This window comes from Listeria cornellensis FSL F6-0969 (genome assembly GCF_000525855.1).
Classification (GTDB): domain Bacteria; phylum Bacillota; class Bacilli; order Lactobacillales; family Listeriaceae; genus Listeria_A; species Listeria_A cornellensis.
The window spans coordinates 1-55404 of the sequence record NZ_AODE01000026.1; the positions used below are offsets into that span (position 1 = coordinate 1).

Annotated in this window: 72 protein-coding genes, 1 rRNA gene and 5 pseudogenes (1 of these 78 only partly in view); 7 read left to right on the top strand and 71 right to left on the bottom strand. The window is 40.1% G+C overall.

Translation table 11 applies throughout. The annotated features are described in order from the left end of the window. Together PCORN_RS11350 and PCORN_RS11355 are read right to left on the bottom strand one after the other, a co-directional pair. Window positions 1–3064: toxin Cry1Ac domain D-VI-related protein (locus PCORN_RS11350; RefSeq protein WP_036080576.1), on the bottom strand; the 3064-nt coding region annotated here is incomplete at its 3' end. A 271-nt stretch (window positions 3065–3335) separates the two neighbouring features. Next, window positions 3336–3851, bottom strand: a complete 516-nt coding sequence (locus PCORN_RS11355) for a cyclic nucleotide-binding domain-containing protein (RefSeq protein WP_036080578.1) — start codon at window positions 3849–3851, stop codon at window positions 3336–3338. A gap of 401 nt (window positions 3852–4252) precedes the next feature. On the opposite strand from PCORN_RS11355, the gene PCORN_RS11360 reads away from it, so the two are divergent. The 3 genes from PCORN_RS11360 to PCORN_RS11370 all read left to right on the top strand — a co-directional run bounded on the left by PCORN_RS11360 (window position 4253) and on the right by PCORN_RS11370 (window position 6503). Next, window positions 4253–4756, top strand: coding sequence for a helix-turn-helix domain-containing protein (locus PCORN_RS11360; protein ID WP_036080580.1), 504 nt, complete (start codon window positions 4253–4255; stop codon window positions 4754–4756). Next, entirely contained in the window at window positions 4683–5681 is a 999-nt protein-coding gene (locus tag PCORN_RS11365) for an AcpB/EbpR/MafR family transcriptional regulator (protein ID WP_149024333.1), read from the top strand. The genes PCORN_RS11360 and PCORN_RS11365 overlap by 74 nt, the downstream gene beginning before the upstream one ends. A gap of 210 nt (window positions 5682–5891) precedes the next feature. Next, window positions 5892–6503 carry a cyclic nucleotide-binding domain-containing protein gene (locus PCORN_RS11370; RefSeq protein WP_036080585.1) on the top strand — a complete coding sequence of 204 codons (612 nt, stop codon included), beginning with the start codon at window positions 5892–5894 and terminating at the stop codon, window positions 6501–6503. Between the two features lie 56 nt (window positions 6504–6559). Here PCORN_RS11370 and PCORN_RS11375 read toward each other — a convergent pair whose 3' ends face one another. After that, window positions 6560–6868: an antibiotic biosynthesis monooxygenase family protein gene (locus tag PCORN_RS11375; protein WP_036080586.1), complete on the bottom strand. Its 309-nt coding sequence runs from the start codon at window positions 6866–6868 to the stop codon at window positions 6560–6562. A gap of 175 nt (window positions 6869–7043) precedes the next feature. Here PCORN_RS11375 and cbpA point away from each other — a divergent pair, with 175 nt between their 5' ends. Continuing rightward, entirely contained in the window at window positions 7044–7685 is a 642-nt protein-coding gene (cbpA, locus tag PCORN_RS11380; RefSeq protein ID WP_036080588.1) for a cyclic di-AMP binding protein CbpA, read from the top strand. Between the two features lie 144 nt (window positions 7686–7829). Further along, window positions 7830–8750: an ABC transporter substrate-binding protein gene (locus PCORN_RS11385; RefSeq protein WP_036080590.1), complete on the top strand. Its 921-nt coding sequence runs from the start codon at window positions 7830–7832 to the stop codon at window positions 8748–8750. A gap of 41 nt (window positions 8751–8791) precedes the next feature. Here PCORN_RS11385 and PCORN_RS11390 read toward each other — a convergent pair whose 3' ends face one another. Then, a complete protein-coding gene (locus PCORN_RS11390; protein WP_420912033.1) occupies window positions 8792–9946 on the bottom strand; it encodes a serine hydrolase domain-containing protein in 1155 nt (384 codons plus the stop codon). Between the two features lie 280 nt (window positions 9947–10226). Between PCORN_RS11390 and PCORN_RS11395 the strand changes: the two genes are divergently transcribed. Then, on the top strand, window positions 10227–11243 hold the full coding sequence (locus tag PCORN_RS11395; RefSeq protein WP_036080594.1) for a tagatose-bisphosphate aldolase: 1017 nt from the start codon (window positions 10227–10229) through the stop codon (window positions 11241–11243). Between the two features lie 53 nt (window positions 11244–11296). On the opposite strand, the pseudogene PCORN_RS11400 reads toward PCORN_RS11395, so the two are convergent. The 7 genes and pseudogenes from PCORN_RS11400 to PCORN_RS11430 all read right to left on the bottom strand — a co-directional run bounded on the left by PCORN_RS11400 (window position 11297) and on the right by PCORN_RS11430 (window position 16857). After that, window positions 11297–12266, bottom strand: a pseudogene (locus tag PCORN_RS11400) (tRNA dihydrouridine synthase). Window positions 12267–12381: 115 nt separating this feature from the next. Further along, window positions 12382–12774: a 30S ribosomal protein S9 gene (gene rpsI / locus PCORN_RS11405; RefSeq protein WP_036080596.1), complete on the bottom strand. Its 393-nt coding sequence runs from the start codon at window positions 12772–12774 to the stop codon at window positions 12382–12384. Window positions 12775–12795: 21 nt separating this feature from the next. Then, window positions 12796–13233 carry a 50S ribosomal protein L13 gene (gene rplM, locus PCORN_RS11410; protein WP_036080599.1) on the bottom strand — a complete coding sequence of 146 codons (438 nt, stop codon included), beginning with the start codon at window positions 13231–13233 and terminating at the stop codon, window positions 12796–12798. Window positions 13234–13618: 385 nt separating this feature from the next. Continuing rightward, a pseudogene (truA, locus tag PCORN_RS11415) lies at window positions 13619–14360 on the bottom strand (tRNA pseudouridine(38-40) synthase TruA). A 15-nt stretch (window positions 14361–14375) separates the two neighbouring features. Further along, on the bottom strand, window positions 14376–15173 hold the full coding sequence (locus PCORN_RS11420; protein ID WP_036080602.1) for an energy-coupling factor transporter transmembrane component T family protein: 798 nt from the start codon (window positions 15171–15173) through the stop codon (window positions 14376–14378). Beyond that, window positions 15170–16042 carry an energy-coupling factor ABC transporter ATP-binding protein gene (locus tag PCORN_RS11425; RefSeq protein ID WP_036080604.1) on the bottom strand — a complete coding sequence of 291 codons (873 nt, stop codon included), beginning with the start codon at window positions 16040–16042 and terminating at the stop codon, window positions 15170–15172. The genes PCORN_RS11420 and PCORN_RS11425 overlap by 4 nt, the downstream gene beginning before the upstream one ends. Next, window positions 16018–16857, bottom strand: a complete 840-nt coding sequence (locus PCORN_RS11430; protein ID WP_036080607.1) for an energy-coupling factor ABC transporter ATP-binding protein — start codon at window positions 16855–16857, stop codon at window positions 16018–16020. The genes PCORN_RS11425 and PCORN_RS11430 overlap by 25 nt, the downstream gene beginning before the upstream one ends. 373 nt (window positions 16858–17230) lie before the next feature. Here PCORN_RS11430 and PCORN_RS11435 point away from each other — a divergent pair, with 373 nt between their 5' ends. Then, window positions 17231–18124: an acetamidase/formamidase family protein gene (locus PCORN_RS11435; protein WP_036080609.1), complete on the top strand. Its 894-nt coding sequence runs from the start codon at window positions 17231–17233 to the stop codon at window positions 18122–18124. Window positions 18125–18165: 41 nt separating this feature from the next. Here the strand turns inward: PCORN_RS11435 and PCORN_RS11440 are convergent, their stop codons facing one another. From PCORN_RS11440 to PCORN_RS17450, 60 genes and pseudogenes are all read right to left on the bottom strand, one after another. Further along, complete coding sequence (locus tag PCORN_RS11440) at window positions 18166–19245, bottom strand: winged helix DNA-binding domain-containing protein (protein ID WP_051999410.1); 1080 nt, start codon at window positions 19243–19245, stop codon at window positions 18166–18168. An 81-nt stretch (window positions 19246–19326) separates the two neighbouring features. Further along, window positions 19327–19442, bottom strand: a 5S ribosomal RNA gene (rrf, locus tag PCORN_RS11445). A gap of 451 nt (window positions 19443–19893) precedes the next feature. Beyond that, entirely contained in the window at window positions 19894–20100 is a 207-nt protein-coding gene (locus PCORN_RS11450) for a hypothetical protein (RefSeq protein ID WP_036080612.1), read from the bottom strand. 22 nt (window positions 20101–20122) lie between these two features. Further along, window positions 20123–20470 carry a hypothetical protein gene (locus tag PCORN_RS11455; protein ID WP_036080615.1) on the bottom strand — a complete coding sequence of 116 codons (348 nt, stop codon included), beginning with the start codon at window positions 20468–20470 and terminating at the stop codon, window positions 20123–20125. Further along, window positions 20454–20873, bottom strand: a complete 420-nt coding sequence (locus tag PCORN_RS11460; RefSeq protein WP_149024334.1) for a hypothetical protein — start codon at window positions 20871–20873, stop codon at window positions 20454–20456. Before PCORN_RS11460 ends, PCORN_RS11455 begins: the two co-directional genes overlap by 17 nt. 474 nt (window positions 20874–21347) lie before the next feature. Continuing rightward, window positions 21348–21665, bottom strand: coding sequence for a hypothetical protein (locus PCORN_RS11465; protein WP_051999411.1), 318 nt, complete (start codon window positions 21663–21665; stop codon window positions 21348–21350). Between the two features lie 12 nt (window positions 21666–21677). Continuing rightward, window positions 21678–23072: a hypothetical protein gene (locus PCORN_RS17410; protein ID WP_051999412.1), complete on the bottom strand. Its 1395-nt coding sequence runs from the start codon at window positions 23070–23072 to the stop codon at window positions 21678–21680. Continuing rightward, window positions 23072–23362 (bottom strand): hypothetical protein, encoded by a 291-nt coding sequence (locus PCORN_RS11475; RefSeq protein ID WP_036080620.1) that lies wholly within the window; start codon window positions 23360–23362, stop codon window positions 23072–23074. The genes PCORN_RS17410 and PCORN_RS11475 overlap by 1 nt, the downstream gene beginning before the upstream one ends. A 2-nt stretch (window positions 23363–23364) precedes the next feature. Then, window positions 23365–23583 carry a hypothetical protein gene (locus PCORN_RS11480; RefSeq protein ID WP_036080622.1) on the bottom strand — a complete coding sequence of 73 codons (219 nt, stop codon included), beginning with the start codon at window positions 23581–23583 and terminating at the stop codon, window positions 23365–23367. A gap of 104 nt (window positions 23584–23687) precedes the next feature. Continuing rightward, window positions 23688–24545, bottom strand: a complete 858-nt coding sequence (locus PCORN_RS20890) for an N-acetylmuramoyl-L-alanine amidase family protein (RefSeq protein ID WP_036080625.1) — start codon at window positions 24543–24545, stop codon at window positions 23688–23690. Next, window positions 24542–24982 carry a phage holin family protein gene (locus PCORN_RS11490; protein WP_036080628.1) on the bottom strand — a complete coding sequence of 147 codons (441 nt, stop codon included), beginning with the start codon at window positions 24980–24982 and terminating at the stop codon, window positions 24542–24544. The genes PCORN_RS20890 and PCORN_RS11490 overlap by 4 nt, the downstream gene beginning before the upstream one ends. Before the next feature lie 46 nt (window positions 24983–25028). Continuing rightward, complete coding sequence (locus PCORN_RS11495) at window positions 25029–26321, bottom strand: BppU family phage baseplate upper protein (RefSeq protein WP_036080631.1); 1293 nt, start codon at window positions 26319–26321, stop codon at window positions 25029–25031. A 1-nt stretch (window position 26322) separates the two neighbouring features. After that, window positions 26323–28581, bottom strand: a complete 2259-nt coding sequence (locus PCORN_RS17415) for a phage tail spike protein (protein ID WP_051999413.1) — start codon at window positions 28579–28581, stop codon at window positions 26323–26325. After that, window positions 28582–29316, bottom strand: a complete 735-nt coding sequence (locus tag PCORN_RS11505) for a phage tail domain-containing protein (RefSeq protein WP_036080634.1) — start codon at window positions 29314–29316, stop codon at window positions 28582–28584. It lies immediately after the preceding gene. Then, complete coding sequence (locus PCORN_RS11510) at window positions 29316–30359, bottom strand: phage tail protein (RefSeq protein WP_036080637.1); 1044 nt, start codon at window positions 30357–30359, stop codon at window positions 29316–29318. Before PCORN_RS11510 ends, PCORN_RS11505 begins: the two co-directional genes overlap by 1 nt. A 38-nt stretch (window positions 30360–30397) precedes the next feature. Further along, on the bottom strand, window positions 30398–32341 hold the full coding sequence (locus PCORN_RS11515; protein WP_036080639.1) for a phage tail tape measure protein: 1944 nt from the start codon (window positions 32339–32341) through the stop codon (window positions 30398–30400). A 28-nt stretch (window positions 32342–32369) separates the two neighbouring features. Beyond that, a complete protein-coding gene (locus PCORN_RS11520; protein WP_036080642.1) occupies window positions 32370–32705 on the bottom strand; it encodes a hypothetical protein in 336 nt (111 codons plus the stop codon). 31 nt (window positions 32706–32736) lie between these two features. Further along, a complete protein-coding gene (locus PCORN_RS17420; RefSeq protein WP_159102576.1) occupies window positions 32737–33327 on the bottom strand; it encodes a Gp15 family bacteriophage protein in 591 nt (196 codons plus the stop codon). Window positions 33328–33332: 5 nt separating this feature from the next. Then, complete coding sequence (locus tag PCORN_RS11530) at window positions 33333–33707, bottom strand: hypothetical protein (RefSeq protein WP_036080646.1); 375 nt, start codon at window positions 33705–33707, stop codon at window positions 33333–33335. A gap of 8 nt (window positions 33708–33715) precedes the next feature. Beyond that, window positions 33716–34024 (bottom strand): hypothetical protein, encoded by a 309-nt coding sequence (locus PCORN_RS11535; RefSeq protein ID WP_036080649.1) that lies wholly within the window; start codon window positions 34022–34024, stop codon window positions 33716–33718. 22 nt (window positions 34025–34046) lie between these two features. Beyond that, on the bottom strand, window positions 34047–35702 hold the full coding sequence (locus PCORN_RS11540; protein WP_241433170.1) for a polysaccharide deacetylase family protein: 1656 nt from the start codon (window positions 35700–35702) through the stop codon (window positions 34047–34049). Between the two features lie 36 nt (window positions 35703–35738). After that, window positions 35739–35978: pseudogene (locus PCORN_RS21330) on the bottom strand (fibronectin type III domain-containing protein); the annotation flags it as partial. Next, a complete protein-coding gene (locus PCORN_RS11545) occupies window positions 35962–36438 on the bottom strand; it encodes a phage tail tube protein (RefSeq protein ID WP_051999415.1) in 477 nt (158 codons plus the stop codon). The gene PCORN_RS11545 and the pseudogene PCORN_RS21330, both read right to left, overlap by 17 nt. Before the next feature lie 12 nt (window positions 36439–36450). After that, on the bottom strand, window positions 36451–36852 hold the full coding sequence (locus PCORN_RS11550) for a phage tail terminator protein (protein ID WP_036080654.1): 402 nt from the start codon (window positions 36850–36852) through the stop codon (window positions 36451–36453). Beyond that, complete coding sequence (locus PCORN_RS11555; RefSeq protein ID WP_036080658.1) at window positions 36849–37199, bottom strand: minor capsid protein; 351 nt, start codon at window positions 37197–37199, stop codon at window positions 36849–36851. Before PCORN_RS11555 ends, PCORN_RS11550 begins: the two co-directional genes overlap by 4 nt. After that, the gene (locus PCORN_RS11560) at window positions 37196–37516 is read right to left on the bottom strand and encodes a putative minor capsid protein (protein WP_159102577.1); all 321 of its coding nucleotides are present in this window, start codon (window positions 37514–37516) and stop codon (window positions 37196–37198) included. The genes PCORN_RS11555 and PCORN_RS11560 overlap by 4 nt, the downstream gene beginning before the upstream one ends. 4 nt (window positions 37517–37520) lie before the next feature. Next, complete coding sequence (locus PCORN_RS19370) at window positions 37521–37946, bottom strand: head-tail connector protein (protein ID WP_036080663.1); 426 nt, start codon at window positions 37944–37946, stop codon at window positions 37521–37523. Between the two features lie 10 nt (window positions 37947–37956). Then, window positions 37957–38298 carry a hypothetical protein gene (locus PCORN_RS11570; protein ID WP_036080665.1) on the bottom strand — a complete coding sequence of 114 codons (342 nt, stop codon included), beginning with the start codon at window positions 38296–38298 and terminating at the stop codon, window positions 37957–37959. A gap of 25 nt (window positions 38299–38323) precedes the next feature. Then, window positions 38324–39226 carry a hypothetical protein gene (locus tag PCORN_RS11575; RefSeq protein ID WP_036080668.1) on the bottom strand — a complete coding sequence of 301 codons (903 nt, stop codon included), beginning with the start codon at window positions 39224–39226 and terminating at the stop codon, window positions 38324–38326. Window positions 39227–39235: 9 nt separating this feature from the next. Then, window positions 39236–39892 (bottom strand): hypothetical protein, encoded by a 657-nt coding sequence (locus PCORN_RS17425; RefSeq protein ID WP_051999416.1) that lies wholly within the window; start codon window positions 39890–39892, stop codon window positions 39236–39238. A 47-nt stretch (window positions 39893–39939) separates the two neighbouring features. Then, on the bottom strand, window positions 39940–40455 hold the full coding sequence (locus tag PCORN_RS18535) for a phage minor capsid protein (RefSeq protein ID WP_051999417.1): 516 nt from the start codon (window positions 40453–40455) through the stop codon (window positions 39940–39942). After that, window positions 40424–41026, bottom strand: a complete 603-nt coding sequence (locus PCORN_RS18540) for a phage minor capsid protein (RefSeq protein WP_051999418.1) — start codon at window positions 41024–41026, stop codon at window positions 40424–40426. The genes PCORN_RS18535 and PCORN_RS18540 overlap by 32 nt, the downstream gene beginning before the upstream one ends. A 2-nt stretch (window positions 41027–41028) precedes the next feature. Continuing rightward, a pseudogene (locus tag PCORN_RS18545) lies at window positions 41029–41394 on the bottom strand (phage portal protein); the annotation flags it as partial. An 8-nt stretch (window positions 41395–41402) separates the two neighbouring features. After that, complete coding sequence (locus PCORN_RS11590) at window positions 41403–42527, bottom strand: phage portal protein (RefSeq protein WP_051999420.1); 1125 nt, start codon at window positions 42525–42527, stop codon at window positions 41403–41405. Between the two features lie 16 nt (window positions 42528–42543). Then, window positions 42544–43898: pseudogene (locus tag PCORN_RS11595) on the bottom strand (PBSX family phage terminase large subunit). Next, window positions 43864–44487 carry a phage terminase small subunit gene (gene terS, locus PCORN_RS11600; protein ID WP_065520135.1) on the bottom strand — a complete coding sequence of 208 codons (624 nt, stop codon included), beginning with the start codon at window positions 44485–44487 and terminating at the stop codon, window positions 43864–43866. Before terS ends, PCORN_RS11595 begins: the two are co-directional and overlap by 35 nt. Continuing rightward, a complete protein-coding gene (locus tag PCORN_RS21105) occupies window positions 44438–44641 on the bottom strand; it encodes a helix-turn-helix domain-containing protein (RefSeq protein WP_338151777.1) in 204 nt (67 codons plus the stop codon). Before PCORN_RS21105 ends, terS begins: the two co-directional genes overlap by 50 nt. 49 nt (window positions 44642–44690) lie before the next feature. Then, window positions 44691–45050 carry a hypothetical protein gene (locus tag PCORN_RS11605; RefSeq protein WP_036080670.1) on the bottom strand — a complete coding sequence of 120 codons (360 nt, stop codon included), beginning with the start codon at window positions 45048–45050 and terminating at the stop codon, window positions 44691–44693. Then, entirely contained in the window at window positions 45047–45427 is a 381-nt protein-coding gene (locus tag PCORN_RS11610) for a hypothetical protein (protein WP_036080673.1), read from the bottom strand. The genes PCORN_RS11605 and PCORN_RS11610 overlap by 4 nt, the downstream gene beginning before the upstream one ends. 131 nt (window positions 45428–45558) lie before the next feature. After that, on the bottom strand, window positions 45559–46026 hold the full coding sequence (locus PCORN_RS11615) for a sigma factor-like helix-turn-helix DNA-binding protein (RefSeq protein ID WP_036080677.1): 468 nt from the start codon (window positions 46024–46026) through the stop codon (window positions 45559–45561). An 82-nt stretch (window positions 46027–46108) separates the two neighbouring features. Further along, the gene (locus PCORN_RS11620; protein WP_036080680.1) at window positions 46109–46630 is read right to left on the bottom strand and encodes a hypothetical protein; all 522 of its coding nucleotides are present in this window, start codon (window positions 46628–46630) and stop codon (window positions 46109–46111) included. Further along, complete coding sequence (locus PCORN_RS11625; protein ID WP_036080683.1) at window positions 46623–46973, bottom strand: hypothetical protein; 351 nt, start codon at window positions 46971–46973, stop codon at window positions 46623–46625. The genes PCORN_RS11620 and PCORN_RS11625 overlap by 8 nt, the downstream gene beginning before the upstream one ends. Next, entirely contained in the window at window positions 46970–47122 is a 153-nt protein-coding gene (locus PCORN_RS21335) for a DUF6906 family protein (protein WP_420912032.1), read from the bottom strand. The genes PCORN_RS11625 and PCORN_RS21335 overlap by 4 nt, the downstream gene beginning before the upstream one ends. Further along, the gene (locus PCORN_RS11630) at window positions 47122–47418 is read right to left on the bottom strand and encodes a hypothetical protein (RefSeq protein ID WP_036080686.1); all 297 of its coding nucleotides are present in this window, start codon (window positions 47416–47418) and stop codon (window positions 47122–47124) included. Before PCORN_RS11630 ends, PCORN_RS21335 begins: the two co-directional genes overlap by 1 nt. Then, a complete protein-coding gene (locus tag PCORN_RS11635) occupies window positions 47408–47647 on the bottom strand; it encodes a hypothetical protein (protein ID WP_149024337.1) in 240 nt (79 codons plus the stop codon). Before PCORN_RS11635 ends, PCORN_RS11630 begins: the two co-directional genes overlap by 11 nt. Window positions 47648–47655: 8 nt before the next feature. After that, window positions 47656–47859, bottom strand: a complete 204-nt coding sequence (locus tag PCORN_RS11640; protein ID WP_036080692.1) for a hypothetical protein — start codon at window positions 47857–47859, stop codon at window positions 47656–47658. Between the two features lie 13 nt (window positions 47860–47872). Then, a complete protein-coding gene (locus tag PCORN_RS11645; protein WP_036080695.1) occupies window positions 47873–48175 on the bottom strand; it encodes a DUF7352 domain-containing protein in 303 nt (100 codons plus the stop codon). 289 nt (window positions 48176–48464) lie between these two features. Continuing rightward, window positions 48465–48713, bottom strand: a complete 249-nt coding sequence (locus PCORN_RS11655) for a hypothetical protein (RefSeq protein ID WP_036080700.1) — start codon at window positions 48711–48713, stop codon at window positions 48465–48467. Continuing rightward, complete coding sequence (locus PCORN_RS11660; protein WP_036080703.1) at window positions 48706–48924, bottom strand: hypothetical protein; 219 nt, start codon at window positions 48922–48924, stop codon at window positions 48706–48708. Before PCORN_RS11660 ends, PCORN_RS11655 begins: the two co-directional genes overlap by 8 nt. Window positions 48925–49210: 286 nt before the next feature. After that, complete coding sequence (locus PCORN_RS11665) at window positions 49211–49435, bottom strand: hypothetical protein (protein WP_036080706.1); 225 nt, start codon at window positions 49433–49435, stop codon at window positions 49211–49213. A gap of 5 nt (window positions 49436–49440) precedes the next feature. Continuing rightward, window positions 49441–49629 carry a hypothetical protein gene (locus PCORN_RS11670; protein WP_036080709.1) on the bottom strand — a complete coding sequence of 63 codons (189 nt, stop codon included), beginning with the start codon at window positions 49627–49629 and terminating at the stop codon, window positions 49441–49443. Between the two features lie 571 nt (window positions 49630–50200). Further along, the gene (locus PCORN_RS19375) at window positions 50201–50353 is read right to left on the bottom strand and encodes a hypothetical protein (protein ID WP_159102579.1); all 153 of its coding nucleotides are present in this window, start codon (window positions 50351–50353) and stop codon (window positions 50201–50203) included. Then, window positions 50350–51195: a DNA adenine methylase gene (locus PCORN_RS11680; RefSeq protein WP_051999421.1), complete on the bottom strand. Its 846-nt coding sequence runs from the start codon at window positions 51193–51195 to the stop codon at window positions 50350–50352. The genes PCORN_RS19375 and PCORN_RS11680 overlap by 4 nt, the downstream gene beginning before the upstream one ends. Window positions 51196–51239: 44 nt before the next feature. Beyond that, window positions 51240–51944, bottom strand: coding sequence for a hypothetical protein (locus PCORN_RS11685; protein WP_036080714.1), 705 nt, complete (start codon window positions 51942–51944; stop codon window positions 51240–51242). A 24-nt stretch (window positions 51945–51968) separates the two neighbouring features. Further along, window positions 51969–52286, bottom strand: a complete 318-nt coding sequence (locus tag PCORN_RS11690; protein ID WP_149024338.1) for a replication terminator protein — start codon at window positions 52284–52286, stop codon at window positions 51969–51971. A 132-nt stretch (window positions 52287–52418) separates the two neighbouring features. Next, the gene (locus PCORN_RS11695) at window positions 52419–53555 is read right to left on the bottom strand and encodes a replicative DNA helicase (protein ID WP_051999422.1); all 1137 of its coding nucleotides are present in this window, start codon (window positions 53553–53555) and stop codon (window positions 52419–52421) included. A gap of 4 nt (window positions 53556–53559) precedes the next feature. Continuing rightward, on the bottom strand, window positions 53560–53691 hold the full coding sequence (locus PCORN_RS18550; protein WP_077913888.1) for a DnaB-like helicase N-terminal domain-containing protein: 132 nt from the start codon (window positions 53689–53691) through the stop codon (window positions 53560–53562). Then, window positions 53688–54053: a hypothetical protein gene (locus PCORN_RS11700; RefSeq protein ID WP_159102580.1), complete on the bottom strand. Its 366-nt coding sequence runs from the start codon at window positions 54051–54053 to the stop codon at window positions 53688–53690. Before PCORN_RS11700 ends, PCORN_RS18550 begins: the two co-directional genes overlap by 4 nt. Window positions 54054–54136: 83 nt before the next feature. Next, window positions 54137–54901 carry a DnaD domain-containing protein gene (locus PCORN_RS17445; protein ID WP_051999423.1) on the bottom strand — a complete coding sequence of 255 codons (765 nt, stop codon included), beginning with the start codon at window positions 54899–54901 and terminating at the stop codon, window positions 54137–54139. A gap of 54 nt (window positions 54902–54955) precedes the next feature. After that, on the bottom strand, window positions 54956–55404 hold the 3' portion of the coding sequence (locus PCORN_RS17450; protein WP_051999424.1) for a DUF669 domain-containing protein. Its footprint extends 322 nt past the window's final position; only the last 449 of its 771 coding nucleotides appear in the window; the start codon falls outside the window, past its right edge — the gene reads right to left on this strand; the stop codon is at window positions 54956–54958.

A 55404-nucleotide genomic window follows, 5' to 3' on the forward strand; every position in this document is an offset into this window, starting at 1 on the left:
TCTGCTTTTTTTCGTTGGATCTGTTACTTTTGTCGATTAAAGCTTGCGCTGCATCGATTTCTGCTTGTGTTAATCCTGTTTTCGCATCACCAGTTGGATCTTGGTTTGCAAATAGAGCATTTACTGCTGCACGTGCTTTATCTTGTGCTGCTTGTTCCGCTGACTTGTCTGCATCTAGTTTCGCTTGTGCTTTATCTAAATCTGCTTGTAGTGCTGCTTTTTTCGCTGGATCTGTTACTTTGTCGATTAAAACTTGTGCTGCATCAATCTCAGCTTGTGTTAATCCTGTTTTCAGATCACCAGTTGGATTTTGGCCCGCAAACAAGTTGTTTACTGCTTCGCGTGCTTTATCTTGTGCTGCCTTATCCGCATCTAGTTGTGCTTGCGCTTTATTTAACTCTGCTTGTAGTTCTGCTTTTTTCGCTGGATCTGTTACTTTGTCGATTAAAGCTTGCGCTGCATCGATTTCTGCTTGTGTTAATCCTGTTTTCGCATCACCAGTTGGATCTTGGTTTGCAAACAAGTTGTTTACTGCTTCTTGTGCTTTGTTTTGTGCTGCTAATTCTGCTGCATTTGCTGCATCTAGTTGGTCTTGTGCTTTATTTAATTCTGCTTGTAACGCTGCTTTTTTCGCTGGATCTGTTACTTTGTCGATTAAAGCTTGCGCCGCGTCGATTTCTGCTTGTGTTAATCCTGTTTTCGCATCGCCAGTTGGATTTTGGCCCGCAAACAAGTTGTTTACTGCTTCTTGTGCTTTGTTTTGTGCTGCTAATTCTGCTACATTTGCTGCATCTAGTTGGTCTTGTGCTTTATTTAATTCTGCTTGTAACGCTGCTTTTTTCGCTGGATCTGTTACTTTGTCGATTAAAGCTTGCGCCGCGTCGATTTCTGCTTGTGTTAATCCTGTTTTCGCATCACCAGTTGGATCTTGGTTTGCAAACAAGTTGTTTACTGCTTCTTGTGCTTTGTTTTGTGCTGCTAATTCTGCTGCATTTGCTGCATCTAGTTGGTCTTGTGCTTTATTTAAGTCTGCTTGTAATGCTGCTTTTTTCGTTGGATCTGTTACTTTGTCGATTAAAACTTGTGCTGCATCAATCTCAGCTTGTGTTAATCCTGTTTTTGCATCACCAGTTGGATCTTGGTTTGCAAATAGAGCATTTACTGCTGCACGTGCTTTATCTTGTGCTGCTTGTTCTGCTGACTTGTCTGCATCTAGTTTCGCTTGCGCTTTATCTAAATCTGCTTGTAGTGCTGCTTTTTTCGCTGGATCTGTTACTTTGTCGATTAAAACTTGTGCTGCATCAATCTCAGCTTGTGTTAATCCTGTTTTTGCATCACCAGTTGGATCTTGATTCGCGAATAAGTTATTTACTGCTTCGCGTGCTTTGTTTTGTGCATCTAATTCTGCTGCATTCGCTGCATCTAGTTGTTGTTGCGCTTTATTTAAATCTGCTTGTAGTTCTGCTTTTTTCGTTGGATCTGTTACTTCGTCGATCAAAGCTTGCGCCGCGTCGATTTCAGCTTGCGTTAATCCTGTTTTTGCATCGCCAGTTGGGTTTTTACCCGCAAACAAATCGTTTACTGCTGCGCGTGCTTTATCTTGTGCTGCTTTTTCGATTGCTGCTTTTTCAGCTGCTATAAGTGCATCTACTTGTTGTTGCGCCTTATCTATATCAGCTTGCAATGCCGCCTTTGTTTTAGGATCAGTTACTTCATCCACCAAAACTTGTGCTGCATCAATTTCAGCTTGTGTTAATCCTGTTTTTGCATCGTTTGCTGGATTTTGGCTAGTAAACAAGTTGTTCACCGCTACACGTGCCTTATCCTCAGCTTCGATTTGCTTAGGATCTTTTACAAAATAACCACCTTCGATACGGCCGATTTTACTAGTATCAAAGTTTGTCTTGATATCCGCATTGTCGGTAACAAGATTCGTTTGTTTTGGCCCTGCATACCCACTTAATGTGAATTTAGTTTCTAGAGGTCCTTGGTATGAAAACTTTGGTTCCTCAAGTGTCGTCTTGGCACGTTCCCATGTGCTAATTCCAATAGTAGAATTGATAACCATTGTTGTCGCAGCAGCTTCACTACCTAACGCTCCATTTCTTGTGTTAGTAATAGAGAAATTGGCACCCTCTTCAATAACTAATTCTTTACCTGTCGTCAAAGTAGAAGAACTTCCTTGTGACTTGGCGATCAATGTTGCTCCACTTTTCACAAAAAGAGAACTATTATAGAACATTGCTCCCTGTACACTAGTAGATGTCGAAACAAGATCTAAAGTCGCACCCGAATTTATTGTTGTAGTACTTGCGTCATATGTCGCAATAGCATCGTTATTTGAAGTTGCTTGGACATAACCATTATTGGTGAAATTAACTTTATCCAATCTAATAGCTTGTCCTGTAGTAGAACTTACTACTAGTTTAGCGTCTTTTGCGACAGTTAGGACACTGCCACTTGCTGTGTGAAGTGCACCACGAGTTCTAGCAGTTCCTCCACCGGTGATAGTAACATCTGCGCCACTTTCGACAGCAATATTTTTCGCCCACACATTGTAGTTGGTATTACCGCTAAGTTGCGTAATGTTGTTAGTACCTTGGAATATGATAGATCCAGCATCTAGACTTGCAAATGCTCTGTTACCTTCACCGGTTACATTATTAATCGTATGCGTTCCAGCTATAGTACGCCATAAGAAGCCGCTCGTACCACTGTTTTTGATTGTGATATTATTTATTGACGTTGTTGCATTTGCTTTGGTCACACGAATGTTTCTAGTATTCATATCAAGAGAATAACCTTCACCATGAATATTTTTCTCATCAACTGCTATACTAAAATCCGCGCCTTCCATTTTTAAATCTGCTTGTAGATAGATATCTGTTGTTGTTGTATTCTGAAGCTCTGACTTAAACGTAGCCCAGTCGCTCACGTAAACACCTACTGCATCCACGCTTGGATTAGTAATCCCCTCATTAGCTAGTGAACTAACTGGCAAAGTACTAATACTTGTTAGCACCATTGCACTCGCTAAAAATAATTTTAACGACTTATTTAACATTTTTGATTTTTTTTGACATTTCGATTTTCTCCCTTCAAACTCTTCTATATCTTGTAACCCATCGTATTATTAGATACTATCCTCCATATAAGATTTAAGTTTTTTATGGGGTGGGAAAACTTATAAACCCGAAGTAACTGTTTCAAAAAGCAGTACTCGATTACCATCTGTCTGTACTATTTGATGTGTTTTTTCTAATTCTTTTAACTTACTTTTAGCCGTCCGTGGCGTAATCTGACAACATTTTGCGAGTAACGTATAGTTCACAAATTTAGGAATACAATATCCGTCTTTGTTTTTTTTGGGAAAGCTTATGAATAATCTCTATTATTCTCTCATCACTATTTTTAGTTAACATTTCGGAATATTGAAAAAAATTTTGTTCTAAACGCTTCATACTATCAATTAAAAGATCTGGGAAAAATGGATGTTTCGATATTTCTTCTAACACGGTTTGTGCATCATAGATTTCTAACGTAACATCCCCAATCGCTATATATTCATAGTTATTTGGTTGAAACACATTATGGAAAACACAATCATCTTTTGTCCATATCGCATTAATTGTATCTTTATCATTTTTTGTATTAGTAATCTGTTGCAGAAGTTTCCCTTCTATTATATGAATTATTTTTCCAGAATTACCTAAAAATGAATTCTGACCATGTTCCAATACTTTCACGTCATAACAGTTTTTATATCTTCGTTTCCAATTCGACTTCTTTAATAATGTTGCTAATAAATTGGGCTCTCTTAGTAACAGCTCGTGGACTGTAAGGAAATCCATCTTCGTAACCTCCCTCTTCTTGAACTACTTAACTAGTATATAATTTCATAATGTGAACTAGTAGTGCGTTAAAAGCGCTTTTTTCATGAAGAATATTTCTTTTTTCATAGGAATTTTCCTTCCTCCTGCCATTGCACGTACGTGTGCCTAAGCGAAATCCTATTTCTATACTTTTGTCTAAACGGTGAATTTTCTCTTTCACGTTATACCTCATGATAGCATCACAATTAGCCGAATCTCCGTGTATTCCAGAAAAATTATCATTTTAGCGACATCTTTGGAAATTACTTATTCTTTGCTTTTTGATTCTGATTGGACTTATAATTGATGAAATCATGCAAAAGATTATCCGATAAATTTTTATTCGATACAAAGGAGTGACTAGCTTATGAAAAAAAATATTGACGAAATCAGACTACAGACAATTACGTTTACTTAGTTTACTCTTCTTTAAAAATGAGCTTGTTTCAAAAGTAGATGCCGCAGACTACTTAGAGATAAACAAATTAACATTGAACAAAGATATTGCTTCTATAAACAACCTGTTCTCTAAAGATGTGTTAGAAATACAGGTTTTCAAAAATAAATGGATTATTTTATCACGGAACAGGCAAACAAATTTTGCTCTAATCACAGCAAATATGATTTATACTAGTCAGGCCTTTCGAATTGCATTATCCACACTAAATGATGCTAAAGAAACGCCTACCAGCTTTGCCAATAAGGAGTTTATAAGTACGTCGCTAGTCTATAACAAACTAGAAGAACTAGATAATTTGTTGGCCGAGCATAGATTGATTTTAAACAAAACCCCCATTGAATTTTTAGGTAATGAGTTATATATTAGATTTTTTTTATTTTCATATTTTCGACAGAGCTTATCCTTATTCTGGCTGGCTTTTTAATGAGATTCCACTCAGTACTATCTCTATTTATATTCTCAAAATGGAGCGTTTTATGGGCGTTCACCTATCTCCCATTGCCAAAACCGATTATGCTGTCGCCATAAGTATTCACCTCAAACGAATACAAACTGGCCACCCGCTTGATTTAAACGAACAACAGCTACTATACTGGGAACAAATCGTGGACTTTTACGACATCAAAAAAATGGACTTCTCTGACTTAGAATCCATGCTTCCACAAGAATTAGCATTAAGTGAGAAATCCATCATATTTCTATCTTTATTTCTTTGCCCTTTCACCTATGCGACAAAAGAATCTTTAGACAAAATTTTAGACTACTACAAGACATTTCGTCCTATGCGATATAAAGCGGCCCAAGAACTGGTACGTATTTCAGATACAGATGAAAAAGATTTGAAATTTGTAACAGCAAGTTTACTCGGTTTCTTTGGAAAGTATACGTTTGTTGGGAAATCCGCTTATATTATAGAAATTGAGGAACACGAAAATAGAAATAAAATAAATCGTATCAATAAGCAAAAAATAGAACAAAAACTGTTAGAAGTCAGTGGATACGCGGCAGACCTAGACTTTATTCGTGAAAATATGAGTGCCATTTTGCCGTATGTACACGAATTGCTCAATATTTCTTCTACATTGAGTCAACAACACGAAAAACTTCACATAAAGATTATTTCTAAGAATGGGTATATGTGGGAAGAGTTGCTAAAATATCAAATTAGACAACACTTTTCGACAGAACTTCTCATTTTTTCGGATAATGATTACTCTATTGGTGAGGCAGACTGCGACTTAATTATCACTGATTTTCCGATTATAGAAAAAAGCCCCGTTGAGATACTAACTTGGAACTCGCCACCAACGGATCTAGATTTTAAAATGTTACGAAACTTTATTAAATAGTATCTCAACGCAAAATAAGACCTGTCTCTCACTTCGGACTGGTCTTATTTTGATATGCTTATTACTCCCAATCCAACATTTTCACACTTTTTTTTGTTTTTATATATTTTTTTGGAAAATCCTATTTTTGAGAGCTCTGCATGCTAAATTAGATATAGGGACCTGTGCTAAGAACTCAAGATACGCATGGTCAAATATAGGAGGGTTATTATGCAAGCATTTTTAACATTTTTACTAGATGATACTATCATGCCAATTAAAAGTGAACTATTACACCTTAATAAGGGTGATAAGCTAGAATTAGATAACACTACCAATCAATCTCGCTATGTATTTGGCGTTGCTGAAGGAATAGTCGCAGTACACAAAGAAGAGAACATCCTCGATTTTTCAACAACCAGCCACTTTATCGGATTTTATACAGATAATGAATCACAAATGCACGGAGAAATATTAACAAAAACCGCAACTGTTTGGAAGTTTGACTTGCGAGATATATTCGCTAAAATATCACTTAGCAGAAACGGTTTCTTACTATATAACAAGCACGCCATGAGCATACATGACAGCCTAATGAAAAAAATAAGCATCATGAAATTGAATAATCCTAACAGACTGATCCTATCTTTGCGATCACTAGTATCACGCTTCGGGGAACCTTCAACAGACCAAGAAGCTCGTAGATTGCCTACATGCTTTACAAAACAAGTACTCTCAAATTACACAGGAATCAAATTGTCTAGTCTTACAAGCACTTTAAACAAACTACACGATGAGGGCAAAATCATGTACAGCAGACGAGTCATTCTAGTCTATGCTTAAAAAAAAACACACTAAACTACTTACTACAATTGGCCTAGCGTATTTTGAATTCATCTTTATATCGTGATCATATCATACGACCCCGTTTGACGTGTCACCACAAGCTCCGACCCACCGCCACCACCTGTGCGCTTCATTTCCCGGTGAAAATCACGATGCTGCTTCATCCAAACTGTGAACTGTTCTTTTGACGCCCAGCGCGACACATTCATCACCGTCGACTTCCGCGCACCCTCTTTCAACCAAACTTCATATCCTAAAAAGCCATCAAATTCCGCCATCTCTTCCTTGTGATGCGCTACAGACTGCAACATTTTCTCCTTATTATCCGTTTCAAACTCAATACTCACCGTTTCAATATGCATCACGCCACCTGCTCTTTCTCACTGATAATCATTATCAGTATCATTTTCTCTATTCTAAATGACAACACTTCTCATTGTCAACTAATCGATACAGCATTTTCTATACAAACCTCTCGAACTACGATAGAATAAAGAGGAGACGAATCCTAATAAAAGAGATTGGAGTGACCGAAATATGTTGATTAAAAACCTTTGTATCCCCAAAATCAACTTAACGACCATTACTGAAGACGCGACACTCAAAGAAACGCTGGATATTTTAGAAAAAGATGGCTATCGTTGTGTCCCCGTCCTAGACAATAAAGGCGAGAAATTTATCGGTAACATATACAAAATGCATATTTATCGTCATGCCGCAAACGGAGGTAACTTGTCCGATAATGTGACTAGCCTCATCAAAAATAAAACGAAACACATCGGCATTAATTCCTCCTTTTTCGAAGTTTTCTTTACGATCAAGGAACTGCCATACATCGCGGTCTTAAATGAGCAAGGCGATTTTTACGGCATTTTAACTCACGGGAAATTGCTCGGCGTTCTGCAAGACGCTTGGAATATCGATTCCGGAAGCTACGTTCTAACCATCGCAACCGGTGAAGTTCCTGGCTCCCTAACAAAAATCACAAAAATCATTGACAAACACACAACAATTGCCAGCCTGATTACGATGGATTCCCAAGTAGAAGACTATATCCGCCGCGTTCTCGTGACGTTGCCAGCTGGCATCACAGAAGCAGAAAAAGACACGATTGTCGCCAACCTCGAACGAAAAGGCCTACGCGTCATCGAAGTTGAACATTTGAAGCTTAAGAAATAAAGATAATACATACAAGAAGTCGGGTCAGCAGATTCGGCTTTTTGTGTGCGCAAAAAATTATTTTCCCAAACCCCTTGAATATTCCCCGCACTACATCTATAATTATCTTATTGAGAATAGTTTTCAATTACAGGAGGTTTAAGGATGAAAAAGAAAAAATTAACAGCACTTCTTCTCGTTGTTTTAACATTAGGACTCGTACTTGCAGCATGTGGTGGTTCAGGCTCTAGCTCTGACGAAGCAAAAACAGAAGATAAAGCGCGCACACTAACAGATGCGTTAGATCGCCAAGTAGTCATACCAGCAACACCGAAGAAAATCGTGGCCATTCAAAACGCGGGGGAACTTTACGCACTAGACATTAAACCACTTGCCACAACAGAATATTACAAAGGAATCTATCCAGACTTCCTAAAAGGCGTTGAAAATATCGGTGGCGACAAGCCAAACGTGGAGAAAATCGCTTCACTAAAACCCGATTTAATCATCATTTCCGATTACCAAAAAGACATGTTGACGAATCTGGAAAAAATTGCGCCCGTTTATGCAACAAAATTCGGCGTGACACCAGATGAGCAACTAACAGATATCGCTAATTTAGTGAATGCGAAAGAAGCAGAAAAAACATACCAAGCTAAATACGCGAAAGAATCCAAAGAAGCCAAAGCAACACTAAAAGACGCTGGCATCGAAAATCAAAAAGCGGCCGTTATCCAATTCTGGGGTAAAGAAATCTACATCCATGACCCAATCGTGTTCGACGGTCTATACACAGGAGCAGGTTTCACACCAACAGAAGCAGCTAAAAAGAACAAAGAAACAAAAGCCATCTCCTCAGAAGCAATTCCAGACTACGTTAGCGATGCCAATCAACTATTCATCCTAACACCAGAAGGCAAATCAACCGATGAACTTAACACCCTCCTAACAGGAATTTGGAAAGACATCCCCGCAGTCAAAGCAAAACACGTCTACCCTGTTAACAGCGACGAATGGAGCAACTACACAGCACCATCAAGAGAATACCAAATGCAAGATGCGATCGACAAAGTAACTAATAAATAAAACAAAAGGATCAGATGCGCCCCCAAAACGCATCTGATCCTTTAATTATTCAACAACTGATAAATATGATTATTCACCTTGCCAAATGATTTGATATTATTTTGAATGTTTGAAAGCAATACCACAACCGTTTTCCCACTGTGGCTAAAGCTATTCGACACATTCCAACCACTCAAAACCCCGTGACTATTATAGCTTCCCGGATCAGCATAGAATCCCATTCCATATCCCGAAGCACTGCCCGCCGTGAACATCTTCTCGAAACTAGCATCATTAATCAGCTTCCGGTCCGACAATGCTCGATCAAATAAATACATATCCGTCGCCGTCATATACATATCACCACAGCCATAAAGTTGCGATAAATCCGGCAAATATGGCGTTTTGTAAGTCCCATCCTTCTGAATACTATATCCAACTGACGGTTTCTTCTCCTTATCAAACGTCGTATAAATTCCCGAATGCTTCATCCCCGCAGGCTCGAAAATGTTCTTTTGCACGTATGTCATCAACTTTTCCCCACTCAACTGCTCCACAATAAAAGCTAACACGCTATAGTTCGAATCATTATAATCCCATTTTCCCGGCTGACGCTTGATTCCCTGCGCCTCAATATCCTTGATTAAATCCTCCGGTGTAATTTTCCTGTTTTCCTCAGTATGTCCGACAATGCCTGACGTATGGTTCAGCAAGTTCCGAAGCGTTATGCGATTCCCATTCGGAAAATCCGGCAAATACGTCGCGACCGAATCATCCACATTCAGCTTGCCACGCTCTTCCAACTGCAGTATCGCCGTTGCAATCACCGCTTTCTGAGACGACCCGATATAATATACCGTATCCGGCGTATTAGCAACATCCGTATCTCGATTCGCCACTTTATACCCCTTATTCAGTACAATCTTGCCCTCACGATACACAAGCGCCGTCCCACTGAAACCGAGACTCTCTAAATACGCATCAATCGCCGTATTATCCGCAACCGTCGCCGTTTCCTTCTCCACCTGCTTCTTCGGTGCCACCTTCTTTGGCTTTTTAGCAGTTTCCGTACTTTTCTTCTCACCCGCATTTTCCAATTCCACCGGCGTTATCCATTTCACAGCCACAAAAACCACGGCCAACAACATGAAAATCAGCCCAATACCAATATAAAAATCACGTTTCTTTTTGTTGCGCCGTTTCGAGGAGCGGCTCATTTGCTGATTTGCCATGCTTTGTCCTCATTTCCTAGTAAAATTGCTCGCTTCGTCCCCACGAATTTTTGACACAATACACTTCCCCGATTTGCACAACTCCTACCCAAAATACTAGCCCATTCACGCCCAAAATGCAACCAGATTATCAAATTATTTTGTATATAACTATTTTGATGTTAGAATAGACATGCAAGCTCAAATCTAGGTTTGCCCCCCATTTTCTCAGGGTATTGTAATGAGGTGTGCGTTCTAATAGAAAAGAAAGAAGGAGATTAGAGTTATGGTACAAATTACAAAAGGTAAATTCGATGGCTTACAAAGACTTTCCAATGATAAAGGAATTATTGCCGCACTGGCGATTGACCAACGTGGTTCCTTAAAGAAAATGATTCAAGAAGCAAAAGGTTCTGAGAGCGACAAAGATGTAGAGGATTTCAAACAAATGGTTTCCGAAGAATTGACACCATACGCATCCGCGATTCTACTTGATCTTCAATACGGTACGCCAGCCATTAAAGCACGTAACGAGAATTGCGGCCTACTTACCTCTTATGAAAAAACAGGCTACGATGCCACAACTCCTGGTAAACTTCCCGATTTGATTGCTGACTTATCCGCACTCCGTATCAAAGAAAGTGGCGGCGATGCAGTGAAAATTTTAGTATATTACGATCCAGATGAGCCTGCTGAAATCAATGAAATCAAATATGCGTTCCTAGAAAGAATTGGCGCCGAATGTCGCGAAGTCGATATCCCATTCTTCTTAGAACCGATTACGTACGATGCTAAAGTAACAGACTCAGCAAGCGCCGAATATGCAAAGCTGAAACCAGCTAAAGTCAAAGCATCCATCAAAGAATTCTCCAAACCACGTTACGGTGTGGACGTACTTAAACTCGAGGTTCCAGTGAACTTCAAGTATGTAGAAGGCTTCGCGGACGGCGAAACTGTTTATACGAAAGAAGAAGCAGGGCGCCATTTTGAAGAATGTTCTGATTTAAGCCCACTGCCATTCATCTATCTGAGTGCTGGTGTGACCGCCGAACTTTTCCACAAAACGATTGCCTTTGCGAATGAGCATAAAGTACAATATAGCGGTGTATTATGTGGTCGCGCAACATGGAAAGACGGCATTGAAGTCTACGGAAAACAAGGCGACGATGCTTTGCGTGAATGGTTGCGTACACAAGGTAAAGAAAATATCACTTCCCTTGACGGCTTGCTAAACGCTGGAGCATCTCCTTGGTGGACGAAATATGGCTCATTTGAAGATGTACACGTGGTTGAAAAACAATAGCAAGTAGCAAAAAAATCCCCGATTCATTTCGAGGATTTTTTGCTATTCCAATACTAATTTTCGGCCATACTTGTGAAATCTGTTAAAACCCGTCGAACCTCTTCTGTCGATTTCGTATGCATCAATTTGATTCGCAGATCATTGGCACCCGGAAAACCTTTGACATAAATTTTAAAGAATCGATGTAAGCCAACGATGGAGCGCGGAACAAGCTCTGCAAACTGATCTTGTAACTCCAACTGCAGTTCCAGAAGTCCGATCAATTCTTGCGCTGTATGCTCTTTTTTCTCCTTTTCAAACGCATAAGGATTCTTGAAAATTCCTCGACCAATCATAATCCCATCAACACCATACTGTTCCGCTAGCTTCATGCCAGTTTCTCGATCCGGAATATCTCCATTAATCGTAATAAGCGTTTTAGGTGCCACACGATCGCGAATCGCCATAATCTGAGGAATCAGCTCCCAATGCGCATCAGCCTTACTCATCTCTTCCCGCGTCCGCAAATGGACAGATAAATTCGCGATATCTTGCTTCAATAAATGCGTAATCCAATCTTCCAGTTCTTCCAACGCTTCATAACCAATACGCGTCTTAACACTAACCGGTATCCCGCCAGCCTTTGCAGCCTCAATCAATTCAGCCGCCACTTCTGGCCGCAAAATCAACCCACTGCCTTTTCCACGTCTCGCCACATTCGGAACCGGGCACCCCATATTAATGTCTATCCCCTTAAATCCCATCTCCGCCATCCCAATACTCATCTCACGAAAAAATTCAGGCTTATCCCCCCAAATATGAGCCACAATCGGCTGCTCATCCTCCGTAAAAACTAAACGCCCCCGCACACTCTCAATACCATCCGGATGACAATAACTATCCGAATTCGTAAACTCAGTAAAAAAGACATCCGGCGCACCAGCCTCTTTCACAACATGACGAAAAACAACATCCGTCACATCCTCCATCGGCGCTAATACAAAAAAAAGGCTTCGGCAATTCTGCCCAAAAATTATTTGTCATTCTAGAATCTCCATTTCATTTTGATAGCAAATCTTTCCCCATTCACAAAGAGTAAAAAAAACACTCTCCAATTTCTTGGAAAGTGCCTTTTCGAATGTCGATATATAAAGATATATTAACGTTTTGAGAACTGAGGTGCACGACGCGCGCCTTTAAGTCCTGGTTTCTTACGTTCTTTCATACGTGGGTCACGAGTTAACAGACCTGCACGTTTAAGAGCTGGACGGTAATCTGGTGTTACTTGTAACAATGCACGTGAAATACCGTGACGAATTGCTCCAGCTTGACCAGTATAACCACCACCGTTTACGTTTACTAAAACATCGTAGTTTCCTAGAGTTTCAGTTGCAACTAATGGTTGTTTAATAACTTCGCGAAGAGCCGCGAATGGAATGTAATCTTCCCAATCTCTACCGTTAATAATTACTTTGCCATCGCCTGGTACTAAACGTACACGAGCTACTGAGCTTTTACGACGACCTGTTCCATAATATTGTACTTGAGCCACTATGTTTCCCTCCTCTTCTAATTATCCGCGTAATTGATACACTGTTGGTTGTTGAGCTGCATGTTCGTGCTCAGATCCACCATAAACGTGTAATTTTTTGAAAATTTGACGTCCTAGAGAGTTTTTTGGAAGCATTCCTTTGATAGAAAGCTCAAGTAATCTCTCAGGATTGTTCGTACGTAGGTCGCCCGCTGTACGTGATTTCAAACCGCCTGGATATTGAGAGTGACGGTAATAAATTTTGTCTGTTGCTTTTTTACCTGTTAGAGCAATTTTACCTGCATTAATAATAATTACGAAGTCCCCTGTATCAACATGAGGAGTAAATTGTGGCTTAATTTTACCACGTAAGATTGAAGCTACTTCACTAGATAAACGGCCTAGCGGAATACCAGTAGCATCAACAACATACCAATTACGTTGTACTTCGCCTGTTTTTGCCATATAAGTCGTACGCATAATTTTCCCTCCTAGATTTTAAGAAAAATGCGATCTGTAAACTGTTCCATAGCCCACGATCTGCTTTTCGATTTGATTTGTTAAAAATTCCATTGTTTTGTTCAACACAACAACCTTCCGGGGCTTATTGTGGGGCAAACAATACCATAGTCAATAATACAGTCTTTACCGCCAAAAGTCAATGCGATTGAAGAAAAAAATTCAAACTAATTTAAAGCCGTCTGTTTTCCGCAAAACTTTAACAACGCCCCCAAACTTATCAGCGCGCCGACAAATGCTCAGATACTAGGCAAAGGCGAGTACCAGCGCGGAGTGTACGATTTGTACATGAGCACTGGAACGGAGTCTTTAACGACGTAGGTGAGTGTTCGTCGGTGCGCTGATATTACTTGTAGTGTACTTCCCATAAATATAAGCCCTGTGGCGGTGCTGTTTTTGCACCTTGCGTCCGGTCGCGCGCTTCTAGATTCGCCTTAACCTGCGCCACCGTCAGCCGTTCATTTCCAACATCGAGCAACGTCCCAACCAGAATCCGGACCATATTATACAAAAAGCCATTTCCTTTGAAAGAAAATACCAGCGTATCGCCATCTTCCATAATCTCAATCCCATAAATCGTCCGAACCTTATCTTCACGTCCCGATCCAGCCGCACAAAAACTCGTAAAATCATGCTCACCAGTTAGAATATCCGCAGCTTCACGCATTCTCGAAACATCTAATTTATAAGGAAAATGTAGCGTGAAATGCCGCGCAAACGGGTCAAAAAAACTCCGAACGCTGCACAAAATAGCGATATTCCTTTCCAGTCGTCCCGAAACGCGCATGAAAATCCGATGCCACTTCCTCCACAGAAACAATACTAATATCATAGGGCGTGAACGTCTGTAACGCTTTTCGATATTTTGCTGGTGGAATCGCAAGCGGTGAATCGAAATGAATCACCTGGCCTTTAGCATGAACTCCCGTATCCGTTCTCCCAGAACCAACAATCTTCACCACGTCACCCTTATGCATCCGCAATAGCGCTTTTTCAATCTCCTCTTGCACCGTCCGTCCATTCGGCTGAATCTGATACCCGACAAAATTGGTCCCATCATATTGAATTACTGCCTTAAATCGCTTCATTTGTCACACCTCTTCTTATGATCGCAGCCAAACTAACAATGCCGTTACAACCAACATCATCACTAGCAAAAATGTATCCGAAAACCGCCACGCAAGCAGTCTAAATTTCGTCCTGCCCTTACCGCCACGATAACCACGCGCTTCCATCGCTATCGCCAAATCCTCGGCACGCTTAAACGCACTGATAAAAAGCGGTACAAGTAGTGGCACAATCGCCTTCATTCGGTCTTTTATTGGACCACTTGAAAACTCCACCCCGCGAGCCTTTTGCGCCTTCATAATTTTCTCCGTCTCATCCATCAATGTCGGAATAAACCGGAGCGCAATGCTGAGCATCAACGCCAACTCATGCACCGGAAATCGCACAAAACGTAGCAAAGCCAGCATATTCTCAATCCCATCCGTCAACTCAATTGGACTCGTTGTAAGCGTCAAAAGCGTTGTCATAAAAATAATCAACACAAACCGCGCAAAAATCATTGCCCCATTCATCAATCCAAGACTCGTCACATGAATCGGTCCCCACTCAAAATACGTCGTTCCCCCCTGCGTAAAAAACACCTGCAACAACAACGTCAAAATAATCAGCCAAAACACAGGTTGCAAACCCTTTATAAAGAACATAAACGGCACGCGCGACGCAAATAATAAACTGAGAACAAACACAAACAATAACGCATATGTAAGCCAATTATTCGCGAGAAACACAATGATAATAAAATACATCACGGCTGTAATTTTTGCACGAGGATCGAGACGATGTAACCATGATTCGCCGGGGATAAACCGACCGAGAATCATCTTCTCCATCATTGGCTCGCCACGCCCTTCCTGAGGTGCGGTACCATTTCTCCCACCAATTCATCAATCGTTAAACACGTCTTCCCAAGCTTCACCGCAAACCGCTGCTCAAAATGCCGTTGAAAGTGCACCACATCTGGAACCGAGAGCCCTAAATCCGTCAACGCATCCGGCTGACTAAAAATTTCCCGAGGCGTCGCTACCCGTTCCACGGTGCCGCCTTTCATCAAAATCACTTTTTCTGCATAAGTCGCCGCATCTTCCATACTATGCGTCACAAGAACCGTCGTCAGTCCTTTTGTCCGGTGCAACATCGCAAACATCTCCATGATCTCCTTACGCCCGTTCGGATCAAGCCCCGCCGTCGGTTCATCGAGCACCAAAACCTGCGGATCCATCGCCAGAACCCCAGCAATCGCCACACGCCGCATCTGTCCTCCAGAAAGTTCAAACGGCGAACGCGTCAAAATTTCCTCCGTCAAACCAACCTCAACGATCACCTTCCGAGCCCTAGCCTTCGCATCCTCTTCCGACACACCAAAATTCAGCGGTCCAAAACAAATATCCTTTTCCACCGTTTCCTCAAATAACTGCGCCTCCGGAAACTGAAAAACAATCCCCACACGCTCGCGCAAATCACGTAAACCCTTCTGCTTCACGCCAGCCTTAATAACTCGATCACCAAGCGTCACCGTGCCCTCTGTCGGTAATAACAACGCGTTCAAATGCTGCAAAAATGTCGACTTCCCAGAACCCGTATGCCCAATAATCGCCGTATAACTCCCAGAATCAATCGTCACGTTGACATCCTGAAGCGCTCGCGTCTCAAAAGGAGAATTTTTCTGATAACAATACCCTACTTGTTCGAATATAATGTCCATAACTGATCCATCAACGCCCCTTCCATCAAGCTCCGATCCGATAGCTCCACGCCAGACCGCTCCAATTTTTCCTGCAACGAACTTATAAAAGGCACACCAAGACCGATTCGACGCATTTCATCCGCCTGCGCAAAAACCTCTTTCGGCGTTCCCTCGAGATGCCGCTCGCCCTTATTCATCACGATAACCCGGTCCGCCATCACGACCTCATCCAAATCATGCGTAATCGAAATCACCGTAATCGCCTCACGCTCTCGCATCACCCGAATCGTTTCCATAACCTCAGCACGACCACGCGGATCAAGCATCGACGTCGCCTCATCCAAAATAATCACGTCCGGTTGCAAAGCAAGAACCCCAGCAATCGCCACACGCTGCTTCTGACCGCCCGAAAGACGCGAAGGTTCATGTAATGCGTAACCTTGCATACCGACCTCCTCCAGCGCACTCTCCACGCGTTTCACCATCAATTCATGCGGCACACCATGATTCTCAAGCCCGAACGCCACATCATCCTGCACCGTAGCCCCCACAAACTGATTATCCGGATTCTGAAATACCATTCCGACCTGCTTCCGAATATCCCAAATCGTTTTCTCTCCCAACTTGAAGTGCCCAATTTTGACCATGCCCTCCGTCGGGAAAAGCAACCCATTCAAGAGCTTTGCGATCGTTGACTTACCCGAGCCATTATGCCCAACCAGCGCCAACCACTCGCCTCTTTTCACCGTAAACGAAACATCCTTCACCGCAAAAACATCTTCATCCTCATATTTATAACTAACGTGATCCAATTTCACAAAATCATCCGACATCACGCACACCTCACTCTCACACGATCCTATCTATACCCTGCCTATTATAGTACAAAAAAACCACCTCACGCAAAGAAAGATTTTTTCATCCACATAATCATACGAACAAAATAAAGTCATTTTTCACGTTTTAAGCACCTTGAAATTGGAAAAGCGGAAACCCTAAAGACGCAGTATATTCACATTTCCAAAATATATCCGCTATTAAAAGCAATAAAAGTCGATAAAAGCAAACAATCCGACTCAAACTGTTCACAATATATCCATGTACTTCATTTTAGAGAGATGCTATACTTTATCAAAGTAATCAAATAAATTTCATTATTCATTGTTACTTGAAGCACCACCACTATAAAAGAAAGGAGAAATTTTGATGCATCCCATGACGAAACAACACGTTATTTATGCAATGGATAAGAACGCAGAACCAAGCATGACAGTTGATAATGGCGCAGTAGTAACGATAGAGACGTACGACTGCTTTGAAAACCAAATTAAATCCGAACATCAGCCATTCCATCGCCTTGATTGGAATAAAGTGAATCCAGCAACTGGACCTATCTTTGTGAAAGATGCAGAACCTGGAGACATATTGGCTGTAACTATAGAGAAAATTCAATTAATTGGCAACGCGACAATGTTAACGGGCCCAGATTTAGGCGTCCTTGGCGATGACCTAACAGAAAACACGATTCGTCAATTTCCAATTGTAAATGACAAACTTATTTTTTCAGAAGAAATCGCTGTCCCAGTAAACAAGATGATTGGCGTTATCGGAACAGCACCAGCAGGCGAGCCAATTTCATGCGGCACACCAGACGCACATGGCGGCAATATGGACTGCAAAGAGATCACAGAAGGCGTAACACTATTCCTTCCAGTTAACGTCTCTGGTGCCCTACTCGCTCTTGGTGACGTACACGCTGCAATGGCCGACGGAGAAGTATCCGTTTCCGGCGCCGAAATTGCTAGCCAAATCACGATGCGACTCCAAGTAGTAAAAAACAAAAGCTGGCCAACACCAAGTCTAATCAGCGACGAAAAAATCATCACCATCGCATCCGCACCAACACTCGACGATGCTAGCCTAATCGCAACAAAGAACATGGTTCAACTTTTGACAGACGCAACAAAGACAACGCAAGCAGAAGCCATCATGCTGCTATCACTCGCAGGTGACCTTCGAATCTGCCAAGTCGTTGATCCAAACAAGACCGTACGCATGGAACTCCCACTCCAATACTGGTCTGAAAACCCCTTTTTATAAAAAATATGACACAACCGGCGCACTTACATCCGGTTGTGTTTTTATTCATATACAATTCCCTGCAACTGCTTTCCAAGAAACATCGACAACCGTTCCGCCTCCCCAACAATGCGCTTTCTATCATCTACCGAAATCCGCCCAAAAGCATAACAAGTAAAGCGAATTGCCTCCCCCTTAATCACATACCGCCATGTCCCCCGAATTTCCCCATCAATCATCACCACAGCCTCAATATGACCAGCAGTCCGCCAAATTTCTCTCTCGTACTTCGCATCAGCAAACCAGCATTTATCCGCAAAACTTACAAAAAGTGGATCAAATTTTCCAAGCAATTTCACCTGCGGAATCACATTCAGTTTACTACTATCCAATTCACCTTCCGGATAATAGTAACTCTTCCCACCAATATCAAATCGCTCCAACCCATCCTCAATTCTCCGAAAAGCTTCCAAAAAAGTATAATTTGGTAACCCGCTCCAATGCTTAAAATCTGCCAAAGTAGCCGGACCATAGCAAGCTAAATACCGAAATAAAAACCTATCCATCGCATGTTCATCCACACTATCCCACAATGAATCCAATGATATCCCGTCCACCCATTTCCGATGCGCATAGACTCGTGTATTCGGCCTCTCCGGCACAGCATAAATCTGACCAAGTAAAGAAGCCTCAATTAAAACCCCACCCCACGTCATCAACTTTTGGGCCTGTTCTCCCATCAATATAGCCAGTTCCTCTTTTGTTACAAACTGTTTCGATCTTCCGAGCCTATCAATCCTTTCCAACAACTCGTCCAAATTCACCCCCAGCTCTTCACAATGCTTCCTAACCCACGTTCTTCTCAGCGAGTAAATCGCATGCAAGCTTTTCCAATCCTCCGGCACGTATAGATGTACCGTTGTTCGTTGCCCCCAAAGCTTAATAATTTCATTTCGAGCATATATCTGATCCAAAGCATCCCTTGTTAGTCCATCTACCCTATGAAATAAACTAATCTCACCAAACTGCTGGTACTGCGCCTGAATCCCAATCAGATTGACCGCACAATCTACCACCGATTCAAAAGAATTACCAAGCCCCGAGTTAGCAATCCGTATATTCTTAACACCATCTAAATCCAAATCTATCACTCTCCCACTCTAAACATAAAAAAAAATAGCCTACAAATCAATTACGATTTCATAGACTATCATACATCATTTGCCTAGCAACGATCTACTCTCACAGGGGGAAGCCCCCTACTACCATCGACGCTGAGAAACTTAACTTCCGTGTTCGGGATGGGAACGGGTGTGACCTTCTCGCAATAATCACCAGACATCCTTTATATCATACGAAGCTTCCAACCAGATTCGAACTGGTGACCTCTTCCTTACCATGGAAGGTAACACCTTATGATTCCTTGTTTTTCGTTATTTTTCATTATGTACAAATCGCATTGCATCAATGTTTCTTGTGTTTGAAAACAAAAAAAAGAAAATCAATATTGTTAAAATCGGTGACCAAATAGTGACCTTGGTCACTGCACTATAATAGCATGATTACAATTGATTGTAAACACTTATTTTATTCTGCCTGTTTCTTTCTATTATAACAACTATTATTCGATTAGAAAAAAGAGGTTTGAAATAAAAATAAACAGAAATCTTAGATGCGCTTTTTTTTCGATAGCTTTATTCCAAGATTTCTGTTTCTCTATCCAAATTTTTAACTCTCACCACGATTAGGCCCCAGCTCCATTTGCGTGCCCACTACTGCGGTCAAAATCATTATTTTTTTTTATCAAGCTCATCTAAATGCTTTTTCACAGATACAAAACGCTCACTATTTTCCACGGGTGAAAAAACATTATTTTTTCTATTGAATTTTCTTTTAAATGGGCTTAGTAGCAGACCATTAAATACCGATATAACTACATCCTTTACCCCAACATTCTTATCATTATTTCTATCTGTAATAACTACTTTAAAATGCACCTCACGCGCCACAACAATCAAATTATCTAAGATATAATTGAAGGAAAAAAAAACTAGATCTTAAACTACTAAACAGCAATCTCTTCTTACTTGAATATACTGAGTCAAACAGTTCCAACTCCATATCAGACACTCCCTCTTTTACCATCTCAGCCCTGAAAGCTTGTGAAGTTTCATAGTATCTATTAAAGCTAGTAATTGGGCTTAAAAAGGTTTTTATTGCCCGTGTAAAAATATAGCGGGATGTCATAAACCCTTTCAATACCATAAAGGTTTTTATAAATTGAAAAAGGAAGTAAGTACTTATAAAAAAAACAATTAGAATTACGACTAGAAAAACTATTTGCTTTGTTTCAAGCTGGATTAACATCTTCATCCCCTCCTAATTTTCTATATTTACTACCTAAAAACCCTAAAACTATTGTACAGATAAAAGTATAAACTATAACAACCATTTCCACTATAAATGAACCCACGAGTGGTATTTTTAAATCTTTCAAGATAAAGTTATCTGCCACAAAAATCAAACTGTGGCTTTCCATATCCAAAATAAGTTGACTAGCGACACCACAATAAAGCACTATCATTACAGCTAAAACTCCAGCTACGCCTAAAACATAAAAGAATATAAATGTTCCCATACTCCATCCCGAGAGCCCTGACTCCCAGGTTATTCTTGTAATTGAAATGTAATCAATAATAAATGGTACCACAAATAATGCATTCGAAAGAAACATTAAATAATAGTTATGTGTTGAATCAATTGTCGACAAGCTGACAAACCCTATAATAAGCCAAAAAAAACTTGGCAATTAAACTCCCGCTAAACAACTAAGTCTCACCTCATTTTGTTATTCTTTTATCTATCTGTATAAATTTACATACCACAAGTATAATGTAACATGTTCCGAAAAAATTGTAAATATGCTCCAATTCGCGTGCAAAGGCACTTTTTTTCTGTTTATTTTGCATATAGGCGTTCTAGACTCATTTAAATACTCAATTGAGTATATTGCCACCTCTCTGCTCTCTTAGTGATACACAAATAGTGTACTTTTAGCCTGCTAGTTTTTTTCTAAAAACAGAAAAAATATAATTTAATATTTTTTTATTGATTTTATAATACCCTTTTACCGATAAATTTATTTATATTATTATAATAAAATTTAAAAAATCCTCAAAAATAAAAAAGCCCTGAAAATTAATTCAGGACCAATATTCATATCACTATTTGTTAGTGTTAACAACTACATACTATACTGTTTCAAAATCCCCCAAATATTATCTCGAACTGTATCGAGAGGCTCATTTAATTGCTTTCTTGTTTGAAAATCATTATCCCAAATGAAGAATTCTGATAATCCACCTCTTGGGGGATAAAGTTCTCTATGACCCGAAACCACATATTCCATTTTGGAAGTATCGCTAAACTCATTATCTCTCAAACAGCTTAAGATACTCTCTATAGTTCTAATCTGCGGGGTGTATTCGCTACCTCCACTCTTTTTCACGATGCTAAGAAGCTCTGAAAATAATTGCTCTAACGTATTCAATTCCTCATTCACTGAAAATGCCTCCTACTTCAATGTGCTCTCACTTATAACTTGTACGTTGTTCAGTTCCCACGGTCTAGTGATGTAAATTTGAAAATTATCAAGCCCGCCTAAGTAATGTCCGCCTTGATAACCAACAGGGCCTTCATATATCGTCGTACCCTTAGGTATCCTTACTTCATAAACAGCATCAATTATAGATGTTCCTGTCAATTTTCCAGTTTGCGGTTTAATCCAATGGTACTTAACAGCACTATCAATTCTTACCTTTGCCACAGAATCAGGCGGAGCCGTCGTAAACCATTCTCCAAGTCCATTTTTTTCTTGCCCCGGTACAGTCAATCCACCCTGTTTCCCACCACGATAAAGAACGGTATCTTCTTTTAACACCTTCACGTTATACCTACCACCATAAAAATTGGTATTAGGTTTATTATCAAGCATCGCTAAAGGCCCTGGGTTCATGCCATTAAACTCGTAACTAGCAATGTCATCATATTTAGAGATAATTCGGGGAGATCCGGCTACATCTTTCACTCGACCAAATTCAATAAGGCCTTTTGTGATACCAAATGTACTAGCAAAAAATATGGTGCTACTTGCCAAACCATATGCGTCACCTTTATTATAAGGCTCCAAATAACTTGCAACAACACCATCCCACAACATACCTGCCGTTCCGGATGGGTCAGTCCGCAGATTTTTCATCAACATAGCAATGCTTTCCAAATGCTTTTCTGGATGTTTCAAACTATCCATAGCACCCAGTCCAAACCCAATCACAGTGTCTATTGCCGAAGCGCCGATTTCACGAACTTTATTGCGATCGTAATGCCTATAATCCGCTTCAATGATTGACGCATGATGTTGATCCATCTCTAAAAGCTTTCGCATATCCTGGCTAATTCGTTGCATCGCTTCGCCTTCATTTTGTTGTAGCTGCGTCAATTTTCGTCTTAAATAGTCATCTAATTCTTCCATTAATCCTTGATTATGGCGCATCACCCAAAGTTCATCTGGATCATCTGGTATGCTCTCAATGCTTGGCTGCGGTACGCGAAACACTTCGCTTTTTGCATCATCTAAGGCATAGCCCTGCATTTCAGCCGCCTTTTGAAGCCCTCGCGCGTCAATTAACATGTCCTGATTACGATATGTTGGACTATCAATATCTTTAAAGTCGTTCACATAGTTCTCCAAATACGTAAAAAGTTTTGTCACCGTTCCTTGTTGCCGAGAAATATCATCTCGATGTGCGCCGAATTCCATTGCCAATGCTTCGGCAAGTTTCCCTTTTTGTTGGGCTGCGACATCTTGTACATTCAATAGCACACCATCTAACGTCTCCAAACTGGCTTTCATCTTGTGTAGCGATGTTAATGTTTCCTCTAGCTCTCCCATATTAATTTTAAAATCCATTAGCGCTCGCCCCCCAAATTCGCATCTGTTTCAATCAAAGCACGCACTGCCGTTTGACTATCGATAAGCGCCTGATTTAGTTTTGTGAACTGATCCGCTTTAATCTCTTTTGTTAATCCTTCTTTTACCTCCAAATAGCGCACTGTGAAATTGGGGGAAACTTGCCTATCCACGCTTCTTAATATACGTTGAATCCTTATTGCTTCCTTTTCAAAATCAGATGCTGCCTGTTCCCCGATTTTTAATTGCTTCAAAATACGGGCTGTATCTATATCAATCAATGTAGACATCTTTATACCTCCCTCCGTAAAGCATTCTCTATATTTTCGCAGTAAGAAATCATGTCCTGTGTTGTCTCTTCCATTTGACGAAGCCTATGTATCATTTTTTCCTCTGCTTCGTGATTTTCATCTTGCACCTTATTTTTTCTGTTTGTAATTCCTTCTATTATATTTCCCAAGCTGTGTTTTCTAGCAGATATTGCATGCCTAACTTGTTCATAATGTGACATAGAGCCCTTCCTTTCGTGTTAGTATCTTCCAATAATTCATTATAACAAATATAGACAAATAAAAAAAGCTCCCGATAAACTTAAATCGAGAGCTTTATTCATTACTACCTATTTTTTAGTTCTACATGTTTATCGGCTGCTGTGATGTAGAATGTTGCACCCTTCGAATTTTGTACCTTATATTGATCGCTACCATTCACTTTAACTTTACCCAGCACCACAGGGAAGCCCAATCCCTTGTTTACGGTCCCTACAAGTTCCTTATCCGCCCACGAAGGTTTAGCGTAGAAACGCAAGTTATTTGTTTTAGAAACAAGCTTCTTCCCAGCGTATAAATTAGCTGGCGGTTTAGGTGCTACTGGTTTTGGTTTATCAGATACTGCTGGCTTTTCTGGTTTGGTTTTATAATCAATGCCCAGCGTTGTTAAAATACCATGTGCAATTGCGCGACCCATTTCTTGTTGTTCAGCCACTGTATCGACAATAAAACGATCATCTGAGTCAATGAAAGCCGGTTCCACAATAACGGCCGGCATTTTTGTCTCACGAATAACAGCAAAATAATCCTTTCCATCGCTTCCTTTCTTGGAATAGATAGCAGGATTACCGATATTTTGCCCAATTTCAGTTTTAATGGCATTGATAATATTTTGCGCAAGTTCCTTACTAATACCATTTGCAACACTATGAATCACTTCGGCCCGATCTCCACCACCTGCATTGTAATGCTCCGATACAAATAAGTTGGCCCCCCAATCGTTTGCTGCTTTGGCGCGTGCACTAAGTGATGGATACGTATCACCAGTTCGAGACAATAGAGTTTCCACACCATACTTTTCAAGTTCATATTTCGTTGCGTATGCTGTCGCACGTGTCATATCTTTTTCGATGAGCCCGTTTGCTACTGCGCCTGGATCAGTTCCTCCGTGTCCTAAATCTAAAAATACTTTTTTCTTTGTCATTTTCCTTCATCCTCTACAATTTTATTTTCTTGCTCATCATCAATTTGTTTGCTAAATCGATGTAGTAGCTGTGTTAAGAAGGGTACCTTCAAGCCTATTTCCTCCAGATTTTCTACAATACTAAGTGATTCCATGATGATCATTGCGCAAGTAAAAATTAAAGCTATATGCAAATTTTGATGCGCTAAGTTAATACTTAAAACATCAATAATTGATGCAACCATTACCGCGATAAAAATTCCAAGTTTCTTCATTAAACCTTGATAATTTTTTGCGCTTTTAAAACTAATTTTTGATTTCTTACTGAATGCCTTCATATATCCAGTTATTAAGTCAAGTACGACAACAAGCACTAAAAAATGTATCATTGTCAAACCTTCGCCAAACATAAATGTTAAAGCCGGTTTCATTATGTCCATATTCTCAATCCTTTCCATTATCAGAACCCCCATTCTTTGCATAAAAAATACACCTGTTAAGGTGCTAGTCGATAAAGTAACTTATTTCATTTAGCCAGATTGGACTCGCATATACTGCGGAAACTATTTCAAGATTTCCGTTTGAATGTGTGTAAATCTGTGCTTGTGCATCAGCTGCTGACGTTTGTTGTCCAACGAGATGCGATTGAGGATAAGTATCCTTTTGCCTAAATCCATCTTCTGCCGTCGCGAACACTCCTGTCCCTCCGCTCGTCCGTACTACCACACCAGCATACGATACTTCATTCCCGATTTTTCGATACCGTGGAACCGAGTTTGCAAATGCTGTAAAACCAGTTTTTAACGTAAGCGGTATCCATCCAGTATCTGCAAACTTGGTATTTACATAAGCAATCGCGGCATTTTTTGCGGCATCTGCCTTAATTTGTGACCCTGCTGTCGTTTCACTTTCTTGCCAAGCTGTCCAAACGCCACCGCTCATAAGTGCCCTTGTATAGGATTTTCCAGTTTGTACATCCGTTGCAATTTGTTTTCCTGTGTCACCACTTCGTTTGTGTATCTCTACATCTAAATAAGTTCCGGCCGGAGGTTTATTGGCTGTCATATTCGGCCCATAGATTGAAAAATATCCCGACTCTAAGAAATTGTTCCAATCAGTTACACCAGTAGTCACACCTTTAGAAACGCCACTGTCAGTTGTTATTTTAACGCCTTTTTGCCAATTTGCTGTATCCGTTATTTTCACAACCTGATTTGCATTTATTAACGCAATTAATTGATTTGCGCTAGCGGTTGCTACATCTAATTTAGTCAATGCAATATTCAACGCTGCCATGGATTCCGCAGTTTCTGCTTCAATAAATCTTGTTAGCTTATCAATATCACTAACAAAGTCCTCTACAACAATATTTCCTTGCGTCGCATCCTTTGCAACGCTGATTGTGAAGTTTTGCGTCGTAACTCTCTCATCTGCGGTTAAGTCAACGGCATCTAATATTTGAAAACCAGGGGTACCCCCTTTTTCTAATGCAAAGTAACAAAGATTTAGAATCCCATAGCTTGAAAAAACTTCTTTGGCGATTACATAAACAATTTTTCCATCTACGGTATCCATATTTCCGTATGTTGATCCATCATCACGTACAAACTTCCCACCTGGTAGTGCGCATTCAAAAACAGGCGTATAGTCAGCGAAATCCTCAATAGTATCACCATCCGCAAATACTTCTATTGTTAATGTAACCGACTCTTTCTCCGTAACCCTAGCAAGCACAAGCGGTGTAATGCTATCAGATATTAAATCAAGTGAGAAAGGATAATTCTTTAATGTTGCCACATTATTCACCTGCCTTGTTCATTAATAATTGCATTTGTTGTTTTAATTCGTTTATTTCTTGTTGTTGATCCGATAGTATTTTTACTGTAGCGTCAAGAATTTCCTTCGTGTCGTCTAACTCTTTTCTCAATTGTTCTACTTCTTGTATATTCTCGCGGGCACCCTGCCAAAGCCACATAATAGCTTTTTGATGATCCATTCCCATCAAATCATCGGCGCGCAATTCTGGCGGTAACAACTCGGCAATAAATCCTAATCGTTTATCAAAACTTACGTAAGCTCCGTCATTTTCGTCACTAAAGGCGGATTCAACATCTTGCTTTAAGCGATAGCTGAATACTTCAACTGTTTTAATCATATCTTTAGCGCTGTATTTTTCAGCGATTTTTGACTCTATGAATTTTTCAACATCCTGCTTGATCCCGATGCTAGACATTTGAATTACAGCCTTACAAACATGATCCGCATAAATTAATTGAGCCGTATCCCACGATGTATATAAAATACTCGCTGTTTTCCCTCCTGGTCCAGCTCCGATAGAACACCAGTCAACCGAATATACTAATGGAAATTCGCCGCCTGCAAAAGGCGATAAACGTATTACCTTATCAGGGTCAATCGCTCCTGTGCTTTCGTTTATTTTTTCAATGGCTAATCCCATACTGCCAGTTGTATCTAGACTTACACGCATTGCAGGATATGGGTATGCATCTCGTTTGGCTTCCAAAACAAAGCCGCTTCCCCCGCCCATTTTTAACACTTCTCTGTACTGCGGTAGCGGTAACGGTGGTAAAAAACTAGAATATAGCGTATCTAAATATGCAGCTGAACCAGTTATAGTAACACCTTGAATATCGATTGCCTTTAGGGTTCCTGTCGACATCATATTAGCAACCATTTTCCCGTCAAAAGTCATGCCGATTTCATACGGCCCCGCATATCCATTTTTCGAGTGCCCCAAGCCACCGGCGTTCCACCTCCACACGTTACGTGCGGTATTGATGTCTTTTGTATCCATAATCAAAATTTCCTGCGGGTCTGCCATAGATGGGTAAATTACAACATTCCCAGCCGGAGGATTAGTAATAGTATTTGTAAGCTCATCAATACTTGCTTGTAAAAATGAACGATCGGAACTAATCGAATCTACTTCTTGCTGAATATCATTAAACTGACGCGATATATTCGATTTGAAATCTCCTAGTTCAACGGAAAGGTATTTATCGAGAAGCGGATCGAACACTGTTGCAATAACGCGTGCTTTCACATCAATGTCTAACTGCAAAAATTTAGTTGTGACCGTATCCCACAAATTAACCATTTCTAACGCTAGTACTTGCGCAAGTTCTTCATCGTCTAGTTCCTTCGATTGATCAATGAAAGAAATATCAAGATTAATAGAAGGCTTCCCAACATCATTGTTTACAATGTAGGCATTTCCTGCCGTCCTTAAAGTCGCAACATCCTTAACACTATCCCCAGTTAAGTCAACCATCATAGCCCGCTTATGAGCAAAATTAGAGGCATATTGTGAGTCTAGTGTTATTTCTGGTAATCGTATTGTGACATCATTTCCGCTAGCATCTTGAACTTGCGCATAGGGATAGATGGATGTAAAAGTATCACCTATTTCTTCATCTTGTTTTGCGTCCGTCAAATTTTTCCCATACGCAATTAGCACACCGTTATCGACCCCAGCGCCTCCACGCGGATAATGCCGGATATTAAAATTATCAAAAATAAACTCACCCTTAAATGTATCTAAGAGAGAGCCTTCTTTTCCTCCCAACGCTTCCCTGGACGAGCACAATTCTATTGTTGTATTTGCCTGTGTTGTTGAAGAACTTGTGCCCGTGAAGCTGTGCGGATAAACAGTATTGCTTAAAATTTGATTGAGCATGTAACCAGCTGTTCCATTTTGAACCGTCACCTTGCCTTTTAACGGATTGTAATGCAACCTATAGCTAATATGCTCTGCCTTTACGGTAACAATTCCATCGATAGGTTTCGATACAGCATAAATTGTAAATAGCTGTTCCGGATCCCGTAAATTTGCTTTTGCTTTGATAATATTTTGATTCTTAATATCACTAAAATAGGTCCCGTCTTTTACATACTTAAATTCTAATTCATATGCGCCGTTCGCTTCCTGCCTAATTTTCCAGTCAAACGAGTCTGTTAAAACTCCGATACCGTTATTTTCAAAATCAGTTGTAGCAGCATCATACAAACGAGGTACTAAAACCCTTGAAGTAGCCATTTATATCGTCCTCCAATTTGGAGTAACTTCTACTTTTGTAACATTGCCAGTCCAGGTAAAACGATTTTCTCCCACATCTAATTGTGGAAACGGATAAGTGTTTACTTTATTATTGAGCAATGTACCTGGTTTATAGGCAATCTGTCGTTCCGAGTCAATCGTGATTTGCCCCTGTATGCCTTTCAAAACAACCTTATAATTATTAACGAAGAAATTAATATCACCATTGCCGTATATTGTAATCACGGGAAGAGCGGGGAATATCTCAACATTTTGCAGGCGGCCGTTTTGCGAGACAACAAAGGTTTGTGATCCAGTAATCGAATATTTGTAAGGCTTGCAATCAAAGCTTATTGAATTACTGCCAAATCTAGTATTTACATCTTTAACATCAGGCGTTGCAAAACATTGTGCATAGCGGTAATAGCGTTCATCGACTGTATCAAAAAGCTTGTTGTAGCCTTGTCGCCCTCTAAGCCATTTTGATAATTCACCGCATATTTGTGCAATAGTTAGATCATTGTATGCATAGATATTAACTGGATAGTCCATTGTTATATTCTTAAAACGCCCCTGATCTACGAAATTATCCCCGCTTATTCCAGGTGCTTCAATACGCTGCACGTCGCGTTCAGGAATTGGAAAGCTACGATCTGCAAGGATTCGCATACCAAATTCCGTTGACTTTCTTCCGGCAAACTCGAAATAATTTGGAACCTTTAGCACCCTTTCCATTAGCGATCTAGCCTCCTTCTATCTCTATTTATTTGTGATCCCAGTTCATTACCAATTCGGCGTATATCATCATCATTACGAACAATAATATTGCCAGTGAATGTAACATTTACAGATTGATCGTTGTTTGTTTCACTTGAACCTGGCGCCGGATTCGATGGCGTGCCCAAATTTGCAAATCCGGAAACGTCTGGTTGTCTAATCTTTGTCATATCCGGCATTCTTAAGCTGCTAAATACGCCGCTTTTTTCTTGCGCATTATATAGTCTAGCCTCTTCTGCTGTAAGAACACGCTCACCTTTGTGTAATTCTGAAATATACCCATCAAACGGTACATAATTTAGACCATTTTTGTTACTACCATCAGTTTTAGGTTTTCCTCCACTACCAACATTTAAACTTATTGCAGAGGCCGCCTTTGCGGCCAAATCTCCGGCTGCCGAACCAACTGCCGCCCCAGCACTTCTTAACCCAGATGCCAATTGGTCTCCCATGTTTTGACCAGCGTTGAAGAATGAACTAAACCACCCTGTAACTGATTTGTAAGCAATATTGACGACATCCCATGCAGCTTGGCCAACCCGTCCAGTAGCACCTAGAATACCTGATACCAAATCAAGAATTAACTTTCCACCTAGTTTTATTAATTCCCAAGCCAACGCCCCTATACCTTTTAGCAACGCGAATAGAATTTTTCTTCCAGCGTCATTAATTTTTGGCATGTTTTGAATCAGTCCTTGGACTAGCTTTATTATTAATGTTAGTGCGGCAGTGATTAGTTTCGGTAAAAATTTAACCAATCCATTTATCAATGCTATTAACATCTTTACGCCTGCATCAATGATTTTTGGCAAATTTGCTATCAGAGCCTCAAATAATGTCAAAATAATTTCTAACGCCGAATCTAATAAAGAAGGTAAAATTTTTACAATTCCTTCCATCAATGCCAGTAAAATATCAATCCCGGCCTGTAAAATAACTGGTAGTAGAGGTATCAAAGCTTCAATTAAAGTTTGTATGATTTGTAATGCTGCGGTGATCAAAGACGGTAAGACCTCAACAATCCCATTTATTAAAGCCGTTAAAATAGCAACCCCGACCTGTATAAGAATGGTATAAGAGGCCCTATTGTAGAAATGAAAGTGTTGATAATATTCGTTGCAATACCGATAATCTGCGGTAGAATCGTCGTAATTCCCGAAATAATATTAGTCAGTATTTCAGCGCCTATTTGTATCAAATTAGGTAAATGCTTCCCGATTTGAACAATAATCGAGTTGATGATTTTTGTAGCCTGTCCTATCAATTCAGGTAAACTAGTTCCCATACCCTGTAATATTTTCTCGATCATGCTACCCCCAGCTATTATTAAACCAGGTAAGCCACCAATGATTGCCGCAATCAAAGAAGGGATTAAATCCTTAACTTCATTTATCAACGGTTCAAACCCGCCACCACTAAATGCTGTTTGTATCGCCTTCCAAATCGCTCCTATCTTATTTTTAAAATCCTCAAAAATAGAACCTAATGAGCTAAATACAGATTTAATCACATTGCCGAACTTCAAAATAAGGGCTGTTCCTTTACCGCCAAACGCCCCTTGTAAATATTTATCTAGATCAGCAATAGAACTAAATGATCCTGTCGCAACCTTGGCAATCGCAACAATTCCCATCCTTAGTTTATCTATGCCTTGCAGTACTGTAATCAAGGAATTAAAAATACCGTCTGCGATAGACGGCGGGAAAATATTATGCAGTTGCTTATTAAGATTAGCTATTTCTTTTGTGTTATTCGTAAAGAAAGCTTTAATCATGCCGCCTACCACAACACCAGACTGCATTGCTTTCTGCCCTATCATTTCGAACATTTGAACCGTTGAGATAAGCGAATTTCTAACAGCGGTCCCGAATTTCATAATGCGCGCTGTACCTTCTGCACCAAACACACCTTGAAAATATTTATCCAAATCAGCAACGGATTTAAACGAACCAGTCACTACTTTTGTAAATCCAATAACACCCATTTTCACTTTCTCGATACCTTGTAAAATAAAGATAAGCGAATTGAAAATACCATCCGCGATGCTCTTAGGCAACATATCGTGCAGTTGCTTGCTAAACTTGCTAATATCTGAAGTATTGCCAGAAAAGAATGCTTTGATAATCCCGCCAACCGCCTTAAACGATCCGCCTATATCTTCTAGCAAATTGTTTAGCGGTTTACCTTCTTTGTTGAAGTGCCTAAACGCTACAACAACACCCGTTATCGCAGCTGCCACTAATAACACAGTTACCGACATTGCTGCCATACCAGTTATAAACGGCCCTATTATCATCCATGCCGCACCTAATGCTGCTTGGAAGCCAGCAATTAACCCAATACCAATCGCCAAGGGAGATAGAAGCAAAGTTAACGCAGGGATCAACATCAAGATAGCAGCAACAAACTTAGCAATCTTCGGGTGAGCTTCATTAAATTTAACAATCATGTCTGCCAATCGCTTAATAAAATTAAATGTTGGTACCATGACCGCAGCAAACACCTGGAACAACGGTTCAAACGCTTCTCGTATGCTCTTTTTCATACTTGCAAATGCCGTCGCATAGGCTTTGTTTGATTCCATCGCCCCTTTATGCAACGTAGAATAAAATTTTGCCGCTGTGACGGTTGCAGCTAAGGCAACCATTGTTACTCGCATGATCCCTTGCCCAATCATCATCGTCATGTCTTGCAATTGCTTCATGTTTGCCGTAGGTCCTAGCATTTTCAAAGCTAAAACCGCGGGTTGTCCTCGCATTGCGATTTGATTCAAACCATCGGCAATGGCAAGTGCACCTTTGTTAACTTGGTACATGGGATTTTTCATACGAGTAAAGTTTTCACTAATACGTGTCGCCTGTGTTGTTCTAACAATAATCGTCCCTACGCTTTGAATAAGTTGATTTTTCATCATTTCGTTATTCTTGATCATGTCATCCATTACTTTCTTGTGAACGCGCCCCTGCGCTTCCACCTGCGACATGAATTGCTTTGAACTGCCTGAAAAGTTTTTAGCTGATTTGCCTAGTTGAAAAAAAAGCATACTTAGAGGCAATTAGTTGATCCTTATACTTATACAATGACACTCGTTGTTCCATATATGCCTGTCTCATTTCGCCGTGCATCCGTCGTGCTTCCTCGGATTGTCCGCGATATACTCGGCGTACAGAACGCCCGTAATACTCATAATTTTTAGCCATTTCGTTCGTATAACGACTTGAATCCTTACTAATCGTTTTCCCCATGCCCGCAAGTTCGCGCTCAATGTCCCTAGCATCATGTTTAATACCGCTTTTGTCTATTTCCGTGTCAATGATAATCTTGCCATCTGCCCCTCGTTTCGCCATGCTCTCCCTCCTCTCTGGATGAATATATTACTTATAAAAACTCTTTCTCCATCTGTTCTAATATCTGCTTCTCACGTTTTTCACGCTGGCTTTTAAGCTCGTAAAATTCTTTCATTTTGCGAATCCTTCGACGTTCTTCCTTGTTTTCTGGTCCTGACGGCACTTCACACCCGCGATACATGATTGCTTGCATGATTGGTGTTTTTTCAGAAAGATTATTGAATAACGCAATAAATTCATCCCAACTTAAAACACCAACCTCATTTAGCAAATCAATATTGTAATCAATTAAAAAAGATGCATATATTCGCTCTGCATCTTCAAAAAAATTATATAATTCTTCGTTGTCTGCGGCACCTGTGTCAGAATCCGATTTGTTTAGCTCTTTGTAAATCAGATCGGTAATTCTAATGACATCCCGCGGCGTATGATTATATTTCTTATAATCTTTCACAAACATTCTATACATGATATAAATTTTCTGATTTTCCTTTAAAAACTTATCATCATACAGCTTTATTGCTTTAATAACATTGTCAAAAGTAATGCTGATCAGCACCTTTTCACCTTTATAGGTAACATGCCGATCAGCTTTATTCTTTTTACTTGTCAAAGAAAACATAGTCATCACTCGCTAACTGTTTCTTCGTCATCCTCTTCCAAGTATTCCTTGAGCTTCTTATCTTCAAATTCTGCCATCCGCTCTTTAAATACTTTGAAAAGTTGCATAGCAATATTAGTACATACCATAGAGCTTTTTCCCGAATTATTATAAATTTCATCGGCTATTTTTTCATTAAAGAATACAACAAAGGCCTCTTTTACTAATTGAATATTTTCCGTAAGCGAGCGGTTCGCTTGCTCATCCTCGGCTATTTGTTCCCATTTCATTGCTTCTTTTTCATACTCCAGTAATTTCTCGTCGGAAAAATCAACGGTGTATGTTTCATTGTAAATAATGACTTCCTCAAACGATTTCTTAGTTTCAATAGTAATTGCCATAATAAAATTCACTCCTCGATTTGATTTTCTTCCACATCATCAAAAACTTTTAAACTAACTGCTTCCAGAATTTCATGAAGATATGCCATAGTATTTAAAACACTTTCTCCAGCTTGGTCAAACAGTTGTATAAATCCATCTTTGCCTAGCAATCTATCTACGGTAAATTTCAATATTTCTACACTTTCATTAAACGCTTTTGCTTCGTTTAGTTTGTCATAAGTTGTAATAATCAATTTCTGATATTCTTCTTTTTCACTAGTCTTTATCTTTATGGTGTACTCTTTTTCACCAAGTTGTAGTTTTACAGTTTCCATCGCTGGTATCACCTCACTTTTTTTACTGTAATAGCCAATCAGCTATAGTTATGACACTTGCGGTTTGATTATCTACCTTTTGTTTCGCATACGTAGCCAATTGTTCAAACCAGTCACTGCGCCAAAACATCGTATCAACCATTTGTTCAGTTGTTCCAAGTCGATGATTCAGAAACACTAATGTGCTTCCTGTCTGAATAGCATAATCAATCATATTTTTAGCCATAGCTACGGTCCTATCTGGCGTCAAATTGTAAGTGCGTACAAGATAGTTAGATACAGGTGTATTTATTTCAAGCCCAGAGGTAAGTGTGCGGCCAAATCTATACATACCTTCCGATAAAGCCAGTAATGTATCCGTATTGTAATCGCCATAGGGATAGATTGTTGCGTCATTGGCACGTGTCCAGCTGTTTGTTGTTAAATATGCTTTACACGAATCGAATTGAGTACGTTGATCAGCCTTACTTAGCGTATTCAAATGCGGGTGATCTTTGGTGTGGTTAGCAAGGTCGTGCCCTTTTAGATTTAGAGATTTCAACTCCGCATTTGTCATAAATCTAGAATCAGTTTCATTTATTTCTACAACACCAATACTTGCACGAAGTCCTTTACTTTCAAGGGATGTAATACCTACTTGCGCCTCCTTCCACGCATCATCAAATACGAATAGAATATTACCTTTATTCGCTTGAACCGAGGAAACGAGATCAAAAGAAACATCGGCTTTAGCATCAATTTTAGGTTCAACTCTAACTTGCATCGCTTTGATAGATTGCGTGCTTGTAAATGTCCCAGTAATTTTTCCGCTTCCTAAAGCTACTGTTACTGTGTTCCAGCCCGTCACAAGTTCGTAACTGTTTATTGTGAAACTTATGTTATTAGCTAATGTCGTATCATTCGCCAAGTAAACGATTACTTTGTCTAAGGTGGTGACATCTGCGACATACAAACGACATTCGTAGGCTGTTTTTGTAGAAACATCTATATCAAATGTTGTATTTCGCATAAACGCGATTACCTTATCCGCTGTGAGTTTTATAGATTGTATATCTTTCGTGTTAACTGTATCGGCCGATCTGCTTGTCCCTGCTCCCGACTGTAACTGCCATTTTGTAACATCTAAAAAGCTTTCCATTTCAACTAAAGTCCGTTCTGGTAATGTAGGGATTGCAGTAGTCCCCGAGTCAACCCTTACAGCTATAAGTTTCGGATAAATATTACCTACTCTCGCCTCTACTTTGACAAGTGAATTTGTAGTCACACTGGATGATATTGTAGAGAACTGTCCACTCGCATCTGCGGTAACCGTTGTTCGATTTACATTATCAACATTAATTCGAACAATCCCATTTGCTTCTGTTGCACCAGATATTGCCTTTGTTGTTGAATTAATAGGATTAAGTACTAATTTTGGTAGTTCTGCTGTAATCGTAGTTGCCATACCAGGTATTGACGTTGGCGAATTAGGGTTGCCATCCAATGCCCGCACATCGTATTCATTTCCAGCAATAATATTAGGATTATTTAAAACATAAATCCTCAACACGCCAGCCGTGACAGTCCCCGTTAAAAGCGCCGTGGACTCCCCTTTCCTATACAACCGACAATTGGTAACGCTTGGCGAATTCACTGCTGTGCCATTCATATACGTATCGCCGAACAAAAACCTTACCATTAACGGCCCCGGTAATAGCGTCTTTTGTGTTACTATGTTGCTTGATTCCCCCTCTGTAACTCCATTTACAGCGGATACACTCGCGGAATAATATGTGCTATAAACTAAACCAGTGACCTGCGCTGGACTAGAGCTAAACCGACGTGGTCGGGTTTCCCCGCTGATACGTAGCAAGTAAAAATCCGCTTCTTCTACTGCATCCCACGCAAAAGTTATAGTTGTGTCTGTAGCTGCTGTAACATGGAGATTCGAGGGTGCATTAGGGCGTAGTATCAACTACTGGTTCTGTAGCACTATCAATCTTTTCTGGCATACCGTTGAAATGACATTCGAATGAGCATTCGCCTTTAGCGTTTGCATCACCGCCTGGTGGTTTGATATTCACAAGCGAGCCGTTACCTTTAAGACCTTTTTTCTTTGGATTGATAATATAAAATTCTCCTGTACGCTTGGTGAGGTCTGTATCAGCCGTATCAAAAACAAAATTCTGGAATGGATCATTATATTCACGATCCGCATCCATCGGGTAAGTTTTTTGCTGTCCTGTAACCGTAGAAGTAGAGCCACCTTCATCATCATAGTATGCAGTTTGGTCCACTTCTTCGTTATTATCGGGGTCAATACTTTTTATCCCGCTACCAATTCGTAACCATCCATCATCAGTAATTGCAGCCCCGCTTGTAGGGTTCCAGAATAAGCGATAATTATGTTGTAATAGAAATGCTTTTTCAGCCATGTTATTTCCTCCTTAGTTTTTACTTAGCTCCGCTTGAAACATTGCGGACCACATAAATAAATTTTTATCAGTTTTGCCGATTTCTGTAGGTTCGGTGTATATTTCACATCCGACCAACGAAAAAGAACCATCGTCTGGCACTAATTCGCCATTGGATAGTTCTAACGATTCTGTTATATCTTCTATTGTGTTCATAGCCGTTAACCGGCTTTCGTGTTGCACAATGATTTGAAACGAAAAATCTTTTAATCTAGACCTATCAAAATATCGTTGCCCAGGTGGGGATGGCGTAAACCGAAAAATAATATCCTGATTTTCTATGTCTAAATCACTCAACCGTAGTTCGCTAAACATCGTTATACTGGCATTTAAATGTGCGTCAATAGCATCAAAGAATGATTCTCTTAAGCTCATACCCGACCACCTGCCGCTACGTTGGCGACGCGCACCCAATCACTCAAAAACCTTGCTTTAGCAACTTCAAACCAGAGGCCAGAGGCATTCGGATTCTTGTCCTTGCTAAAGTTGTATTGCGGATTATAATAAATTTGACGAACATAAGGCGTAACCCATGCAAGCTCGCCCTCACCAATTTTAGAGTGTATCAGAGCACTGTCTTGTGTCGCTTTAGTATCTTCTGGTGCAAAGTAATTCGAATCTTTTAGAACCTGGTTATCTAAAGCAAATTGTGCTTTTCCCACTCGTTTATCACACGAACCAATGATATCCCCTAATTCAACTTTTATGTTAAGTTTAATCATTTACAATACACCTCCCAATGGTGTACCTGTGGGCTTGCCGCATAAAATGTAGAGACAGCTGCAACAATATATTCCCTGTTATCAAATATTACTTTGGACTTCTCTGCTAGTTCGAAAGCAGGTGTGGAGTTAATTCTATCAATAAAAATACGGGTATTCGATTGAATTTCATCGCCTTCTGCCGACGTAACAACTTTATTTATAGGCTCTACACGAACACGATTAATCGGAATACCCGATTTCCATTCCTCCCCATGCTTCCCTTGCGCAATGTACTCTTGATAAGCGATATCATGAATTAATAAGCGACGCCTCATAGGTCTAACCACAACAACCACCGCCACGCGAAATAATCGGGACACCCGAGTACAACAAACCGGTTGGCGCCAAAATGCCGTAAATGCTATTTGCGAACAACACCGTTTCCCCTCCCGATTGACTCGAACCACTAGCCCCGCCACCTTCGCCATAATTACCGATATCAAAACTACCACCCGCCCCGCTGTCAACGGTTGAAGCAGTAGCACCGTTAATATCTAGGAATTCAACTTGAGAGGCTGTAGCTTCCTTTACACGATCCTGTTGGAACTCTATAAGATTGGAAAACCCTGTCTGTACAATCACATAGCGCGTGTATCTGTCGATGTCTCTGCTGGCGCGTGTAATTAAATTGCCTAATTCGGCGTTATCATCAATCGGCGTTCCTTTATAGATATTTCGGTAATAGTCTTTGTCAATGTAATCCATTGCTATCACCTCATTTCGCTGTTTTATCCTCGGCCTTATCGTCCGCTTTGGTCTCTAAAGCCTTTTGCGCTTCTTCCAGCTGCTTTGTTAGCTCTTCGTTTTGTTTTTCTAATGCTTTATTAACTGCTTGCAATTCTTTCTTATCACTTTTGAGTTGATCCGCTTTAGCCTCGGCTTCTAATAGTTTCGAAACGTCAACAAGCTTATTCTCTGTCGCTCGGTGTGTTACATTGTATTTTTTCCCGCTTTTATCAAGCTCTACAACGTCGAACCCTTTTGCAAGAAAGAAATCTTGTTCGCTTTCATCAATATTTAACACTTTTGCATCTTTTTTTACAGTCACAACTGCCATGTGAATTCATCCTCTCTATTTTTTATCAAACCGGTTTAATTACGAATTGAATGCCATTGGAACGTTGTTTGAAAACAATTACATCGTTGTAAAGCTGCTCATAATACAAAAAGTTCCCTGCTGTGCTAGCTGTAGGCTCATCAAATCCAGCGAATGAATATTTTTCCGGTGCACACATAGACGGAATATAAATAAGCATCATTTGAATTTGTTGTGCCGTTGGATCGTCAGTTGCACCATTACTAAAATTGTAAAGTGTTTTAAAACGGTCTGGCGCTACTTCCCGCAAATTAACTTCATCCAAGCGGCTTACACGAGTATCAATAGCTTGTGCACCACCTTGAACGCTAAAAGTACGAGTTAATCCATCGGCACGTTTAATGATTTTTGAAATCGCCGGAGTAACATACAACACGCGATTAGAAGGCACTGCTTCTTCGTCCATTTTTTGCATCATATCATCAAACTGGCGCAAAATATTCGCTTCAGTCAATGTCATTTCATAGATTCCATCTGTAGCGTTTATGGCTTTCTTCTTATTAAACAAATTAGAGAACATGTATTTATCTTTTTCAGGAATCTTTTGAGTTTCGTTAAATACACGCGTGATCTCTGTCATCGTAGTAACAAAGTTGGTTTCATCAACGTCAGATGGATCAACAAGTGTTTGCCAATAACGTTCATTTTCAAGCTGATATGTTTCCCAGTCATTGCTATAATTCGCCTCGAAACCAGTAATAACACGACGGGTGCGGTCTTTCATCCCTTCGTTAACGACCAATTTAGGCAGTTTCACTTCTTTTTGTCCGGTCCATTTAATAATGCTGTTTGCTGGACTATTCCAAAGTTCCGCTGATTGAAGCATATGGCGGAATGGTTCTTGTAACGCTTGTTGATAGTCTGTTGCATAATTTAATACTGCTGGCATTTTAGTTTCCTACTTTCTATTTTTTATTTGTTGTTCGTTGGCCACATTTTTTTCAAATGCGCTTTTAAACTTATCTGCTGTAGTCTCTGTAAGATTCGTTTGTTTAGATTGGTTCCCAGTGCTGATTACCGGCTTTTGTTTTCCCGCCTCCGAGAAGAAGGGGTATTTGTCTAAAACCGCTGCAACCGCCTTATCCACATCTTTTTCGCCCGTCTTTTCAGCAAGTGCAATAACGTCATTAAGCGATTCGCCCAACACGCCATTTTTAAGAGCTGCAATCTGCCAATCTTTTTGAACAGATTCGTTTAATGCTTGTGCCGCTTGATCCTGCGCAGCTTGTAAGGCTTCCGCTTGCTTATCCGCTTCGGTTTTCTGGCCGTCTTGGAACTCTTTGTATGCTTTCATTTGCGCTTTTAATGCATCCTCATTCTCCACACCTAAATCCTTCAAAAAGTCCTCTTTGCTGAATGTATCAGCGCCTGGATTGGTTGGAGGTGTGGGCGGCGTTGGTTCTGTTGCCGGTTCATTACCTGCCGCGTTCGGTTCTGGCGGCTCGTGGGCTCCTTCTGCAAAGTGTTGGATATCAAACTTAACCATTTTAGTGTTTTTCAATTCGTCACCTCCCTTCACATTTGATTGATTTGGCTTTTCAGAATAAAAATCCATACTAATTCCTCCTGATTTCTTCATAATAAAAAGACCTAGCATATTGGCTACGTCTCAACTATTTGCTCGCGGTTATAACGCCTTGTGCGTCCCGTCTGATTGATAAACTGCCGCATTTGCGCTTGTCGATAAGTGATCTTGCGCCTTGCATCTTTCAAATAATTTTCATCGACTTTCATAGATTGCAACATTGAAAATTGATGCTTGGCTTTCCTAATGTTTCTTTCTAAAAGCCGCTGCCGTTGCGATTCTTTGTACTTCGCAATCGATTCCTTTTTGTTATAAGGATAGTAGCGTTGCACTGATACCCCTTCGATATAGACATAAAGGCGATGATTGCAATTAATACCGGTAACAATGCCGTCAATTTTTCCATAACTAGTGCTAGAAAGAGGCGGGTACTTTTTACTTTTACTACTGCGGCTATATATTCGTCCTTGGTAATCTAGGTGGGTTGGGCGGCTTCCTGCATGGCTAGAAACCTCTACAAGGTCCACATCATAATCATCAAAACGTGCATTTTGAATCTTGTCAGCAACGTTTTTTTTGTGTGTTCTTAACAACCATGTTGATGTAAGCCTCTGTACTCCATTTCGCGCCACGTCTATCAATCAATGCTGGTATTCCATTTTCAGACCATTTGGTCGCAGTCTTAACAAGCGCCTCCTCTAACGTGATAGTTCCGTTTACAAATTCAGCAGAGGCCTGCGTTATAATTTCTAGGTAAATAGAAGAAGATTGTTTTAACATCGTTGCATTCATCATTTCTAAACGTGTCATTGCTTCCAAGTCCAGTGTCATCAATGCTTGCCGAGTATTAGGACTATCAGCAAATGGGATTCCCTCGAGTTCAGGAAGCACCTGCTTGATTTCTTTTGTTGTAATCCTCGCTTCTACCGCTGCCGTCTCTCGTATCATGCTCCGCATCTTTGGGTTTATCTTTTTGGCTGCTTGCATGATTAGCTGCAACTGATAATTTTGTAAACGGCTAAGTTCCTTGTAACGGCCAGCCTGCCACTTTGCCAAAGTTTCTTTTGGAACACTGCTCCCGCTTCCAATTGCTTTGCCTATAGAGTCCAACAACAACCCTTCAAGCTTCAGATAAATTTCAATTATCTGCTGTGACAGTTGCATAATTAATCAACTCCAAACGCGTCAACCATTCCCGCCGTGACAACTTTTTCATCCTGTTCAATCTCTGCAAGTATTTCCAAAGCAGTTGTTTCATCAACGTCTTGCGACTCCATAATGGCACGCTTTCTAGATTGTAGCCCGGCACCTTTTAGCGAAATCTGCTGATTAATTTTCGCATCTTTGTCATTAACAATAGAGTCATCAAAAGAGGTAGTGACCGTGTATGCCTCTGTTGGATACGGCGATATTTGTAAAAAGTCAGCCAGCCATAAAATGCTTTCCACCACTTCCGCAACAAAATCCTCTATGTTGTTTTCGTGTGATTGCTTACTTCGAAATGTCTTACTGTTCTCACTTACTACCTCGGTTGCCGTTTTTAATCCCGTAGCCTCAAATCCAAATGTGTTAGCCGAAAAACCCGTCTGTGATGAGAGAGTTTTTTAAAAAGTGCGTCCAGCGAACTTATATGAGCTTGTGAGCGAAGTTCCGGAGAAATGTCCATAAACTGCTCATTTTTTTCATCCATTTCCATTGCTTGAAATACTTCGTCATCCACATCAAACTTTGTAACAATCCTTGAAGTATCCCCAACTTTTTCAACCGCTCCACGTAGCCATGCATTAGGGACCACGACACGCTTTTTCCCTAGCCTGAACTCACGGTTAAATGAATCGAAAACCGTATCAATCGTTTTTAACGTGTCTATTGCATTAGCGAATATGGAAATGCCTAGCGGAATGTTTGAATCAACATTATTCGCAATAGCAGGCTTACAATAGGCAAAGAAAGGACGTTCGACATTTGGGAACTCAACATAAGGTTCCAAGTCTGGATAGATAATTGCGAGGTCAACCGGTTGCCCCAAAGTCGAATCGTTCACGCTTGCCTTAAATAACTCGTTTTCAATGTAATACAAAACCTCGTCGCCCTCTTCTCGCTTCAAATGACTGCGAAGGAGAGTATAGACGAAATCTTTCTTTCTCGTTTGCTCGACTACAATAATCGCCTGGTCAATCTTTTTGTTAACATCCCACGAAAGAGGGATAAAGTTTTCAGCTGGAACATACGATACCTTTATGTTATTGCGATCGCTGAAAACCTCGGCAACCATACCGCCTAGTGCCATCATATACTCGGCGTTTTCCTGTGTATTATTAATAAAACCATTCTCTTCTAAAATGGGATCAATGAACGCGGAAACCGCTTCGTTATCACAACTGACCTCCATTTTCTCATTGCAAATCATGTTAGCCATTTCTTGCGATACCTGTTTACTCATTCCCAACGTCGTCATTTTCCTGCTGCGTTTTATGCCTTGAACGTAATACCAAATTTCGTGGTATTCTTTATAAAAACCTTGATACCAACAACGCCAGCGGGCTATCTCATCGTAAAATGACTGATCAACTTGCAAATCTACCTTTTGCTGTATCTCAACGCCTTTAATCAACTTCATTCGATATAACACCCCCTTAATTTTATTGACAATCTTGGTAAACATAGCCTCACCCCCGTGCTTAGTATTTCAGTTCTAACTTGCGCATATTATCGATAACGTAGTATTGGAATGCATCGCAAGTGTGATCATGTTCCTTTACAACTTCGGCTTTCCCACGCACAATACTGTCCGGATCCCATGCATAACGCTTATGTTCCTCATAAAATACCTTGTTGGCTGGTATATCAAGAATGAACATGCGCCCTTGCGCTAAGAGGTCATGCACCGGATCAATCATATCTGCCTTAGTTTTGCCGGCTTTTGGCGCTGGACGTAACCGCGTCCCAAAATCTTTATAATACTGGTTACGCAAGCCACCTTCCGCGCTGTCTATCGTTTTCCTGTCTAGAATCACATTATATATTTTTTCTGAACATCATTCATAAACTCGTCCAACTCCGCAGATAGTTCCGAAGGCGATTTCTTCACTGCCTTATTAGCGGGGCTGTAGTAATAGGTATCAAGCAAAATAACCTTGCTTTTAGCGGTCAGGCCAATTGCAAGATAGGTCGTAGCAGACACCTGGTGCCCAGTGTCGATACCAATATCAATAAGAATAACTGGATCATCAACTGGCAGCTCGGGGATTCGATGGAATAAGTTGATATTATAAACGTTATCTCCCATGCCAATTACTTTACCTAGGTACATCCAGTTATAGTAATCAGGATCGTTCTTCTTATATTTATCAATCTTCTTAATGATTTGTTTCGATAGAAATCCTTTTTCATCGTCTAAATAGGTCGTATGATGAATAAGAAAATCGTCATCACACTGCCTAGCATCGATAAATTCATTCACCCATTCGTACGGGTTTCTTGGCGGATTGAAGCTCATGAACACCTTGACTTCCTTGTCATCGGGCAAATCCGCACGTATAAATGTATCCTCTACTATATCGACATCGGTAATTCCTGCGAACTCCGCCAACTCTTCAAACCATAATGCGCTAACATGCCCAAACGGTATTTTCATTGATTTAAGTTTGGCCGGATCATCACAGCCGGAAAAATAGAAACCCGTTCCCCATTCACGATGAATAATCTCCATAGGTGACTTACCAAATACAAATTGATCCGCGACGCCCATTTCGTAAAGAGCCCACTTCACTTGCTGATACACTGATTTATACAACGTATTGGCAACCTTCCGCAGACATACCATATTGGATAGAGGGTCTTCCATCTTCATTTCTACTAGCTTAAGGCTAATAACCGATGATTTCATAGAGGACCGGCCGCCTTTAGCTACTAGATGATTAAGTTCAGATAGCCAAAAATCGTAAAATGCTGGATTAATCATGTCAATTACGTTTATCACTTTATATTCCTGTAGTTGCTTATGAACTGCCGGATGAATCTGGACTTTCGCCATCATCATCACCCGCCTTTGCTGCTTTTTGGGCATCAAGGTAAGCTTGCATTTCGTCCCTATTTGATACAATAACCGTGGCAACCTTGTCATTGCCTTCTTTTTTCGTGTCTGCCTTAATTTTCTCAAGGTTAGCGTCCATGATTTCGATTTTCTTGCGCCTCTCATCAAATGCATCCGATATATCTAGGAAATTCTTAATAGCATAACGCAACTCCGACATAGCGCGGCTTTGGGACGCCAAAAAAGCGGCCTGCTGCTCGTAAGCATAAGCCACTTTCCTAGATTCACTGCCGCCACCCTCGCCCCAGCTCTCCCCGGATTTGTCGTCCAGGTGGTCCAGGCTATCACGCACCCACATAACTTTTTGTGAGCGAATGATGGCGGTGTATTGTATTTTCACGAGGTCCCAGGCGATATCTGCCGGGGTTTGTTGATCGATAATATCCATTATTTCTAGGGCATCATCATTTAAAAACTTAGAGAACAGCCCATGCGTGCGGGCGTTCTGATTACCTGCGGGCGCGCCACCACTGTTCCCCTTAGCAAATTCGTTTCCAAGGGGTGCACCCCCTCGCTCTTTTGTGTGCACCCCTTTTTTCTTTTAGTGCATCCTTGTCACGATTCCAATTATGCCGCCTTTGCCACGATTTAACTGTATTCATGGACACGCCATATTTTAACGCAATGTCCTTATATTTCATGCCTTCGTTATAATCTACTTCCGCTAATTTATGTTTCTCCATGCCGCATCAACTCCCACCTCCATTATCATGTGTTGTTTTGTGGAATCGGTTAGACTAATATTCTGCCGTCTCTGTCCATTATGTGCTTGATATCTGTTAAGGCGCCTTCTTTCGAGAAGAATAATCCTTCTTTATCCCAAGCCCAAAGCGAACCATCTTTACCATGAAGGAATATACGTTCTTTGGTGACTACAACAGCACCATTGCCGTTTGAGATAGATTCTACATATTCCTTATCCAATGGTGTACCATCAATTGAACTAAACCAGCTTTTTGCGACATCTTCACGGATAAATAGTTCACCATCTAATTCTAAAATCTTAACATCTGCATCAGCTGGTTTAGTAGAACCGCCAAATAATTCAACTAGATAAATAGGTTCAGCAACATTATTATCATTACTATTCATTTCTCTGCTCCTCTCAACAATTGCTTGTGCATAGTGCTCATGGTTGCGCCCTTCATGCTTCCTTGCCCTCCCATTTTGACATCAATAGTAGGAGTAGGCGATACAAAGCCCAATTGCGCTGGGGTGTCATCACATCCCAGCAATGCACGCTGTTCGTCATTTAATTTTAGTAGCTGTTCTCTAAGTGTTTCAATAATTGATAACGCAGCCTCAATAACAGCCCTCACAAGTGGTACAAAAACTTCTTCTATGTGCTTCTTAACAAAATCCATATCCGCCTTAAAAACGGGATCATTTACATATAGCTCTTTTACTTTGTCTGGACCATCACCGTCAATCTTTGACATAATTCTTTCAATTGATACATGTAATTCCACAAATATCACCCTTCACTATTAGTCCGCTATCGTACGACAAGAATCACGAAGTTAGGTATTGTTGAAAAAACAGATCGCTAGCGTATGCATCACTAATCTTTTTTTCTGCCCTCTCTACGTACTTTTGCACACTAGATTTTTTTTATATTTAAAGCCTCTGCTGCTTCTGCAAACGTGTATTCATTTGCACGAATTAGAATGTAGGCATCTTTTTCACGTTCTGATAGCATATTTAATACGCTCTCTATTACCTCGAGCTGCATATAATTCAATTCCACATCTGGGGCTTCCAAAGTAGTTACTGATTCTGAATAATATTGCTGTAGCTTCGTTGGGTCTAATTTGACGATGTTTTTGTAACCGTCTTTTATCTCAATGCCTTTTAGCCGCTTAGGATCATGACCGTCACGCATCCATTTCAACGCGTAATCCATATCCCGCAGCATCTTCATGGCCTCACTTCTGCGCTGATCACTGGCACTATTGCGAATCAGTTTGTAATTACGAAATACTTTAGGCTTACGCTTTCCAGGTAACGTACTGATGTATTCTAATAGCGCTTTTCGCCCATTTTCATATTCTAAAATTAATTCTCTCACTTTATTCACGCCCCTGTGCTATTATGGATTTATCTACTCTCCATCTAGCCGGGGCGCTTTAGCGTTTCGGTTTTTTCATGTGTTATTTACTGATTTTTGTTGCATGTCCGGATCTCCTAAAATACTTACTTACTCGTTCATTTTTAATACCATTCTTTCGTTTAAAACAGCTCACATCACTAATATCTACATCTAAAGTCATTGCGATAGCGCTGTCTGATAATCCTTGATCACGCATATCATTATAGTCCGCTACCGAAATATCTAGCTGCATTGCTTTTGTTACAATGTTGTTGCTTTGCTTCCAACGCGCTAAGCTACCAGATGGGACCTGCCATTCTTGAGCAATTAGTTTATCAATCAATCCTTCATCCCTTAACTCAAAATAGTCCTCTTCATTTTTGGCATCTAGCCGTAGCCTAATAACTTTTGTTTTCTCGGAACGAGTTAGGCCTTCAAGTGAAGTATCTGGTTTAGTATCTGCAATACCATTGAAAGATTTATTTAATTCACTTTGTTTTTTCTCAATATTCCGACATAAAGAACAATATTTATCATTACACTGCTTAAATTCTATTGCATCCTCATCGTGCACATCAATCATTTTCGATATTTCCGATATCATTATCGCTTGTTTTGATCTTCGCTTTCTCGTTAGTATCCTTGACATTCCGAACACCTCCCGCTTTTTCTAATTGGGCAATGAGTGCGCTAATGCTATTTTCAAAATCGATTAGCACCATTTTCAAGCTTTCGATACTCTGGATTGAATCGTCTTTCTTTATGTCCTCTGCAATCCATCTAACTGCATTAGCAAGCGTAGGGTGATATGTCCGTGTAATAGTGTCCTCCTTGCTATTATCTTTGCTGTTAGGCGTTTGCTTATTGCATATGATGTTCCGAGTATCATTTGTGATAAAATAGGTTTCGTTAATTGTAATCATCATTTATACAACATCCTCACTTTCCCGCTGACTCTATGCTTGATTTGCATTTCAATACTGGTATCTTTCACTACAAGCCAATTGGCCGCCACGAGCCTATGACTAGTAATAAAAATTGATTGCCGTTTTGTCGGGCGTTTCCCTTGCTTCATCAGTTTTCACGCCCTTCTATAATTCTTTCATGTTCAGTATAAAAAACATAATACCCATCGCTCAATATCCCAGGCTCTTCATGATGAATAATCAGTTTAGGATATAAATCCTTTAATTTTACTTGATCGGATTCAGATAAATTTCGATAGGTTACTAATTGAATCCCACTTATTGAACATCTGGTATTATCGCCATACCCACCTTTTTTTAATTTTTCAACCGTATTAAACATTTCCTCACGATCGTTATGGAACACGCCAATACGCTCAATAATTTGCTTTGATTTAATAATCATGCTTTTCCTCCTTATTTTCAGCGTCTACAAAAGTATGCCCCTCAACAACCTTAGTTCCTGGAAAAGATGATTCCGTTTCACATACTATATCTTTTTCTGCTACGGTATAAATCGTGCCGTTACATTCAATATCGTAAGTATGGTATTTCTGAATGCCATTTTTTACGGTTCCTGTTCTAAATTTATTATTAAAAATAAACTTAACTACTTCACCAATCGTAAATTTCATTGCCATAACTACCCCATCACCTCGATATCTGAAACCAAAATCGTTCCCTCATCAATTCCTGACAGCGATTTAACCTGCAACATTTTCGAATTGTAAATTTTCATCACTTGGAACTTTGAACCTTTATTATGCGTAGCTAAGTTGCCGTTTGGCTCTATAAGAAATGTTAAGATTTTTGCTTTGACAACATCACCTTTTTTTATGATATTCATCTACTCCGCCTCCTCAACTTATCGATTGTCTATATGGTATTGGCATTCTGTGCGTAAAGAAATGAAAGACTAAATTCCCATCATCGAGTAATACAGTCTCTACTATTTCGAAAGGTTCTGTACCTGTACAGGGATGTCCTGTGCCACGACATTCAATTCTAATATATCCTTTACGCTCACAATCTAAGTCTGACAATACATACAAAACAGGTTTTTCATGTTGATTTTTTATAGATAGAACTACACTTTCAGCGGGAACATCAATCGTTTGCGAATCTTTTATTTCAAGTTCATATTTATAGATTTTCCAATTCATTCTTTGTTCGCCCCCTCAACTGGAATCCAAATGCCTTTTACGCCTCTTACATGTGTAAGATCGTCCGCCGATAGAGGCAGCCAATGCGTTTGAGTATCTCTTTTTTTGTAAATTCGTCTCGCACTCCGTCTTTCGGAGGGTCAAACTTATACACAACATCCGCATTCTCCCGCTCTGTGAGTAGTCTGTTTGCCAGTTTCCATACTTCGAAAAGTAAAAAAAACCTCTGTCGATAGTTCTTTTTTTTCTAATTTCCTCGTCAACATAATCAAGCCATTCTCTATCCTTCTCATTCTGCGTCATAGTCTTGCGCCTCCTCCTCTAATTCCTCAAAATGTTCGTACGCATCGCCATCGAAATCCGCATCTTCACCTGTACCTAAAAATTCTTGCTGTAAACTTTTATCAAAATAAGAAGATACGCCAGGAACTTCATGTAAGCAATCCTTGTGATAAGCAATACCGCGAAAAATGACAATCTCGTCCCACTTTACAAATTTTTTATCACACGATTGGCATATTGGTTGTAATTCAGTCATGCCCATCGTCCTCCTCCGCCAAAGCGACATCTACACGAAATGGCACAAATATGTCCGCTATCTGAATATCGCTACCATCGCCGTTCTGTATAAAACTATCTTCGTCGACCTTATATTGAATACCTGCCTCAAATACAGTTTCATCCTGCATTGTCATGTCCATTTCAAGTGTCACCGTTTTATTACCTGTATCAAACTGTTTTTCAATCATTCCATTACCTCCTACATATTTTTAAATTAGATATGGCAGTCGACTATTGTAACAAAACAGTCTTTATGTTTTAATATCAATTTGTCGTACTCCTCACTGTAATTGTTATTCTTATCTGTAACGATCGCCCACCATCCCATTTTCCATCTGGTGTAAGTAACGCAAAAGTCTCTTTTATTGGAAGCCTGTTTTCGTTACTACCGCTACTGTAAAATGACTCATTTTTATACTCCTCCATTTTTAAACTGGTCGATTTCGACCTAATTAAATTAATTTCTAAAAATAATTACAATGAGCATAGGCTCAAAATTCTAACAATAACATCATCCTTATTAACATTTTCTTCGTTTTTTACCACACTCTCTACCATCCTATTCTGCATCTCCATGAGATCGCCACTTCCAAGAGTTGCTTTTTTCTCTCGAACTATTAATGACATTGGAAACTGCTCATTCTCACAGACTACAGTAAAATGGACTAGTTTTCTGTGTGTTCTATATCTTTTTGCCATGAATGCTATTCCTCCTCTCCATATCGCTCTATCCACTCTGGAGGTATCTCACCATTTAGCCCGTACTTACGAAATTTCAGCTCTGTTTCAAGAATGGTTATACTTTCGTCCGACTTTATCCCGTAAAACGTAGCCCTTGCTTTTCTTGCGTTGAGATCTTCGTTTGCTAATTTTTCTAGCTTTGAAATGTTCATCTTGCCCCGCCCTCCCTACTCTATTACTTTGGTAATTCTTAAACAGCAAGGATATAAATACAACCCAAACGCCTTGTACATTCTTCCTTTCCGGTCACTTCTTAATTGGAATTTCTGAATACCTATATACGGAACTGGCGGGCTATCTTCTCCGCCATCCAATCGTAGTTTGTTTTTCCAATAATGAGGCGGGTGATAAGCGAGTTGTATGCCTACGCCCTTTTTCGTTAGTATCACAATGCTTTTGATAGTTTGGTTATTTATTTTTCTGTAAATTTTCAACTCTTCACCACCCCATGTCCAAAATAAGCCTTTAATTAATAACCCGATAATCTATACCAGAAATCTACTCAACACATTTATTAGTAACACCACTGCCGTAATTATTAATATGGGAATCGTTAAATAAAACGTATCTTCGCCCTTACGATATTTGCTAATCTGCTTAAAAAGCAAACATAGTTGAATTAAAACTAATGCTACTAAGATTGTAATAACAATAATTTTCATGCGTGCGTCTCTCCTTTCTTAAAAGCTTGTTCACTATTTAAAACATGTTGCCTCCTAGCTATCAATCAATTTCAGCCCGCATTTGATAAAACATGGCCTTTATTTCTTCTGGCGTTTTACCCTCTAACTCTTCTCGTGTAGCGTAATTTGTGTATTCAAGGGATTCGATCATCATGTCAATATCATGCGTCGTTTCCTTCATACCTTCACTCATGTCCTCACATCCTTAAATAAATCAAGTTGATCATTTTCACCACGTAATACTGGCAATTTATCAATTTCTTTTGCTCCGGCCGGATTGATGTACAACGTTTCTGTTCTCGATGCACCAGCTTCAGCAGTCATGATGTAGTGGCGTTTTTCCCAATTTGGAAGTTCTTGATTGTACAAGTCATTTTCATAGCTGGACAACCAAACCGGCCCAGTATGTTCCTTGAGCTTTTCGAGTAACGCCATATGATCGTCATCTGTCATTTCATTGGCGTACATTCTATTCGATCGTGTCGATAGTGGGTAAGGCGGATCAGCATAAATAAAAACGTATGGACGGTTATACCTTTCAATTAATTTCAAAGCATCTTGGTTTTCAATTTGAACATCCTTCAATCGTTCTACAATCGGATCAATTCGATCATGTAGTGAGTTCCATTGGCGCGGTGTATCTGGTGAATTTGGTGCAATGCAAGACCGCCAACCTGTAATATCTGATGTTTTCGCGCCTATTGCCATCCAACAACGAACTAGAAACAGTCTGGCATCCTCTATCGGATCATCATTTACAACGTAACTGTTTTGGTACTCTTCTCGACTAAATGGCGTATACTGTAACAATCTTTTTAATTCCTCTGGATGATTTCGAATAACTCTAAACAGATTGACTACACGACCATCTAAATCATTTACCGTTTCCTTAATCGACTTTTCTTTTTCAAATAACATTGCAAGGCTGCCGGCAAATGGTTCTAAATATGTGCTATGCCCTGGCATCTTGTTTGCTAGCAACTTAGCCATTTTTCGCTTACTACCTGGATAATTTAAAATTGGTTTAACTGACATGACATGCCTCCTTTTTTTAAGGGCGGTTTCCCGCCCTCGCATCATTAGGCGATTACGTGAACGCGGCCATTTTCAATATCCGTACTTAATTTATCTTTTAGATAGGATTCAATCCCTTTGATTGCGTGATTTTTCCAAGCCCCTCCATCGGCTTCAAACAATGCTGCGCGTGGTCCATCCTGCATTCTAAATACAAATAGCGATTTGGGTTGTTCAACTTCCGTAAATGTTCGATACGGTGCTAGTTCCACTGGATTTGGTACTAAAATATTTTCAACATTCGCAATACCAGTACTTGCTACAACACTTTGAGAAACGCCGTTATCTCCATAACTTCTCACATCTTCCTCTTTAACATTTCCTACAACTTGCAAAATAACTGCGCGGTCCGGCCCTGGTAAAAATAGCGATTGAAGTTTTATATTGAAATCCTCCATGTCGTGGAATCTTCCATAGTCAAAATCCGGTACAATAGCTTCAACATTAACAAATTTATCGCGCTCTTTATTGGCGTTCATTTGCCCTAAAACCCGTACTTTTTTAGGAGATACGACTTGGACCATCACAGTATCGTCACCGTCAAATTCTGATTGAATATAATCTACTAGCCCCGATAACGTACTGATTCCGAATGGGGATGCCGTTTCTTGTCTGACCTCGCGCAAATCAGGATCAATAAATGTTCTCCCATCGACAACCTCATATTCTTTGTTCAAATCCACTAAGTATTGCAATGCATCTTTTTCCATTTGTCTATTCCTCCAATATTTTTATTATTTTGTTTGTCTTAAATCTAAAACTTTGCCGTCCGAAGCAACCGGTTTTCCTATGTCGTCTTTTACTTCGCCAGTATCGACATCCATGTAACTCTGACCAATTGCACCTGATTTCAATTCGTTACTTACAACCTTGCCATCGTTTGCTACGCCGATAATAACAGTTGTTTCGACTGGAACAATTGGTTGTAGCGTTGTTTTAGCTTGAACACTCACAGTAGACTGATCACGCTTTTTACCTGGTGTGAAAACAAATTCAAGTGTCACCTTTCTTTTTTTCGTGGCATCCGTATTAGGATTATAAATGTTCTCCATTACCGCCTCTGCGGCTTTTTCGAACAAAGCTGGCGCTGCGCCGTCTGCAATTTCGTCTAACTTAACCTGATTAGTTCCATGTTTCGATTCCTCCTAAAATTGGTTGTATGTTAAAGCCTGTTGGCTGGGTTTTCAGTTAACAGCTAAGGAATTAAATTTACTGAACTTTTTCATAAAGGCAAGGTTTACTGTGCCGGTCGTACCATCACGATTTTTTGCAACAATGATCTCAATAATCCCGCTCAACTCACTATTCCGCTCATAATAGTCATCGCGATATAAGAATGCTACCTTATCAGCATCTTGCTCGATATTTCCGGAATCCCTGATATCTGACAACATAGGCCGCTTATCTTGCCGATTCTCGACCCCACGCGAAAGCTGGGAGAGCAAAACAATGCATACCTGATATTTGACTGCCAGACCTTTTAAAGTCCCTGTAATGGCTCCTATCTTTAAATCGTGTCTTTCGTATTTTCCGACGGATGACATTAATCCTAAATAGTCAATGACGATTAACTGTTTTAGATCCGGATATTCTTTTTTATTTCGAATGATTTCTTTTTCGACATCCAAAACATTTGGGCCGGCTTTAGCAACTATATTCAAGGGTAATTTGCTAATGTGAGTGAACGCCCGCAACGCCCTATCTTTATCTTCAACCGACAAACGATTATAAGGGTCTTTCCAAACTGACGCATCCATTGCCATCATATTGCTAAGTAAGCGATAGGTTATTTTTTCTTTCGACATTTCAGCACTGAATATGCTTACTGCCCCTTCCTCACAATTAGCAACGTTAAAACCAACGTTTAGCGCAAATGCCGTTTTACCGACGGAAGGCCTAGCTGCTACAATAATCAAATCTTCATGCTCTAAACCGCCAAGTACTCTATCAAGGTGAATATATCCCGTTGACATCGTACTTTTTCTAGCTGATCCTTCTTCATAAATTTTCTCAATTATTTTTGGTCCAACTTCTAAAAATCCTCGCTCTTGTGCATCTTCTTCATCTTCATCATCTAGCAACAAGGCTTCACGCAAAGCCATTTCATTGTCATCGCTTGGTTCATTTAAATAGGTTGTTGCAATTGTGTGCTTCTTACGTTTATTGAAAGTATCTCTTACAATCTTTGCGTGGTACGCGAAATTCGCCGTTGTAGGGGTTACAGCTGATAACTGTGTCAAATAAACCAAATCGTTTCCACCTAATTGCTGAAAGAGGCTGATTATATCAATTGGAACACCCTTTTCGTGAAGCGTCTGCATGGCCTCAAAAACATTTGAATGGTATTTTGTAAAAAAAATGTTCAGGTAATAAACGAATTTCCGGAAAAATGCTAGGATCAAGAAGAACAGCGCCTAAAACTGCTTGTTCAGCTTCGCTCGATGTAAAATTATTCATCGGCTGCTCTCCTCTCGTTTGGCTAATTCATCAATCTGCTTTTGTAAAAATGCTTTTCGTTCTTGTTCCTGCGCAACGGTTAACTTTGATTTAAATGGAGTTCTTACATTTCGCCGATTTGCTTTTAAATATTGTTTTAATTCGTCACTAATCGGCATCTTGTCAACATCAGGAGGTACATAGTTCTTCATTTCTTTCGCAACACTCTGCTCAATGATTTCCCAGGCCTTCATTTCCGCTTGAGAATTTTCCGAATCTGAATTGATTGGTATCGAAAAATCAGCAAGAGACGGGGCAAACTTCTTTGTTTTAATATGCTGTTTTAACGCTGCTTTAGATTTCTCATAATCAGCATCTACCAAAAAATCAGACCATAAGCGCAAAGTCTTTTCATCGCTTGTTTTTTTTAAAATTAATGTACGCGCTTGAAATCATTTCTATTAGCTCATATGCCTGCATTAGCTCCACCTGCCGCCGCCTCCTCTTTTAATTTTTCTAGAATAGAATCAAAATCCGATCCACTTGCAACTTTATCGGGCTTATTTTCCGAGATAGCAGCATCCAAGGTTCTAATCCCATCACGAGCCCAATTTTTCAAAATGCCATCAATATAGTTTTCAGGGTTCGTTTTTCGTTTTTTAGGGTTGCTTGATTCCTGTGCCGTTATATCAATTGCATAGTTTATCAAGTCCTCGGGCATTTTATCCAGTTCAATCCAGTTCATTAATTTTTGTATTCCTGTACCAGATAGATCACGACCCATTTTCTTCTGGTAGTGCATAAATGGATTCTCAACTGTTTGTTTCGTTTCGTTTTTGTTTAGTTTAACTAAAGGTAAGGGTTCGGGTTGGTGTGGAGTCGGGTTCGGGTTGTTCTCGGGTTCAATAATTGAACTAGACCCTTTTACTAGTTCATTATTTGAACCATAGAATAAAATGAGTTTGTACACACCTGCTTTATTTCTGCCTAAAGATTTATATTGAATCCTGCCCTTTTGTACCAAGATATTTCTATGTTCGTTTAACGTGCCTCTGGAAATTCCTAACTTTGCTTGTAACGTTGGATTGGCAATTGTAAATTCGGATGGCCAACTACACTTATTTGCGATATTCATAATATGGAACCACAAACTTTGTGTTGTTGAGCTAATTGGATTTATTTCGAGCCAATCGTGAAAAGCATTGATTTCCTTTAAATAATTAATGTTCAATCTCGTCCACACCTCCATTCTTTCCAACCAGATTGCTCTGGTTGGATTTATTTCTTACATGAATGGTAAATCGTTAGGATCGATGGTTAATCCGCCTTTTTTAGGCTCCTCTTTTGGCGGCATCATAAATGACTGTTGTGTACCTGTTGCATTACCTTGTGCCGCATTTGGCGCTGGTGCGGGCGGGAACGGTGGTGGTGTTACTGGCGCTGATTGTGGTTGATATGCTGGTGCGCCAAACGCTGCACTGTTATAGCCTTGTTGCTGTTGAGGCGGCATGGCTGGTTGCCCTTGTAAATGATGCGCATGATTGTATACCTGTCCTGGGTTAAATCCGTTGCTATTATTATTTTGCCCCTGATTGTAGGCAGGTTGTTGATATGCTAGTACAAGCGTAGGCGCTGGGCGATTGTGTGTATTTGGTTGTTCCGTTTGATGAAATTCAACAATTTGTGGGTATAGTTTTTTGTTTGGGTTTGCTGGATCAGGCTTTTCCATTTCTA

What these genes read in the sequence shown, in the direction of transcription:
- PCORN_RS11355 (WP_036080578.1), bottom strand. Translation starts at nt 3,851, where the DNA reads ATGGATTTCCTTACAGTCCACGAGCTGTTACTAAGAGAGCCCAATTTA.
- PCORN_RS11365 (WP_149024333.1), top strand. Translation starts at nt 4,683, where the DNA reads ATGAGTTATATATTAGATTTTTTTTATTTTCATATTTTCGACAGAGCT.
- PCORN_RS11370 (WP_036080585.1), top strand. Translation starts at nt 5,892, where the DNA reads ATGCAAGCATTTTTAACATTTTTACTAGATGATACTATCATGCCAATT.
- PCORN_RS11375 (WP_036080586.1), bottom strand. Translation starts at nt 6,868, where the DNA reads ATGCATATTGAAACGGTGAGTATTGAGTTTGAAACGGATAATAAGGAG.
- cbpA (WP_036080588.1), top strand. Translation starts at nt 7,044, where the DNA reads ATGTTGATTAAAAACCTTTGTATCCCCAAAATCAACTTAACGACCATT.
- PCORN_RS11385 (WP_036080590.1), top strand. Translation starts at nt 7,830, where the DNA reads ATGAAAAAGAAAAAATTAACAGCACTTCTTCTCGTTGTTTTAACATTA.
- PCORN_RS11390 (WP_420912033.1), bottom strand. Translation starts at nt 9,946, where the DNA reads ATGAGCCGCTCCTCGAAACGGCGCAACAAAAAGAAACGTGATTTTTAT.
- PCORN_RS11395 (WP_036080594.1), top strand. Translation starts at nt 10,227, where the DNA reads ATGGTACAAATTACAAAAGGTAAATTCGATGGCTTACAAAGACTTTCC.
- rplM (WP_036080599.1), bottom strand. Translation starts at nt 13,233, where the DNA reads ATGCGTACGACTTATATGGCAAAAACAGGCGAAGTACAACGTAATTGG.
- PCORN_RS11420 (WP_036080602.1), bottom strand. Translation starts at nt 15,173, where the DNA reads ATGATGGAGAAGATGATTCTCGGTCGGTTTATCCCCGGCGAATCATGG.
- PCORN_RS11425 (WP_036080604.1), bottom strand. Translation starts at nt 16,042, where the DNA reads ATGGACATTATATTCGAACAAGTAGGGTATTGTTATCAGAAAAATTCT.
- PCORN_RS11430 (WP_036080607.1), bottom strand. Translation starts at nt 16,857, where the DNA reads ATGTCGGATGATTTTGTGAAATTGGATCACGTTAGTTATAAATATGAG.
- PCORN_RS11435 (WP_036080609.1), top strand. Translation starts at nt 17,231, where the DNA reads ATGCATCCCATGACGAAACAACACGTTATTTATGCAATGGATAAGAAC.
- PCORN_RS11455 (WP_036080615.1), bottom strand. Translation starts at nt 20,470, where the DNA reads ATGTTAATCCAGCTTGAAACAAAGCAAATAGTTTTTCTAGTCGTAATT.
- PCORN_RS17410 (WP_051999412.1), bottom strand. Translation starts at nt 23,072, where the DNA reads ATGGATTTTAAAATTAATATGGGAGAGCTAGAGGAAACATTAACATCG.
- PCORN_RS11475 (WP_036080620.1), bottom strand. Translation starts at nt 23,362, where the DNA reads ATGTCTACATTGATTGATATAGATACAGCCCGTATTTTGAAGCAATTA.
- PCORN_RS11480 (WP_036080622.1), bottom strand. Translation starts at nt 23,583, where the DNA reads ATGTCACATTATGAACAAGTTAGGCATGCAATATCTGCTAGAAAACAC.
- PCORN_RS20890 (WP_036080625.1), bottom strand. Translation starts at nt 24,545, where the DNA reads ATGACAAAGAAAAAAGTATTTTTAGATTTAGGACACGGAGGAACTGAT.
- PCORN_RS11490 (WP_036080628.1), bottom strand. Translation starts at nt 24,982, where the DNA reads ATGGAAAGGATTGAGAATATGGACATAATGAAACCGGCTTTAACATTT.
- PCORN_RS17415 (WP_051999413.1), bottom strand. Translation starts at nt 28,581, where the DNA reads ATGGCTACTTCAAGGGTTTTAGTACCTCGTTTGTATGATGCTGCTACA.
- PCORN_RS11505 (WP_036080634.1), bottom strand. Translation starts at nt 29,316, where the DNA reads ATGGAAAGGGTGCTAAAGGTTCCAAATTATTTCGAGTTTGCCGGAAGA.
- PCORN_RS11515 (WP_036080639.1), bottom strand. Translation starts at nt 32,341, where the DNA reads ATGTCGCAGGTGGAAGCGCAGGGGCGCGTTCACAAGAAAGTAATGGAT.
- PCORN_RS11520 (WP_036080642.1), bottom strand. Translation starts at nt 32,705, where the DNA reads ATGGCGAAACGAGGGGCAGATGGCAAGATTATCATTGACACGGAAATA.
- PCORN_RS17420 (WP_159102576.1), bottom strand. Translation starts at nt 33,327, where the DNA reads ATGTTTTCTTTGACAAGTAAAAAGAATAAAGCTGATCGGCATGTTACC.
- PCORN_RS11530 (WP_036080646.1), bottom strand. Translation starts at nt 33,707, where the DNA reads ATGGCAATTACTATTGAAACTAAGAAATCGTTTGAGGAAGTCATTATT.
- PCORN_RS11535 (WP_036080649.1), bottom strand. Translation starts at nt 34,024, where the DNA reads ATGGAAACTGTAAAACTACAACTTGGTGAAAAAGAGTACACCATAAAG.
- PCORN_RS11540 (WP_241433170.1), bottom strand. Translation starts at nt 35,702, where the DNA reads ATGGTAAGGTTTTTGTTCGGCGATACGTATATGAATGGCACAGCAGTG.
- PCORN_RS11545 (WP_051999415.1), bottom strand. Translation starts at nt 36,438, where the DNA reads ATGGCTGAAAAAGCATTTCTATTACAACATAATTATCGCTTATTCTGG.
- PCORN_RS11550 (WP_036080654.1), bottom strand. Translation starts at nt 36,852, where the DNA reads ATGAGCTTAAGAGAATCATTCTTTGATGCTATTGACGCACATTTAAAT.
- PCORN_RS11555 (WP_036080658.1), bottom strand. Translation starts at nt 37,199, where the DNA reads ATGATTAAACTTAACATAAAAGTTGAATTAGGGGATATCATTGGTTCG.
- PCORN_RS11560 (WP_159102577.1), bottom strand. Translation starts at nt 37,516, where the DNA reads ATGAGGCGTCGCTTATTAATTCATGATATCGCTTATCAAGAGTACATT.
- PCORN_RS19370 (WP_036080663.1), bottom strand. Translation starts at nt 37,946, where the DNA reads ATGGATTACATTGACAAAGACTATTACCGAAATATCTATAAAGGAACG.
- PCORN_RS11570 (WP_036080665.1), bottom strand. Translation starts at nt 38,298, where the DNA reads ATGGCAGTTGTGACTGTAAAAAAAGATGCAAAAGTGTTAAATATTGAT.
- PCORN_RS11575 (WP_036080668.1), bottom strand. Translation starts at nt 39,226, where the DNA reads ATGCCAGCAGTATTAAATTATGCAACAGACTATCAACAAGCGTTACAA.
- PCORN_RS17425 (WP_051999416.1), bottom strand. Translation starts at nt 39,892, where the DNA reads ATGGATTTTTATTCTGAAAAGCCAAATCAATCAAATGTGAAGGGAGGT.
- PCORN_RS18540 (WP_051999418.1), bottom strand. Translation starts at nt 41,026, where the DNA reads ATGCAACTGTCACAGCAGATAATTGAAATTTATCTGAAGCTTGAAGGG.
- PCORN_RS11590 (WP_051999420.1), bottom strand. Translation starts at nt 42,527, where the DNA reads ATGTTTACCAAGATTGTCAATAAAATTAAGGGGGTGTTATATCGAATG.
- PCORN_RS21105 (WP_338151777.1), bottom strand. Translation starts at nt 44,641, where the DNA reads ATGGAGAAACATAAATTAGCGGAAGTAGATTATAACGAAGGCATGAAA.
- PCORN_RS11605 (WP_036080670.1), bottom strand. Translation starts at nt 45,050, where the DNA reads ATGAATAGTAATGATAATAATGTTGCTGAACCTATTTATCTAGTTGAA.
- PCORN_RS11620 (WP_036080680.1), bottom strand. Translation starts at nt 46,630, where the DNA reads ATGATTGATGTGCACGATGAGGATGCAATAGAATTTAAGCAGTGTAAT.
- PCORN_RS11625 (WP_036080683.1), bottom strand. Translation starts at nt 46,973, where the DNA reads ATGATGATTACAATTAACGAAACCTATTTTATCACAAATGATACTCGG.
- PCORN_RS21335 (WP_420912032.1), bottom strand. Translation starts at nt 47,122, where the DNA reads ATGAAGCAAGGGAAACGCCCGACAAAACGGCAATCAATTTTTATTACT.
- PCORN_RS11630 (WP_036080686.1), bottom strand. Translation starts at nt 47,418, where the DNA reads ATGATTATTAAATCAAAGCAAATTATTGAGCGTATTGGCGTGTTCCAT.
- PCORN_RS11635 (WP_149024337.1), bottom strand. Translation starts at nt 47,647, where the DNA reads ATGAAATTTACGATTGGTGAAGTAGTTAAGTTTATTTTTAATAATAAA.
- PCORN_RS11640 (WP_036080692.1), bottom strand. Translation starts at nt 47,859, where the DNA reads ATGAATATCATAAAAAAAGGTGATGTTGTCAAAGCAAAAATCTTAACA.
- PCORN_RS11645 (WP_036080695.1), bottom strand. Translation starts at nt 48,175, where the DNA reads ATGAATTGGAAAATCTATAAATATGAACTTGAAATAAAAGATTCGCAA.
- PCORN_RS11655 (WP_036080700.1), bottom strand. Translation starts at nt 48,713, where the DNA reads ATGACTGAATTACAACCAATATGCCAATCGTGTGATAAAAAATTTGTA.
- PCORN_RS11660 (WP_036080703.1), bottom strand. Translation starts at nt 48,924, where the DNA reads ATGATTGAAAAACAGTTTGATACAGGTAATAAAACGGTGACACTTGAA.
- PCORN_RS11665 (WP_036080706.1), bottom strand. Translation starts at nt 49,435, where the DNA reads ATGGCAAAAAGATATAGAACACACAGAAAACTAGTCCATTTTACTGTA.
- PCORN_RS11670 (WP_036080709.1), bottom strand. Translation starts at nt 49,629, where the DNA reads ATGAACATTTCAAAGCTAGAAAAATTAGCAAACGAAGATCTCAACGCA.
- PCORN_RS19375 (WP_159102579.1), bottom strand. Translation starts at nt 50,353, where the DNA reads ATGAGTGAAGGTATGAAGGAAACGACGCATGATATTGACATGATGATC.
- PCORN_RS11680 (WP_051999421.1), bottom strand. Translation starts at nt 51,195, where the DNA reads ATGTCAGTTAAACCAATTTTAAATTATCCAGGTAGTAAGCGAAAAATG.
- PCORN_RS11685 (WP_036080714.1), bottom strand. Translation starts at nt 51,944, where the DNA reads ATGGAAAAAGATGCATTGCAATACTTAGTGGATTTGAACAAAGAATAT.
- PCORN_RS11690 (WP_149024338.1), bottom strand. Translation starts at nt 52,286, where the DNA reads ATGGAGAACATTTATAATCCTAATACGGATGCCACGAAAAAAAGAAAG.
- PCORN_RS11695 (WP_051999422.1), bottom strand. Translation starts at nt 53,555, where the DNA reads ATGCAGACGCTTCACGAAAAGGGTGTTCCAATTGATATAATCAGCCTC.
- PCORN_RS18550 (WP_077913888.1), bottom strand. Translation starts at nt 53,691, where the DNA reads ATGAATAATTTTACATCGAGCGAAGCTGAACAAGCAGTTTTAGGCGCT.